Annotated in this window: 45 protein-coding genes and 2 pseudogenes (2 of these 47 cut by a window edge); 27 read left to right on the top strand and 20 right to left on the bottom strand. The window is 51.4% G+C overall.

All coding sequences use genetic code 11. The features are described 5' to 3' along the window. The 3 genes from JMI88_RS21275 to JMI88_RS21265 all read right to left on the bottom strand — a co-directional run. Nucleotides 1–2,341: the 5' portion of a zinc ribbon domain-containing protein gene (locus JMI88_RS21275; RefSeq protein WP_201363982.1), read on the bottom strand. 644 nt of this gene lie to the left of the window's left edge; the window shows 2,341 of its 2,985 coding nt (coding positions 1–2,341); the start codon lies at nucleotides 2,339–2,341; the stop codon falls past the left edge of the window. 77 nt (nucleotides 2,342–2,418) lie between these two features. Then, nucleotides 2,419–4,086, bottom strand: coding sequence for an Hsp70 family protein (locus tag JMI88_RS21270; protein ID WP_201363981.1), 1,668 nt, complete (start codon nucleotides 4,084–4,086; stop codon nucleotides 2,419–2,421). A gap of 73 nt (nucleotides 4,087–4,159) precedes the next feature. Continuing rightward, entirely contained in the window at nucleotides 4,160–4,798 is a 639-nt protein-coding gene (locus JMI88_RS21265; RefSeq protein ID WP_201363980.1) for a nucleotide exchange factor GrpE, read from the bottom strand. Nucleotides 4,799–5,018: 220 nt separating this feature from the next. Between JMI88_RS21265 and JMI88_RS21260 the strand changes: the two genes are divergently transcribed. The 6 genes from JMI88_RS21260 (at nucleotide 5,019) to JMI88_RS40750 (ending at nucleotide 12,850) form a co-directional block, all read left to right on the top strand. Continuing rightward, nucleotides 5,019–5,327, top strand: a complete 309-nt coding sequence (locus JMI88_RS21260; RefSeq protein WP_201363979.1) for a hypothetical protein — start codon at nucleotides 5,019–5,021, stop codon at nucleotides 5,325–5,327. Nucleotides 5,328–5,418: 91 nt separating this feature from the next. Beyond that, on the top strand, nucleotides 5,419–6,495 hold the full coding sequence (locus JMI88_RS21255; protein ID WP_201363978.1) for a hypothetical protein: 1,077 nt from the start codon (nucleotides 5,419–5,421) through the stop codon (nucleotides 6,493–6,495). 53 nt (nucleotides 6,496–6,548) lie between these two features. Further along, a complete protein-coding gene (locus JMI88_RS21250; RefSeq protein ID WP_201363977.1) occupies nucleotides 6,549–7,661 on the top strand; it encodes an Hsp70 family protein in 1,113 nt (370 codons plus the stop codon). A 49-nt stretch (nucleotides 7,662–7,710) separates the two neighbouring features. Then, entirely contained in the window at nucleotides 7,711–8,223 is a 513-nt protein-coding gene (locus tag JMI88_RS21245) for an Hsp70 family protein (RefSeq protein ID WP_201363976.1), read from the top strand. A 19-nt stretch (nucleotides 8,224–8,242) separates the two neighbouring features. Continuing rightward, a complete protein-coding gene (locus tag JMI88_RS21240; RefSeq protein ID WP_201363975.1) occupies nucleotides 8,243–12,628 on the top strand; it encodes a CHAT domain-containing protein in 4,386 nt (1,461 codons plus the stop codon). A 45-nt stretch (nucleotides 12,629–12,673) separates the two neighbouring features. Continuing rightward, nucleotides 12,674–12,850 (top strand): thioesterase family protein, encoded by a 177-nt coding sequence (locus JMI88_RS40750; RefSeq protein WP_201363974.1) that lies wholly within the window; start codon nucleotides 12,674–12,676, stop codon nucleotides 12,848–12,850. 10 nt (nucleotides 12,851–12,860) lie between these two features. On the opposite strand, the gene JMI88_RS21230 is transcribed toward JMI88_RS40750, so the two are convergent. Then, on the bottom strand, nucleotides 12,861–15,056 hold the full coding sequence (locus JMI88_RS21230; RefSeq protein ID WP_201363973.1) for an FUSC family protein: 2,196 nt from the start codon (nucleotides 15,054–15,056) through the stop codon (nucleotides 12,861–12,863). A gap of 275 nt (nucleotides 15,057–15,331) precedes the next feature. Between JMI88_RS21230 and JMI88_RS21225 the strand changes: the two genes are divergently transcribed. The 4 genes from JMI88_RS21225 to JMI88_RS21210 all read left to right on the top strand — a co-directional run bounded on the left by JMI88_RS21225 (nucleotide 15,332) and on the right by JMI88_RS21210 (nucleotide 21,205). Then, nucleotides 15,332–16,444 (top strand): carboxylate-amine ligase, encoded by a 1,113-nt coding sequence (locus JMI88_RS21225; RefSeq protein ID WP_201363972.1) that lies wholly within the window; start codon nucleotides 15,332–15,334, stop codon nucleotides 16,442–16,444. 158 nt (nucleotides 16,445–16,602) lie between these two features. Continuing rightward, nucleotides 16,603–18,846, top strand: coding sequence for an SF1B family DNA helicase RecD2 (gene recD2 / locus JMI88_RS21220; RefSeq protein WP_201363971.1), 2,244 nt, complete (start codon nucleotides 16,603–16,605; stop codon nucleotides 18,844–18,846). 228 nt (nucleotides 18,847–19,074) lie between these two features. Further along, nucleotides 19,075–19,695, top strand: coding sequence for a histidine phosphatase family protein (locus tag JMI88_RS21215; protein ID WP_201363970.1), 621 nt, complete (start codon nucleotides 19,075–19,077; stop codon nucleotides 19,693–19,695). A 301-nt stretch (nucleotides 19,696–19,996) separates the two neighbouring features. Then, nucleotides 19,997–21,205, top strand: a complete 1,209-nt coding sequence (locus JMI88_RS21210; protein ID WP_201363969.1) for a Gfo/Idh/MocA family protein — start codon at nucleotides 19,997–19,999, stop codon at nucleotides 21,203–21,205. 121 nt (nucleotides 21,206–21,326) lie between these two features. On the opposite strand, the gene JMI88_RS21205 is transcribed toward JMI88_RS21210, so the two are convergent. Beyond that, nucleotides 21,327–22,118 carry a Nif3-like dinuclear metal center hexameric protein gene (locus JMI88_RS21205; protein ID WP_201363968.1) on the bottom strand — a complete coding sequence of 264 codons (792 nt, stop codon included), beginning with the start codon at nucleotides 22,116–22,118 and terminating at the stop codon, nucleotides 21,327–21,329. Nucleotides 22,119–22,359: 241 nt separating this feature from the next. On the opposite strand from JMI88_RS21205, the gene JMI88_RS21200 reads away from it, so the two are divergent. Then, nucleotides 22,360–22,815, top strand: coding sequence for a peroxiredoxin (locus tag JMI88_RS21200; protein ID WP_373323933.1), 456 nt, complete (start codon nucleotides 22,360–22,362; stop codon nucleotides 22,813–22,815). Nucleotides 22,816–23,247: 432 nt separating this feature from the next. After that, a complete protein-coding gene (locus JMI88_RS21195) occupies nucleotides 23,248–24,651 on the top strand; it encodes a transposase (protein WP_201360699.1) in 1,404 nt (467 codons plus the stop codon). 197 nt (nucleotides 24,652–24,848) lie between these two features. Here JMI88_RS21195 and JMI88_RS21190 read toward each other — a convergent pair whose 3' ends face one another. Together JMI88_RS21190 and JMI88_RS21185 are read right to left on the bottom strand one after the other, a co-directional pair. Further along, complete coding sequence (locus JMI88_RS21190) at nucleotides 24,849–26,492, bottom strand: DUF7405 family protein (RefSeq protein WP_201363966.1); 1,644 nt, start codon at nucleotides 26,490–26,492, stop codon at nucleotides 24,849–24,851. 428 nt (nucleotides 26,493–26,920) lie between these two features. Then, nucleotides 26,921–28,114, bottom strand: a complete 1,194-nt coding sequence (locus JMI88_RS21185) for a lipid II:glycine glycyltransferase FemX (RefSeq protein WP_201363965.1) — start codon at nucleotides 28,112–28,114, stop codon at nucleotides 26,921–26,923. A 1,077-nt stretch (nucleotides 28,115–29,191) separates the two neighbouring features. On the opposite strand from JMI88_RS21185, the gene JMI88_RS21180 reads away from it, so the two are divergent. Continuing rightward, on the top strand, nucleotides 29,192–29,443 hold the full coding sequence (locus JMI88_RS21180; protein ID WP_236022995.1) for a helix-turn-helix domain-containing protein: 252 nt from the start codon (nucleotides 29,192–29,194) through the stop codon (nucleotides 29,441–29,443). 200 nt (nucleotides 29,444–29,643) lie between these two features. Then, a complete protein-coding gene (locus tag JMI88_RS21175; RefSeq protein WP_201363964.1) occupies nucleotides 29,644–30,360 on the top strand; it encodes a YjbE family putative metal transport protein in 717 nt (238 codons plus the stop codon). Nucleotides 30,361–30,444: 84 nt separating this feature from the next. On the opposite strand, the gene JMI88_RS21170 is transcribed toward JMI88_RS21175, so the two are convergent. Together JMI88_RS21170 and JMI88_RS21165 are read right to left on the bottom strand one after the other, a co-directional pair. Further along, entirely contained in the window at nucleotides 30,445–31,590 is a 1,146-nt protein-coding gene (locus JMI88_RS21170; protein WP_201363963.1) for a hypothetical protein, read from the bottom strand. A gap of 104 nt (nucleotides 31,591–31,694) precedes the next feature. Next, nucleotides 31,695–32,234 (bottom strand): hypothetical protein, encoded by a 540-nt coding sequence (locus JMI88_RS21165; RefSeq protein WP_201363962.1) that lies wholly within the window; start codon nucleotides 32,232–32,234, stop codon nucleotides 31,695–31,697. A 385-nt stretch (nucleotides 32,235–32,619) separates the two neighbouring features. Between JMI88_RS21165 and JMI88_RS21160 the strand changes: the two genes are divergently transcribed. Then, nucleotides 32,620–33,453, top strand: a complete 834-nt coding sequence (locus tag JMI88_RS21160; RefSeq protein ID WP_201363961.1) for an alpha/beta fold hydrolase — start codon at nucleotides 32,620–32,622, stop codon at nucleotides 33,451–33,453. A gap of 169 nt (nucleotides 33,454–33,622) precedes the next feature. Here the strand turns inward: JMI88_RS21160 and JMI88_RS40155 are convergent, their stop codons facing one another. Then, nucleotides 33,623–33,748, bottom strand: coding sequence for a hypothetical protein (locus JMI88_RS40155; RefSeq protein ID WP_268906005.1), 126 nt, complete (start codon nucleotides 33,746–33,748; stop codon nucleotides 33,623–33,625). A 155-nt stretch (nucleotides 33,749–33,903) separates the two neighbouring features. Between JMI88_RS40155 and JMI88_RS21155 the strand changes: the two genes are divergently transcribed. Then, nucleotides 33,904–34,815, top strand: coding sequence for a LysR family transcriptional regulator (locus JMI88_RS21155; protein ID WP_201363960.1), 912 nt, complete (start codon nucleotides 33,904–33,906; stop codon nucleotides 34,813–34,815). A gap of 173 nt (nucleotides 34,816–34,988) precedes the next feature. Continuing rightward, nucleotides 34,989–35,783: a PadR family transcriptional regulator gene (locus tag JMI88_RS21150; RefSeq protein WP_201363959.1), complete on the top strand. Its 795-nt coding sequence runs from the start codon at nucleotides 34,989–34,991 to the stop codon at nucleotides 35,781–35,783. A gap of 211 nt (nucleotides 35,784–35,994) precedes the next feature. Here the strand turns inward: JMI88_RS21150 and JMI88_RS21145 are convergent, their stop codons facing one another. Then, nucleotides 35,995–37,548 (bottom strand): alpha-glucosidase/alpha-galactosidase, encoded by a 1,554-nt coding sequence (locus JMI88_RS21145; protein WP_201363958.1) that lies wholly within the window; start codon nucleotides 37,546–37,548, stop codon nucleotides 35,995–35,997. 347 nt (nucleotides 37,549–37,895) lie between these two features. Between JMI88_RS21145 and JMI88_RS21140 the strand changes: the two genes are divergently transcribed. The 3 genes from JMI88_RS21140 to JMI88_RS21130 all read left to right on the top strand — a co-directional run bounded on the left by JMI88_RS21140 (nucleotide 37,896) and on the right by JMI88_RS21130 (nucleotide 40,533). Beyond that, nucleotides 37,896–38,501: a helix-turn-helix domain-containing protein gene (locus JMI88_RS21140; protein WP_201363957.1), complete on the top strand. Its 606-nt coding sequence runs from the start codon at nucleotides 37,896–37,898 to the stop codon at nucleotides 38,499–38,501. Next, nucleotides 38,474–39,025 carry an IS630 family transposase gene (locus JMI88_RS21135; protein WP_201364109.1) on the top strand — a complete coding sequence of 184 codons (552 nt, stop codon included), beginning with the start codon at nucleotides 38,474–38,476 and terminating at the stop codon, nucleotides 39,023–39,025. The genes JMI88_RS21140 and JMI88_RS21135 overlap by 28 nt, the downstream gene beginning before the upstream one ends. Nucleotides 39,026–39,099: 74 nt before the next feature. Further along, entirely contained in the window at nucleotides 39,100–40,533 is a 1,434-nt protein-coding gene (locus JMI88_RS21130; protein WP_201362887.1) for an IS701 family transposase, read from the top strand. A gap of 69 nt (nucleotides 40,534–40,602) precedes the next feature. Here the strand turns inward: JMI88_RS21130 and JMI88_RS21125 are convergent, their stop codons facing one another. The 4 genes and pseudogenes from JMI88_RS21125 to JMI88_RS21115 all read right to left on the bottom strand — a co-directional run. Continuing rightward, complete coding sequence (locus JMI88_RS21125; protein ID WP_236022994.1) at nucleotides 40,603–41,235, bottom strand: IS630 family transposase; 633 nt, start codon at nucleotides 41,233–41,235, stop codon at nucleotides 40,603–40,605. Then, nucleotides 41,211–41,561 carry an IS630 transposase-related protein gene (locus JMI88_RS39465; RefSeq protein ID WP_236022993.1) on the bottom strand — a complete coding sequence of 117 codons (351 nt, stop codon included), beginning with the start codon at nucleotides 41,559–41,561 and terminating at the stop codon, nucleotides 41,211–41,213. Before JMI88_RS39465 ends, JMI88_RS21125 begins: the two co-directional genes overlap by 25 nt. A gap of 101 nt (nucleotides 41,562–41,662) precedes the next feature. Then, nucleotides 41,663–43,096, bottom strand: coding sequence for an IS701 family transposase (locus JMI88_RS21120; RefSeq protein ID WP_201362887.1), 1,434 nt, complete (start codon nucleotides 43,094–43,096; stop codon nucleotides 41,663–41,665). Nucleotides 43,097–43,170: 74 nt separating this feature from the next. Next, nucleotides 43,171–43,386 (bottom strand): annotated as a pseudogene (locus JMI88_RS21115) (transposase); the annotation flags it as partial. Between the two features lie 609 nt (nucleotides 43,387–43,995). Here JMI88_RS21115 and JMI88_RS21110 point away from each other — a divergent pair. Beyond that, on the top strand, nucleotides 43,996–45,429 hold the full coding sequence (locus JMI88_RS21110; RefSeq protein ID WP_201363956.1) for an IS110 family RNA-guided transposase: 1,434 nt from the start codon (nucleotides 43,996–43,998) through the stop codon (nucleotides 45,427–45,429). Between the two features lie 30 nt (nucleotides 45,430–45,459). On the opposite strand, the pseudogene JMI88_RS21105 reads toward JMI88_RS21110, so the two are convergent. Together JMI88_RS21105 and JMI88_RS21100 are read right to left on the bottom strand one after the other, a co-directional pair. Then, a pseudogene (locus JMI88_RS21105) lies at nucleotides 45,460–45,771 on the bottom strand (transposase); the annotation flags it as partial. Continuing rightward, entirely contained in the window at nucleotides 45,768–46,376 is a 609-nt protein-coding gene (locus tag JMI88_RS21100) for a helix-turn-helix domain-containing protein (RefSeq protein ID WP_201363955.1), read from the bottom strand. The gene JMI88_RS21100 and the pseudogene JMI88_RS21105, both read right to left, overlap by 4 nt. 48 nt (nucleotides 46,377–46,424) lie before the next feature. Here JMI88_RS21100 and JMI88_RS21095 point away from each other — a divergent pair, with 48 nt between their 5' ends. From JMI88_RS21095 to JMI88_RS21085, 3 genes are all read left to right on the top strand, one after another. After that, nucleotides 46,425–47,498, top strand: coding sequence for a LacI family DNA-binding transcriptional regulator (locus JMI88_RS21095; RefSeq protein ID WP_308438850.1), 1,074 nt, complete (start codon nucleotides 46,425–46,427; stop codon nucleotides 47,496–47,498). A gap of 539 nt (nucleotides 47,499–48,037) precedes the next feature. Continuing rightward, a complete protein-coding gene (locus tag JMI88_RS21090) occupies nucleotides 48,038–49,306 on the top strand; it encodes a hypothetical protein (protein ID WP_201363954.1) in 1,269 nt (422 codons plus the stop codon). A 78-nt stretch (nucleotides 49,307–49,384) separates the two neighbouring features. Continuing rightward, nucleotides 49,385–49,600: a hypothetical protein gene (locus tag JMI88_RS21085; protein WP_201363953.1), complete on the top strand. Its 216-nt coding sequence runs from the start codon at nucleotides 49,385–49,387 to the stop codon at nucleotides 49,598–49,600. 266 nt (nucleotides 49,601–49,866) lie between these two features. Here JMI88_RS21085 and JMI88_RS21080 read toward each other — a convergent pair whose 3' ends face one another. Further along, the gene (locus tag JMI88_RS21080; RefSeq protein ID WP_201363952.1) at nucleotides 49,867–50,529 is read right to left on the bottom strand and encodes a response regulator transcription factor; all 663 of its coding nucleotides are present in this window, start codon (nucleotides 50,527–50,529) and stop codon (nucleotides 49,867–49,869) included. Between the two features lies 1 nt (nucleotide 50,530). After that, nucleotides 50,531–51,871, bottom strand: a complete 1,341-nt coding sequence (locus JMI88_RS21075) for a sensor histidine kinase (protein WP_201363951.1) — start codon at nucleotides 51,869–51,871, stop codon at nucleotides 50,531–50,533. A 278-nt stretch (nucleotides 51,872–52,149) separates the two neighbouring features. Between JMI88_RS21075 and JMI88_RS21070 the strand changes: the two genes are divergently transcribed. Then, on the top strand, nucleotides 52,150–52,848 hold the full coding sequence (locus JMI88_RS21070) for a VC0807 family protein (protein WP_201363950.1): 699 nt from the start codon (nucleotides 52,150–52,152) through the stop codon (nucleotides 52,846–52,848). 267 nt (nucleotides 52,849–53,115) lie between these two features. Next, entirely contained in the window at nucleotides 53,116–54,756 is a 1,641-nt protein-coding gene (locus tag JMI88_RS21065; protein ID WP_201363949.1) for a serine/threonine protein kinase, read from the top strand. Here JMI88_RS21065 and abc-f read toward each other — a convergent pair. After that, the gene (gene abc-f, locus JMI88_RS21060) at nucleotides 54,753–56,423 is read right to left on the bottom strand and encodes a ribosomal protection-like ABC-F family protein (protein WP_201363948.1); all 1,671 of its coding nucleotides are present in this window, start codon (nucleotides 56,421–56,423) and stop codon (nucleotides 54,753–54,755) included. The genes JMI88_RS21065 and abc-f overlap by 4 nt on opposite strands. Nucleotides 56,424–57,094: 671 nt before the next feature. On the opposite strand from abc-f, the gene JMI88_RS21055 reads away from it, so the two are divergent. Further along, nucleotides 57,095–57,671, top strand: the 5' portion of a protein-coding gene (locus JMI88_RS21055; RefSeq protein ID WP_201363947.1) for a TMEM175 family protein. Its footprint extends 86 nt past the window's final position; only the first 577 of its 663 coding nucleotides appear in the window; it begins with the start codon at nucleotides 57,095–57,097; the stop codon falls past the right edge of the window.

Raw genomic sequence — 57,671 nt, 5'->3', positions numbered from 1 at the left:
CTCCAAAGGTTACCACAGGCGTATAGTAGCAGATGCCTTGCTGTAGCCAGGTGTCGATCAGGAGTTGGGCCTGCCCCTGAAGGACCTGCCCATAGTTTTTGAGCTGATCGATTGAGATGCTCTCGCCGGCTGAAAGCTGTGTGCTCTGCTCGGACTTTAAGATGATGACCTTGCCTTTATCTGGTTGCGGCCATGTGAGTTGGACGCGATAGCCCTGCGCGAGCTTTTCATTGCTGATCGTCAGTTCATTAATGACAGCAGGAGGTGCCTCGGGCCGTGCTTTAACCACCTTACCGGCTGAGATCAGTGTCTTACCCTGATTGTTGAACTGGCTATAGATGCCATAGTAGTAGGTATGCTCATTGAGGATATCACGATCCACCAGGCTTGTTGATGCACTCGTTGTCAGGCGTAAGCCATCATCGATTGACCGTGGGGCCAGGCCCTCTTTACGCACAATGACCACATTGCGAACATTGGGAGGAGGAGTCCATTTGAGAATGACCTGGTTGTTATGTACCTCGCTGGCTTCGTTCTGTACGTCCTGCAGCAGAAAGATTGGCTTGTTGAGCAAGGTGGGCTGAGGTGCCGTCACATCTTCGTACCCGGTGAAGATCGCATAATAAAGTGGTACACCTATCTCGCTGCGCGTGTCGTCATAACTATTGGCGTTGACCGTGGCGAGCAATTCGCCATCGGTGAGTCCGGTTGGCTGCGAGTGAGCCTGGCGTACTATTTTGTAATTTACACCCTGGGTTGGTGAATGCTGCCAGCTTAGACTGACCAGGGTGCCGCTGACGCTGGCCTGAAGCTGACTTGCTGGCACTGGCGGCAAGGCCTTGAGCAGTTCTCGCGCCTCGCGATAATCGGAGCAGAGCTGTAATGCAGTACGATACAGGTTAGACTTTGTCTCGCGGTCCTGGACTCCCTGGGCTTTGTTGAGGAGGTTACGGGCTTGCGCGATGGTGTCGCTAATACGTTGTTGATAATGCTGTGGATTGCTGATTTTTTCGCGCTTAGCGGCCAGGAATTCCTGCGCTTTAAACAAGTGCTTCTGCTCAAGCAACTGGTCAAGTTGTTGTTGGATCGTTTGCTGTTCTTTGGCGCGATGTTGTAATGTGGTCCGGTATTCCTGTAGCTTTTGTACCCGCGCATCTGGCTTTGCGGGCGACCAGAGCGCAGCGACTTCGTCGAGCAGGCGCCCCGCCTCCACATAATCTCGTTCAAAGGGGAATTTTGCTAACAGCTCATCGACATAGAAGCGATTGCCGGTCGCGAAACCACAGCTATTGCAGCCGATGGCGTCTGGGCGCACATCTGCGCCACAATTGGGACAACTCGTGAGCAGCTCTGTATGACAGTGCGCGCAGAACTTGCTGCCAGGCTCGTTCATACTATTGCAGTGTCCGCAGCGCACCAGCTTTTTCGCCTGGATATCTAAGGGTGGTACCTGGACGAACCAGTTACGCCGCTGGGCCATTTCGCGCAGGCGTTCAAGCGCAACCTCGTCTGCCCAGCCCGCTTCGCGCGTCTTCTTCAGGAAAACCTCGGTCTGACCCAGCGTCATAGTCTTCTCGCCGCTGCGAATCATGGAATCCGAGAGTTGCTTCAAAATCGCTTCCAGCGAGCGCAAGCGAATACTCTCGTCGTAGCTACACCGCTTATCGGGCGAGCTAAAGATAGATTTCGCCTGCCCCGCCAGGTCCTTTTTGGCACCGACATCCATAGAAGTACCACGCCTGACCATATCGTTGTACAAAGCTGTGGCGGCCTGGAGCAACTTGTCCTCTGAAACGGTCTGGTCGAGTCCCAGAACCTGGTAGAGGGTCTCCATGCCCAGCATCTGTAGCTGCTCGTTGATTTTTTTGAGCTGCGATTCCTCTAACGGTTGAACCTTCGTTCCCACGTTGGCCGTTGGAGCTGGTGCTTTAGGCACTACTGGTACGGTCAACAGGTCGCGGATCTCTTTTTCGGTCAGTGTTTTGGCTTCTTTGATCAGCGTATCTAGCTCTGATTGAACGATATAGCCACGCGCAAACGTGAATTCCAGGCTTTCACGTAGCTGTGCCTGTTCAGCCTTTTTAGCGGAGACGCGCTCAAGCCGTGCCTCTTGCGCCTGCCTCTCGCGCTCAACAGGATTGCTCTTAAAAGCATCCGCGCCTTTCAGCTGCTCCATGCTTTTTTTTGCTTCCAGCGCTGTACGTCCTACTCCACTGCTTTTGCGGCTCCATTCCTTGCGTTTGGTTTGCACCCTAAGCTCAAAGTCAGCCTCGTTCCAGGGAGCATCCGGATCGAGCTGGAGCAGCAAGTAGAAGTTAGTCGTGGCATTCGTCGTACTCATCTTTTCGCTACCCTGTTTTCCTCAACATTAACTCTGTCTGGTTGGAATACACTGATCTCCGTCATGAAAGCTGAAGATCAAGAGATGACCAGTTTGTTTGAGCGCTTGCGAGCTGCTTCTGTTTCCTCTTCAGAGATGCCACGGATCGTTTGAATCTCGATCTCGATCGATTGTTGGCTGCTGGGCTCACGGCCAATGATATGCAGGCGTCCTTCGCGATTGAGATTAAAGGTGACCTCGATAGGAGCGCTCTCAGGCAGGCGCGGCGGTAGATGAAGCACGGCGTTGCCGATCTCCTGACCCAGCGTCACATCTCTCAGCGTTTTTTCGGCGACACTATTTTCCATCACCTGCAGTTCAGCTGTTTCTTGCTCGGCCTCCTGCGTATAGAATTTACTAACTTTGGTGAATGGCAACGGATCGTTGACCAGGACCAGGTTTGAAATAATATCCTGCTGGGTGTTGGGATCGAAGGCGATAATACCAAAGCTATGGCTGGCCACGTTTGTAACGGACATATCATTGTATTTTTTGACGGCGTGCAATTTCAGTCCGCTATCCTCTGCCACTTCCTGTTGTGCCTGCTCTTTGACGGTTGGGGAAACAGCGTCCAGGTCGATTTTTTCTTCGGTTTTACCGGTCAGCTCGGCGATTTTATGAATGATTTTCTCGTCGATTGCTAACTTGCGACCATAAACGGCGGCGCCTTTAGCCACGGCCTGGTCGGGATCAAATACTTTGAGGGGAACATTATATTCTTGTTTGAGGCGCTCACTGACCTGGGGCATCTTGGTTGAGCCACCCACCAGCAGGATCTGATCAAATTTGCTATAGCCCCGGCTCCTGGCCGCTTCGATGGTTGCGTTGGTGTAGTTGATGGTCTGTTCCAGTAGAGGCATGGTCAGCTCATCAAATTTTTCACGAGTCAGAGGGATACCAATGCGTTTGCCGTTATGGGAAACAACGACCGTCGTTTCCTTGCGCGCGGTGAGAGAATGTTTGGCGCTTTCTACACGAATCCATAGATCCTGTAGCGTCTCTTCGGTGTCGGCCGGATCATCGTTAGAGTCTGCCTCTTTCATCCATTGATCGGCCACGTAGCGGACCACAGCCTCGTCCCAGTTGCGTCCACCCAGCGTGTGGTCGCCACCGGTGGCTACGACAGTAATGGCGCCCCCTTGAATTTCGATGACAGTAATATCGAAGGTGCCACCGCCCAGATCATAGACCAGCACCAGTTGATCCTGCTCATTTTGCAATCCATACATTACGGCGGCGGCAGTTGGCTCGTTGATGATTTCACGTACATTGAAGCCGGCAATATCACCGGCCTTTTTGGTGGCATCTCGTTCGGCAATACCAAAATAAGCAGGACAGGTGATAACCACGTCTTTGACAGGGATGCTGGTCGCCTGCTCGGCATCGTCAGCCAGTTTGCGCAAGATATACGAAGAGATCTCCTCGGCCGTATAATCGGTGCCGTTGTAATGGAAGCGCCAGTCACTCTCTCCCATATGGCGCTTAACCAATTCGCATGCCTCGGTTGGATTCATGACGGCACTATTCTTGGCTTCTTTACCGACTATGCGGTTATCGCCTTCAAATTGCACAACGGAAGGCGTGGTTGAGTCACCTTCGAGGTTCGGGATAACGACCGGCTTACCAAATTCATCGACATAGGCGATGCAAGAGTAAGTTGTGCCAAGATCTATGCCAAATACTGTCGTTACTGTTTGATCGCTCACTGGATATATCTCCTCACGAGAATAATAATGAAATAGGGACCGGGAAGTAGATATTAGCGCCCCCGTTTATACATTATTGCTGTGGCTGGTCCGCGACATAGCGATAGGTTTCTACTATTTCTGGGCGCAGTATGCGGTTCTCATAGCTAAAACCTTTGCGCAGGCGGCTGGCGATCTGTTTGTCCAAAGATGCGTCGGAAGTTGGGACGGCCCTCAGGGCACGCTGTTTATTGGGGGTAAAGGTCGCTTCTGGTACCTGAAAGGCTTCGACCCCATTGTTGCTCAGCATCTCTTCAACACTCTCATGGAAAGATTTCATATTTCCAATAATGGTTGTATCCAGGTCAGGAAATGTTTTTTGCGTATTCTCAATAATATGATTTATATCGTCATAGAGTGAAATAAGATCGATCAAGAGGGGGCGTAAGATTTTGAAGTGGAGTCCTTCGCGATAGCTTTGCAGCTCGCTGTGCAGCGTATCGATCATACGCTCTTTGCTCTCATCGTATTTGACTTTCGTTTCAAAGTCTTGTTTTAATCCCTGCATGGCCGTCAAAAGCTGTTGCATGCCCTGAAACGTCTGCTCAAGCATATCAGTATTTGTATGTTCTGTGCCGGGAGCAGTTGTTTCTTGCTCAGCTGGTGAATGCGCGGCCTGTATTGGGGCGCTGGCCGTCTCATCTGTCAATGCTGCCTGTTGGTCTTCCGTCATGCACTAACCTCATTCATCTTTTTGAGAAAAGAAATTGATTTCTTAGGCTATTAAGGTTTTGGCTGGCAAAGATTGATTAATTTGAATTATTGAATTGCCAATGCTTTTGTAGTATATTCTGACCATTGTAGACTGTCAAGTAAAAATGGACATTGCTCTTTTAAGCGTATATTGAGTACTTTTTATGCGCAAAACGCCTATCATGGAGAGGAATAAAATCATGTTTGAGGATGATAACCTGGATACGCTGCGCGATGGAGTGATAATCAATGATTTACAGCTTGAGGAGGATGAGGAGGAGGGATTGCGGGGCGTGGGGAGCGGTAATGTGTTGCGTTGTCCACGTTGCCGGCGTACGCGGGGGTATCGACCCATTAGCCTGCTCAATGGTATTAAGGGCCAGCGTTGTATGAGCTGCGGAGCCGAACTGGTGCAGTGTGGCAATTGTCATCAGTTTACCATCCTGCCGCGTAGCCGTGGAAAAGCTCTGCTTACTTGCCAGCATTGTGGCAACCAGCTGGTGCCATGACATTTTCTGCATAGCTCGACTGCTGCTCAATGTCTCTTTCAGAACTCTTCCATTCATTTTCAAAAATAGTATATGTATAAAGGCAAGGTGCATGGCCAGGAAAAAGAAACAACCTCAAAACAAGTTTCGGATTGATAATGCAACCCATGACGCGACCCGTGATATAGCTGCGCTGCTTCCACCAGACTTACCGCCTGCACAGCTAGAGCAATCCTGGGTAAAGGGACGTGGTCTCTCCCTCTATATTCTGTGGAAACGCAGTAGCGAAGTTACACCTGCACTGCCTGCGCACGATGCTATCTGGAGCCATCAAACACCTGTCAATTTGTGGATGGTGACGCGGTGCCAATGGATGCCTGACCCGCAAGCGGCTGATGAGTGGCTGCCTCTGACATCTCTTATGGAAGGTTGCGATGTACTACATGCTTATCTGGAGGATGCGCGCCAGACGCTAAAAGAAGTAGCTTATATTATTTTGCATCTGGAAGAGACGCAGGTAAAGGTGCCTGCGGATGTGGTGAAGAGTATGCGTAAGCAGAAACAGTATCGCAAGAGAGCGCTGATTGAGAGTATAGATGGAGCGATTGAGGAGGTGTTGGATATGCTACAGCAGCGCCTGCGGCTGAATGAGAGCGCGCTGGAACAGGGCTGGGCTCCTGGACGCTTCACCCATTTCGATCGCGAGACCGGGCAGCGTGGCTGGCTGATTGTTTCGCCACGTGAAGCCATTGCTGTTCGCCTATCGATTCAGCAGATCTACAATTTTACCAGCTTGCTACAGCCACAAGATATTGAACGGACTGGCCAGCAAGAGGCACGGATTAGCTCACAGCGCTATAGCTCATTCTATGAGCGGGTGATGCAATGGAACGCGACCAACGATATTTTTGAGACTGTGGCCCAGCTAGAATCTATTGTTGAAGATGGCCAGAGATCGACCGATGGCCAGCTCTGGCTGAACTTTGCCCTGGCCGGCATTGGTGTGCTGTTGTCACTCTTTTCACTGTCCCAATTACGCTGGTTGCAGATCAGCGCGCTTTCCGGCCTGGGGCTAGCATCGATTTTCCATGCCTGCTATGCCCGCTTCGGAAAATATCCATTGCAGGTGCTGGGCTGGCTCTGCTTTGCACTCTCTCTGCTGCTGGTGGCATTACTCTACATCCTGTAATAACCTGTTGCTTTTATTTGTCAACTTGAAAATCGGTCCCTGGAGGTAGTTGCATGACCGCTGAATATACACCTTCTGTCTTTGGAATTGATCTGGGTACTACCTATTCCTGTATCTCTTATATTGATCAATATGGTAAGCCTGTCATTGTGCCAATGGAGGATGGCGGCACGACCTTGCCTTCCGTGGTGCGTTTCGATGGCACGCAACGCATCGTGGGTATGGAGGCCAGGAATAGCGCCGTTCTTTTTCCTACGCAAGTAGTTCAGGCGGTAAAGCGGCATATGGGGGAGGCCGATTGGCATTTCTCTTATCAAGGCATCGATTATACGGCTGAAGAGATTTCTTCGTATATTCTGCGTAAACTGGTGAACGATGCTGAGAACTATCTGCACGTGGTTGTTAAAGATGTCGTGATTACCTGTCCCGCATATTTTGGCGTTCTGCAACGCGATGCGACGGTGCGGGCCGGCGAACTGGCCGGTTTGATGGTGCGTGAAATCATCAATGAACCGACGGCGGCTGCTATCACATACGGTTTGCAGAATGAGCAGGGCGAGAAGACATTTCTGGTTTACGATCTGGGCGGCGGCACTTTTGATACCACGGTCATCAGGGTAAAGGCAGGCGAGATCGCCGTGGTCGCCACTGGTGGGGATGACAATCTGGGTGGCCGCAACTGGGATGAGGCGGTGCTGGTCTATCTGGCGGAGCAGTGGCAGACCCTGTCCGGCTCTAGTTCTGATCCTACCGATTTCCCCGAGTCGTTGCAGGATCTCTGGAGCAAGGCGGAAACCGCCAAGATTACGCTCACTTTGCGCTTGAATATCAATGTGACCGTGGCCCATGAGGGAAAGCTTATTACTGTACCTCTCTCGCGTGAAAAGTTTGCCGCCCTGACGGACTATTTGCTGGAAAAGACGATCAAGCTGACGCGCGAGACGATGTATAACGCGCGTATGCGCGACTGTGATCACTATGATCAAATTATTCTGGTTGGTGGATCGACGCGCATGCCACAGGTTGCCGCGCGGCTGTCTGAGGAATTTAATATTCCTGTCAGGGCTTTTGAGCCCGATACGGCTGTGGCCAAAGGGGCAGCCTGTTATGGCAATAAGCTTTCCCTGGATGAAAAGGTGGCCCGGCAGCTGACACAAAAAAAATAGGGATCGCCAACAACATCCTCAGCGGTCGTCATCTGTTATTCCTGAAGAGTTGCGTGTTGCCCAGGCTAAGGTGGCACAGAGCGATGGATTACCTGTTGAAGCTGTCAAGAAATTTAATGAGCTATCTATCTCCAATGTGACCAGTCATAGTTTTGGGGTCATTGTACTCGATGCGGAGACCCAAAAAGATATTATCTCAAATATTATCATGATAAATGATGCTCTCCCTGTGACTGAATCGAAGACCTTTTATACGACCGTGCCTAATCAAGAAGTGGTAGAGATGAAGATTGTGGAGAATACACAATTTGAATACCGCGTCTTTGAACTGACACAGGGACAGGATATTGGCAAGGTCCGGTTGCATCTGCCACCCCGCCTACCTGTGCAATCTCCGATTGAGGTTTTATTTACCTTACAACGCGACGGTCGCCTGTCGATCACCGCTCGTGAGCCCAAGAGTGATCGCCAGGTTATGGTCGATATTCAGACGGATCGTGTTATCTCTGCCAGGCAATATCAAGCTGCCAAACAGCGCTCCAGTGGCGTGTCAATCTCATAGAAGGACAAGTGTTGTGTCTATGGCAATCATACAGTGTACCCACTGTGGACATAAGTTTGTGCACACTCCACGGCGCGAGCAGTGTCCTCTTTGTGATCAACCACTGATCTCAAATGCGGCTCCCGAGCAGAAAGAGCAGGCACAGCCTGAACCACAACTAAATGCAACCGAGGAAGCACCTGTGTTGAGTGAGGAGGAACAGGCGGCCCAGGATTATGCGCAGGTATTGTTCCGCATTTTTGATACTTTGTTGCTTGCCAATTCCTGGGAAGAAGTGCGTGCCTTGATTGAGACTAATCAAGCACATTTGTTGATTCCCAGTTGCCAGCCGTTTCTGGCTGCCCTCAGTGCTTCTCTGCGTCAGAATAATCATCCAGATATTGCCGAGCATGTGGATATGTACCGGGAATTATTGCAGGATAGTTTAGAGTATGGATTTGAGGCGGCCTGGCAGCGTTTTTTACAGGCTCAGGATACTGCTGGGCAAGCTTTGCGCGATCTTCTTCTGGCTCATCTGAATGGCACTGTGCGCCAGGTCCTCCAGGAGCAGCAAGCTCTATTCTTATCGCCGATGGTTGTTGCCGCTCTATATCGTGCTATCGCTAGATTTGGTAGCGGGACAACCCATGTCAATGCTTACAATGCCTATCTTCTGCAACTTCTGCTGGACGCTCGCCAGGGTATATGGCCACCGCAGGAGCAGCAATTGCCAGTAATAGACGAGCAGCAACTTTCACCAGATGGTCGCCTGACCCTGTTCCCGGGTATGGCAGGTTTACACCCCGATGATCCTATGCTCAAGGAGATGCTGAATAGTCTGAGCGGTCCCAACGCACAACCTATGGATGCCGAGACGCGCGAGCTGTATAGTGACTTGTTAGTTGAAATGATGCGCTGGATGGATTTCTCTGCAATTGGAAAAGGGAATATGGCGGTGAATGCTGAGGGCAAAACGGCCATTCAAGCCAGGATAGATGCTTTATTGCCACGCATTGACCGGACCAGGCAGCCTCAATTCTGGGCTGCCATCCAGAATATCCGCGCGGCTTTGCCCCTCTTGAATGCGGATCAGGAACCTGTGCCTGTGCCAGCGGAGCCGACGTTCTCAGTGGAAGAAGCGCCAGTGCAGTGGATACAGGCACAGATGCTGCGCAGTTTTTATGCACTGGGTTATCTGGATGATGATTTCAATCGCGAGGAGCTGCTGACCAGGTTTGAGGTGGCGTTTTCTCTGCTTGATCCCGAGCTCAATATTGAGGAATGGAACTATGCGCTCATCGGTCGTGCCCAGATCAGGGTGTATCGTAGAACTGACCTGCCTATCTCGCAGCTTTTGCTATCGCTAGCCGATGTTGAGCAGGCACTCCACTTTTTTACACGTGAGCGTGATTTGGAACGCTGGGCCATGGCCCTGAATCTACGTTGCTGGATTTGTGCTGAACTGGAACAACTTACTGGCGATGGGGCGACCTATAATTCCCAGGTCATAGCGGATACATCACAGGTGATTGCCTCCTGTCAGGAGACGCAGATTGCTTCTTTCCTGTATTATGATGCCTTGCTGGCGCGTGGTATGGCATACACCATGCAGGTGGCGCATAATCAAACTTACTCGTTGGAACTGGCTCTAACAGATCTTAACATGGTTTTGCAGCAGGATGAGTTGTGTCAGCCGCTGACCGAGCGCTGGGCGACTGTGCAGGAGGCGTTAGGAACCGTTTATTACTATGCGCAGGATGGCGGGCGTGCGCGGGCGTTGCAGCAGGCGATTGCTTATTTTAATGAGGCGCTGCGCGTCTTTACGCCGGAACGTAATCGTTTGCAATGGGCGCAGATTACTTTTTTGCGTGCCATGGCCTATAGCGATTATGCTGAGGGGAGCGTGCTGCGCAATAAAGAGCGAGCCTTGCAGGATATGCTGCGCGTTGTCGATGATTTTTCGCTCGAAATTGCGCCGACGCGCTGGGCTTTTTTGCACGCTAATCTAGGCAACCTGTATCTCACACGTTTGATTGGCAAGCATAGTGAGAATTGTGAGCAGGCGATCGAGCATTATGGGCAGGCGCTGACCATCTTGAAGCCTGAAACATCCCCGATCATCTGGTCCATGGTCCTGGTAGGTAGGGGAACAGCCTATCGCCAATTGGCGGTTCCCGCTACAGATGATCGCTACGCTTACATGATCAGTCCATTAGAGATGTTGAAGCGGGCCTTCCAGCAGCCGGGTGAAGGTAATATTGTCCAGGATATGGCACAGATCTTTCCTCGCTATTTGAAAAACATTCAATTGGCGCTGCGCGATTTCGATGAGGCGCTGACCGTTTTATCGCCAACTGCTCATCCGCGTGAGTGGAGCTACGCCTGTCGTGAACGGGCTACCACTAATACACTGTATAATGTGTGGCATCAATTTACCGGAAACTGGAAGGGTGATCTGGCAGACCTGGATGCTGTGCTAGCGATTTATGAGCAACAGCATCTGCGCTTCGATTGGGCTGTGACCCTGAATAACCGTGCGCTTTTCTATCTGACGCAGTTACAGGCGGGGCAGTCTTCGGCGGCGCAGCTTGCCTTGCATGACACGGCTGCGGCGTTGACCGTTTTTACACGCCTGGTTTATCCACGTGAATACAGAAATCTATATGCGTTGCGCGCCCAGATTTTTTCTTGCCTTGGACAATGGGAACAAGCCCATGCCGCTTTGCTGGTGGTGCGCGATGTCTTGCGAACAACGCTATTGAATGCACCTTCTGGTAGTGATCAGTTTGAGGAGCTGGCAGAGGTAGCGGCCCATGATATTTATGTCTATGCCGCCCAGGTGTTGGTCAGGTTGGACCGTTATGCGGAAGCGGTCGTGGCGCTAGAAGAGGGGCGGGCGCAGCAGTTACGGCTGCAGCTGGCACTGGATATGATTACCTCCACACGCTCTACCGAAGATGAGGCGGCCCAGCAGCGCCGGCAGGCCTTTATCTCCGTTCGCGAAAGATGGCGTACGTGTCAGCAAGCGCTTAATCTTGACATACAGCAGGGAACATTATCTCAGGAGGAACTGGATATAGCTGCCCGGCAACTAGAAGGGATCTGGGTGGAGCTAATGAGTGCAGCCCAGATTATCCGCCAGCACGACGATCCCTCTTTTATGCAGCCTGTTCCAATCTTGCAGGATATTACCGGCGCTGTGGCCACGCCTGACGAAGCCTTGATATATCTGGTCAGTGGTATCTTCCAGGCCGATCATGGTGGTATGGCACTGATTGTGTCCAATCCACCAGGTCAGGAGCCCTGCATCCAACATCTGGATCTGCCACACCTCTCGCTGGAAACGATCTCTGCCATGTTTGATCCTGATCCAACCGCTAAGACCGTGCTAAAGATCGACGCCATTATTCAAACGTTGGGAGCGGCAGGATTGACAGCGCTGACCCATGCGTTATTGTCGCAGCCCCACCTGCGCCGTGTACGCTTGATCCCTTATGGCCGCCTGGGATTGCTTCCTCTGCCATCGGTGCGTGTGACCTTACCTGATAGGCAGTGGTCTCGCTTTGGTGACCTCTTCGAAGTTACAATTGTTCCGAGTGCCCGGGCCGCTCGTCTTTCTTATACCCATTTGCAAAGCACCAAAGAGGAGCTGCTCGTGGTTGGAAATCCCCAACCTTTGCCCGCTGGTTATCAAAGTTTGCCTTACGCGGAGGCAGAGGCTGAAATGATTCCTGCTCTGGCCCGCAAAGGCGGCTATGCTATCCAGGCTGTGCACGAAATACTTGGAGCACAGGCCACCAGGCAGCGAGTGCTTGAGCAATTACAACAGGCCTGGTACGCCCACCTGGCGTTGCATGGTGAATATGTGCCCTATGATCCACAATCCTCCCGGTTGATCTTTGCGGGTGATGAAAGTATGCCAGAAACCGAGTGTACCCTTACGTTACGTGAAGCGCTGGATGGGCGTGTTAATCTGCATGGCCTGCGTCTGCTGGTGCTCTCCGCCTGTGAAACGTCAGTCATCGATATCGAGCGTGTGCCCGACGAGGGGCTTGGACTGGCAAGCGGCTTTTTGCAGGCAGGAGTAGCCGGAGTGGTGGCCGCCCTCTGGCAGGTTAACGATCGCGCTACCTATCTGCTCATGACGCGCTTTGCGGAACTCTTTCTCAATCGATCGCTACAACTAACGCCTGCCCAGGCTCTGGCGCAGGCGCAGCGCTGGTTACGTGAGGAGGCCAGCTATCAGATCCTGGCAAACTATAAACCCCCACTGCTGACCTTCACCATCCAACGTATGAGTGAAAATCAGCAAAAAGTCCTCAACGCTATCCGCCACCATGCCGCTAAACGTGCCCGAACCCATCCGAGTGCCCTGCCTTATGCCGACCCCCGTTTCTGGGCCGCCTTCGTTGTCACCGGTCGCTGAAATTCCTTTTGATAGCCGTTCCTGGCAGTTTGTTCCACCTGAACTGTGACGGTCCATTGTCTGCGACCACCGATTGGAGAATGGATCTGCCTGGACGCAAGCACACAGATGCAATCGGAGGGTGTAGGGCTCGCGACCGCGGACCTCTATGAGCAGCATGGTCTGGTTGGCCGGTCGGCTCAGGCATTATTTATTTCTCAGCGTGAGAATAAAAATGGATGACGAGGGGAGATCAGCATCTGACTGTTGAGGTTTCTCTCTGAGCTTCATATTTGGTGTTGAGGAGCTGATTCATGGTATGCAGGTTGGAGATGATGCGTCTGGAGACGTGTAGTGCAAAGCTCAGGGTTGTGAAGGCTGCTGGATCTGTGTGGCGTAACTCTTTGCGCTTCTCTTCGAGCTCCTGAATAAGTTGTTTGAAATTTTGCATCAGTTGAACTGGTTGCTCGTGCTGTATGGCCAGAGCAAACGTATGTAAGGCCTGAGCAATACTATGGGTGAGCTGTATAACCATGGGGAGAGGAGGTCTCTCGGGCATCTCTAATAAATATGCTTCGAGCGAGAGAACGGTTTCCGCTATATGGTCGGCTTCGGTGAGCAGACACTGCATGGTATTTTTATCGAATTGATGGATTTCGGGTTCATTTAACGCACGCTCAACCGATGCATGCGCATTTGTGCGGTCCAGCAGGGCATCGCGTCGATATTGTTGGATGCGCTCAGCATCATATTGTCCCGGCGAGATATAGGCATTCATGACCTCCAGATAATATTTCCGTAGTGTCTCTAAACGCCTGGCGATATTTTCTGCTACCCGTAGATGTTCCCAGGTTGGCCAGAGAATATAGACCAGCAGAGCCAGTCCGCCGCCGATGATTGTATCAATTACGCGATAGAATTCGAGCTCTGATGCAGGTTGATTTATAAAAGAGAGCAGGATAATAATTTGTATCGTTATAAAGTAGGAGAAGAGGCTGTAATTGGCAAAAAGTAGTGCATAGGCGCAAGAGGTGACGATAGCTTCTATGATTAATAGGATAGTATTGGTGGGTGACACAAAATGCAGCAGTAAGGCGGTCGATAGCGCTCCGCACGTTGTCCCGATCATGCGTGCAATGCCGCGTGTAATAGTTGAGGTGAAGTCGGGACGTAGCACGAACAGGGCTGAAATCGGTATCCAGTAGCTACGCTCGATCGGCGAGAAGCGATAAATGGTCGCTGCAATGATCATGACAATCGCCAGGCGAATGGCGTGGCGGAAGGCTGTTGATTCTAGCGATAGATTGGCCTTTAATGTCGCCAATGGATTTTTAATATGCAATTCGGGTCGCCGGGGCAGGCGTATACGCCATGACATAGATGGTGGACCTGGATGGAGTGAGCTGGCTACTTTTTCTGCGGCTCGCAGGTGTGAACGCAACGCTTTGTAATAAAGTGCGATAGATTGTAGTTTATAATTTGACTTATCCTCTTCTACCAGCTTTTTTACCATCGTGTCGAGGACCTCATAGTTTTGAGATAGGTTGGTTGTTGTTGAATGAGACTTGACACTATGTGCAATTGCTCGCAGGATATTTTCTATTTGCCGCAAGATATTTTCAACTTTTTTAGCGTAACGCTCATTATCCTGATCCACCATCATTTGCAGAATATCGGTAAAGATTGTCAGTGACAGGCGGATGTTTGCGGCTTGTTGAAGTAATTGGGTGAATTTCCGCGCTTTTTTCCGACTCGATTTGCTCGTGTTCAGCGTATCCTCGGTCTGCTTTAATTCAACGTTGACCTGCCGGATATTATTAATGTCATTGGCATCCAGTGCGTAATCAGCCAGAGCCTGATAGCTGTTTGTGAGCATACTGCGCTCAGAACTGAGGCTCTGCCAGAATGGTATTACTGAAAGCAACACCTGGAATAGTGCGCCAATGAGCAGTAGCAGGGCTTCAAGTAGCGCCTGGATTGGGCTGAGATTGAAATGGGTCAGGATGATCAGTGCCAGTGTCGATTGCAGGCCAATGATCATGGCTTGCTGGCTGATGACAACCATGAGCCCCGCTATAAAGCTCCATAGGCCAATGAGGATGATCGATGGCCAGGGATAAGGACCTGCTAATGCTCCGACACAGGCTGATATTGCTACTCCCAGGCTGGCCAATAGCATAGTGCGTATGCGTATACTGTGCGTTGCATTCAGGCTGACGCTTCCCAGGCTGGATGCACCACCAGCAATCGATACACCTTCGACGACGTGTCCAGTGGCTACACCGAGTGCCAGCGGCAGGATGAAGCCAAAGGTGCTGATGAGCGAGCGCACAATCACGAGCTGCGAGCGATCAAAGCGAAAAGCCATTTTCCAGGCATGCTGTAAAGCGGCCAGCCAGGAGCCTCTTTTACCACTTGATATTCGTATGCTTTGTGCAGATTTTCCCATAGATGTGTGTAGCCTGCGTCATAATGATTAATATTCCCTTAGTAAGAAGGTGTTATGATATCGGTGTACTTTCTATACTCACGGTTAGCAATAGCCCGGTGATACATACGATTTCTTTCTCTATATGGTAGAGGCTACTCGTCTATTTGCCTGTTTCACCCGTATTTTAATCGAACATGCTTTTCATCATATTGAGCCTTAAAATTTTGTATTTCACGAAGTATCATCGTTACTCGTCGCTGCCAGAGCAATCGATGGTAGAGGAGTTAGCTAACATGCCAAAGGATACCACAGGTTTTACGATGGGTATTGAAGAGGAATACTTGATCGTAGATCCACAAACACGCGAGCAGGATTCTGCGGCGGCACGCGTTTTGCCTCGAGCGCAACGCGTGCTGGGGGAGCAGATCCAGCCGGAGCTACAACTCTCGCAAGTTGAAAGCACTTCTCCTGTCTGCCATACCTTAGCCGAAATTCGTCAGTCTTTGATCCAGCAGAGACGTTCTTTGATTGAGGCTACAGCGGCGATTAACAAGAAACTTGCCGCCTCGGCCACTCATCCTTTTTCCCATTGGAGCGGTCAGCGGGTACACCCTAAGGAACGCTATCAATCGCTCTTGCACGAGTTTCAACAGCTGGCTCGTGAACAGGGGATCCAGGGCTGCCATGTGCATGTGGGACCGCCTGGCCAGGCTCTTGCAGCTATATTCAGTCGGCTACGTAGCTGGTTGACTCCTCTACTGGCCCTCTCTGCCAATTCACCTTTCTGGTTGGGAGAAGATAGTGGTTACGCTAGTTTCCGCACCGAAGTATGGATGCGCTGGCCGCTATCTGGTCCGCCGCCGGCCTTTGCCTCGCTGGAGGAATATCGGGAATTGGTGCAGTCACTGGTGGCGGTCAAAGGTATAGAAGATGCGACAAAAATTTACTGGGATCTGCGTCTCTCGGAGCGTTATCCAACCATCGAGTGTCGGGTGGCCGATGTGTGCCTGACGATCGATGAAGCTGTGATGATAGCTGGCCTGACGCGAGCCCTGGTGCGTGCCTGCTATGAGCAGTCGCTACTGGATGCACCATTTCCTATAGTTCACCAGGATCTGTTGCGGGCTTCGCATTGGCGGGCAGCTCGCTACGGCCTGGAAGGTGATTTAGTAGATGTGAATACCCGCGAGATTATACCTGCGCCAGAACTGGTAGAGCGTTTAATGACGTTTGTGCGTCCAGCCCTGGAGGCGGATGGTGATTGGGATGAAGTATCTGGCCTGGTACGGCAGACCTTGCAGCAAGGAAATGGCGCCTGTAGACAGCGTGCAGTCTATCAACGCACAGGTGATATGCACGCGCTTGTCGATTTCATTATCAACGAAACCGCACGCGGCGTTCTATAATCTATTTCCAAAACAGGCAGAGGTGATGTGTTTGAGCATATTACCCCTGTCTGTTTTTGTGTTTGAAGGGCGTGGAGCAGCTATCTTGGCAATCTGATACCAGGCTGGTATACTCGTCGCATTGGGGTGTGTAGGAACGAAGAAGGCGAGCAAATATTATGTCGGTACCGCAAGAAGAAGCTGGCAAACGTATCGCGCAGGCTAATACAGAACATATCCAGGGTATCGTTGAGCGTGTCACTTACCATGCCGAAGATTCAGGTTATACCGTTGCGCGCTTGAAATTGCCGTCCGCACGAGACTTGATTACAATTGTAGGCAGTTTTCCTGAGATCCATGCTGGTCAGACTTTACGCTTGACCGGCTATTGGCGCGAGCACTTAAAGTATGGGCAGCAGTTCCAGGTGGTGCATGCGCAGGAGACGAAGCCGGCTACCCTGACAGGGCTGGAGAAATATCTGGGTAGTGGCTTAATCAAGGGTATTGGTCCTGTGACGGCGAAGCGCATCGTGGCTCATTTTGGTATGGATACTCTGGAGGTCATTGAGCAGCAGAGCGAGCGTCTCTCTGAGGTTCCGGGTATCGCGCAGAAGCGCATAACTATGATTGCCCAGGCTTGGCAGGCTCAGAAAGCCATTAAGGAAGTGATGATCTTTCTGCAGGGTCATAAGGTTTCTACGACGTATGCGGTGAAGATCTTTAAACACTATGGCGATAGCGCGATTGACAAGGTGTCGCAGAATCCTTATCAACTGGCGACCGACATCTATGGCATTGGCTTTATTACCGCCGACACGATTGCTCGTTCTTTAGGCATTGCGCCCGACTCTTCTTTCCGCTACCGGGCCGGTATCCTGCATATCCTGCAGCAAGCTTCCGATGATGGACATTGTTTCTTGCCGCAAACTGAGCTGATCGAGCAGGTGGTTGAGCGACTGGCCCTGCCCGATTTTCCAGTTGATGCAGATAAGATTACCTCGCTGATAGCGGAGATGGCTGAGGACGGACAGTTGATCATCCAGCCCGGCTATGCCGATATGGCTGAGCAAACCATCTGCTATGCGCCAGCTTTTTATCATACCGAGGTTGCGCTGGCCAGAAGGTTGGCAGCTTTCGCGCAAGAACCGATCGCGGTCGATGCGCTGCGTGTGCAGCGCTGGATCGATGGATACACGCAGAAGAAGGGTATTCAGCTTTCTGAGGAACAGCGCCAGGCCGTTGAGCTGGCTGCGTCTTCGCGGATGCTGCTTCTGACGGGCGGCCCTGGCTGTGGCAAAACCTTTACCACCCGTACCATCGTGGCTTTATGGAAAGCCATGGGCAAGTCTATCGTGCTGGCTGCTCCCACGGGACGCGCGGCCCAGCGTCTGGCTGAAATGACCGGCCGCGAGGCCAAAACCGTCCACCGCCTGCTGGCTTTTGATCCCAAAACCATGCAATTCCGCTATAATGAGCAGAATCCATTGGAAGCGGATGCACTGGTGGTGGATGAGACGTCGATGCTCGATCTGTTCCTGGCCCATTCGCTGGTCAAAGCCATTTCAACGCGGGCCCAGGTATTATTTGTGGGCGATATTGATCAACTGCCCAGCGTCGGACCCGGTATGGTATTGCGTGATCTGATTACATCAGGACTTTTGCCGGTGGTGCGCCTGACCTCTATATTCCGGCAGGCCGCTGAGAGCCATATTGTAACCAACGCCCATCGTATCAATGCCGGCCAATTTCCCCACCTCACTCCCACGACAAAGTTTGCCAGCTCCGACTGCCTCTGGTTGGAGGCGCCAGAACCCGAGCTGGGCGCCGAAGGTATCAGCCACCTGGCCAGTCACTATCTGCCCGCGCACGGCATAGATGTCGTCCAGCAGGTGCAGGTGCTCTGTCCTGCGACGCGTGGCGAGGCGGGCACACGACATATGAATACCTTGCTCCAGCAGATACTCAATCCGCTAAAGCCTGGCGGCATCGAACTGACACGTGGCGGCCATACCTTGCGCGTCGGGGATCGCGTGATCCAGCAGGTCAATGATTATCAGCGTGAAGTTTTTAACGGCGACCTGGGCACGATTACCGCGCTCAACCTGGAGGAGCAAGAGGTCAAAGTGCGCTTCGCCGAGCGGGAAGTCAGCTACGATTACGCCGACCTCTCAGAACTATCCCTGGCCTGGGCGATTACCATTCACAAGTCCCAGGGTAGTGAATATCCAATTGTGATCATCCCCATTTTCATGCAGCACTACATGTTATTAAGCCGCAATCTGATTTACACCGGCTTGACGCGCGCTAAAAAACTGGTCATCCTGGTTGGCCCCACCAAAGCTATTGGCACTGCCATTCACCGCATCACCGATCGTGAGCGCTACACCGCCCTCGCCGACCGGCTCAAAACCAACCCACAATAATTCGTTAGGCCACAACGTAGATGTTACCGTAGGTGTGGGCCTCAGGCTGTTACCTTGTTGGAGCGGGCAGCGGCGTCAGCAATCGCAAAAATAGAGATCTGGAAATTAATAAATAGCCTTTGATTTGATATATTGGTATAAGTTATAGATCTCATTTTATTGAGGTGTATAGCGTGTCGGTTGAGTAACCCGTCCAATTTGCCATTCATAAAAAGGAAGCGTATGGCTATGCAGAAAAAAACAACGACCCGGCTACTATTAGTACGGCACGGTCAAACAGAAAACAGCAGAGAGGATGCATTCTGTGGCGTCACAGAAATCCCGTTGACTGAAACCGGACATGAGCAGGCCCGGCAGGTGGCTGAGCGCCTGCGCTCACAGACCATCGACGCTCTCTATTGCAGCCCTCAGATAAGGGCGCGCCAGACGGCCGAGCCGATTGCGCAGGCATTGAAGCTCGAAATCCAACTGCGTGAAGCTCTGCGTGAGATGAACTTTGGTACCTGGGAGAACCAGCCCCGTGCCTATCTTGCCGAGCACTATCCACTAGAACTATCCCATTGGGAGGAAGGCTCGTGGATGACACAGATTCCCGAAGGAGAGACTCAGCAAGCCGTGATAACGCGTGTCGTCCCCTGTGTAATTGAGCTGTTACAGCAGCATGCCGGACAGACGGTGCTACTGGTAAGCCATAAATCAACCTTACGCTTGCTAGTGGGCCATATCATCAACATGTCTTTGCCGGCCAGCCGCTGCCTGCGCCTCGATCCGGGTGGTATTACCGAGGTCCGTCTCACCAATGATCAGGCCCAGCTTATTTACCACAACGACACCAGTCACCTGATCTGAAATCTTTCTCTGCATGTTGCAGAAAAGGTGTTGTGATGCCGCTGTACACCATCGCGGGCGCATGCGCGCCCGCGTTGTTTTTTATGATGTCGTGCCAGACATGCGCTCAGCGCATGTCTGGCACGACATCATAAAACTTTTTGAGCGCCGAAGGCGCGAACAGTCAGAGGCCACAGGCACGAAGCGCATAGTTTTTCAAACACTTAGCGGGGGGCAGTGCCTGTGGGTAGACGAAATAGGTAAGGATGGCTTATGCTATAGAAAGAAGACGTTTTCTTTTTGTGTATAAGGAGATCATTGCATGATCACTGCTTGCCTTATTGGTGTATCTGGCTTTGGAAATGTTCATTATCAAGACCTGGTGCGTGCAGTGGAGCGCGGCGAGGTTCGTTTATTGGGTGCAACCGTTATAAATCAGGAAGAAGAGGCGGAGAAATGCCAGCATTTGCGCTCAATCGGCTGCGAAATATTTACCGATTTTACGCAGATGTTGGCGCATTTTCATGGCCAGTGCGACATTTGTTTTATTCCGACTGGCATCCCTTTGCATACACCAATGACGCTGGCTGCGCTGCGTGCCGGGGCGCATGTTTTTGTAGAGAAGCCTGCGGCCGCAACCATTCAGGATGTGCTGGCTATGCGCGCCTGCGCGGAAGAGACGGGACGCTTTGTGGCGGTTGGCTTTCAGACGATGTATGCGCATGAGACGTTCTGGATGAAGCGAGCCATTCTGGAACAGCAGATTGGTAAGTTGCAGAGCATCAAGTGCTATGCTTTGTGGCCTCGTCTGGATAATTATTACGCACGCAATGGCTGGGCTGGTCGTTTGCAAATACATGGCGCCTGGGTGCTGGATTCGCCTTTTAGCAATGCTGTTTCACATCAATTGAATATGCTCTGCTTTTTAGCTGGCAGTGAATTGACGCGCTCCGCTACTTTGCGCAGTGTCGAGGCCGAGTTATATCGAGGCCATGTGATTGAAAGCACGGATACTGCCTGTATACGTGTGACCACAGAAACTGATGTGCCGCTCTATTTCTATGTGACCCATTGTTCTGTGCAGCAAGCCGGACCCGAAATTATTGTACGCGGCGAGCGGGGCAGCATCCACTGGACGACCGGGCGTGTGGCGATTACGCGTGGGGATGGCACGCATGAGGAGATGGACTGCGACACCGGCCTGAATCTGCGCGATCGGCTGATGCAGCATCTTTATCGTAAAGTGGCTGATCCGCAAAGTTTTGTCTGCGATCTGGATATCGCCGGTGCCCATGTCCTATGTGTCAATGGAGCGCATGAGTCTTCGCCTATTCATCAATTGGAGCCAACTTTGCTGCAACGTTTTGAGGAGTCCGGTTCGATCAAAACGGTAATCGAAGGTATCGATGACGTAATCCAGCAAGCTTTTACGCAAGAAAAACTATTCAGTGAACTTGGTGTGCCATGGGCCAGAGCCGGAAGGGTGGTTTCCCTGGCCAACTACACGCATTTTCCCGCTGCCGAAAGCTAAGTAGTACTTCTCGTTTGTGATGTGCTGCCTTCCGTCCGCAGCACACCACAAACTTTTTTGACAGGTTGTGCAAAACAGTATTATGCAATGTTCCTGATGGGGGTTTTCATGGCGTTCCTCCCTATACAACCTGGATAGGATCACCGACAGGGATAAAGGTGATTTTGACCTCGGGGATTTTGGGCTGTAGCCAGTCGACCAGATATTGCATGCCGGCCTCTTCACTGGTGGCGTGACCTAAGATAATCAACGCTTTCTTCTGACCAGCGGCGATGGCATCGCGTATGTACTCACCGGTCTGCCATTCGGTGGTTTCTCCGCACAATGCTACGTCCAGGTTGGCCAGATGGAAGGCTTTAATCTGGTTATCTCCTCCGATCGATCCCAGTAGCATGCCAATGCGCTGACAAGGCATATCTAAATCTCCGATGATGCGGATCGTGCTGGTGCCTAACTTTTGTTTCAACTGCTCGATCACATGAGCGACCGTGGTAGGGGGAATATGAATGACATAGCGATTGTCCGTGTGTTGATAATTTTCCCAGCCCAGCACCTTTTCGACGCCGACCTGGATACCATCTGGCTCGTGCATATGCCAGTAATCATGGAAGCGCCAGATGGTCAATTTGTGCTCCTCAATAAATGTGCGCTTGGCGGCGTAGACGGGGTCATCGCCCAGCCAATCAGTGTTATCGCGGTGGTCATAAAATGTGGGTTCATGGGTAATAATCAGGTTGGCTCCCAGCGCGACTGCCTGCCGCAACACATCCAATGTGGCAGTAAATGTCGTCACAATGCCACTCACCTCCTGGTTTGGATCACCACATTTGAACGTATCGACAGAATCTTCTAATGGTGCATTGGGTATTTCCGCAATCATGAGATTAATAACTTCCTGGATCGCCTTCGCCATAAGTGTTATTCTTTCTCCCTCATAGATTATTTGCTTCTAAGCTGATATTTTGTTTGTATAAAGCATAGCATATTATTTACAGTAGTCGGAAACACCGCTCACACGCTCCAATTATAAATGTGATACGGTAACGATGTACGAATAGTCATATATTGTTATTCATAGCGGTTATTTTTCTTACCTCACAATATATGACTGACGATTGACAAGGAGGATGTATAGTATGGCGTCATCAACTGGTATGAAGGTGCAGGTAGGCGATCGAGCTCCTGACTTTACTTTGTCAACCCAGGATGGCAAGCAGGTTAGCCTGAAAGATTATCATGGTCAGAAAGCTGTAGTGCTCTATTTTTATCCCAAAGATGATACCCCGGGTTGTACTGCAGAGGCCTGCGCCTTCCGCGATAGCTACGAGGTATTTAAGGATGCTGGCGCTGAAGTGCTCGGCGTCAGTTCTGATTCAGTGGCTGCGCATCAGAAATTCTCGACCAAATATCGACTGCCATTTATTTTATTGAGCGATAAAGATGGGGCGGTCAGAAAACGTTATGGCGCGGTCTCTGCCTTTGGACTGATACCTGGCCGCGTTACCTACATTATTGACAAGGACGGTATCGTGCGTCATGTTTTCTCGTCTCAGCTGGCGGCCGAGCGCCACATCGATGAAGCCTTAAAAACCCTTCATTCCGCCCGCTAAGAATTCAAACGATTTTTATTGGTGCTGGTCCATCCAAAGCCTCTCAGGCTTTGGATGGACCAGCACCAATACTTCCCCTCTTCTTTATTGTTTGCTGGCTTCCATTAAACATATAGCCCTTGGTAATGATGACCAGTCGCGAGAAGCCACCGAAACCCTTCTGCCGGGGTGCGAGCATGCTGGGAGCTTGATTAAATCTCCGCCCAACCTCCCTCCCTTCTCCCGCCGCATGATCTTTTACAAATAAAGCTGGTATAAGGTGGGAGGTGCAGGAGGGCCGGCGAGGCCCTCCTGCCGGGGAGTGGGGTGTCCCCCATAGGCGTCAACTTAAGAAAAAGTACTTGAACAACTGAACAACTGAAGAGGATGCAAGGCAGAGCCAAACTTGGTACACTGGACATGTACAAACCTAATCCAGACCAGGAGTGACTCGTGCCTCAACACCATCATGATACTCAATACGCCCAGGCTTCGCAACAACTGTGTGCCCTTTCCAATCAGCAATGGCAATGGTTTGTCCAGGAATACTTGCCAGGAGATCTTGATGAGCAAGCACTGCACTACAAAGCATTCCGTCGCAAACGGCATTTGGCTTCGCCCAGTGACCTGCTGCGGGGATTGCTCTGCTATATGCTCAGTCAATCGTCCTTGCGCCAATTAAGCTTGTGGAGCGCGGCGACTCAGCCCAACAGTCCCCCGTTAAGCAAGCAAGCGTGGCATCAACGTTTACGCCAGTCAACCGACTGGCTGATGTGGATTGCCAATACGTTGTTGGCCCACCAGACCCAGACCACTGCAGTTCAGGGACAGGTGTCCGGACGTCTATTGCTCGTGGATGGAACGCATTTCACCTGTCGTGGCCCCCACGGCACCTCATGGCAGGTGCGTGCCACCTACCATCTACTCACCAGTCAGCTTGCAAGCTTGCGCGTGAAGCGAGGAACAGGAGGTGAAAATCTGTGTGATCTTCCCCTTCAGCACGGGGATGTGGTCGTGGCTGATGCTGGTCATAGTCATCCCAAATCCGTGTTTGCAGTGGCGGAACAAGGCGCATGGTCGCTCATTCGCTGGAGTCCCTTTCACCTGCCACTCGCGGAGTTGACTCCTGAGTCTGCAACAGAGAAACCAGCGATGATCGATTGGCATCAGTGGCTCCAAAGCTTGCCTGTTGGCGTGCATCAAAAGGATGTGCAGGTGCTGCACGCACACAAGTGCGTGCGTCTGCACCTCATCGTTGAGGTCCCACCAGCCGAGGAAGCGGAACGCATGCGTGAGCGCAAGCGGCAGCAAGACCGCGACAAAGGGCGCAAGTCGACTGACGATGCAATTTTCGCAGCCGGCTTTCTGCTCTTGGTGACCAGCATTCCTGAGACGTATTGGTCTGCCGCCCAGGTGATCGAAGCCTATCAAAGTCGTTGGCATGTGGAAACGCTCTTCAAACGCTTTAAACAAGTCATTGACGCCCATCATCTAGATTGCACGCGAGCCGATACCGCACAGGCCATGGTCGCAACGTTACTGGTCGCGTGGTTGTTGGTGGAACAGCAGACCGAGCAAACCAGTCAACTGCTCGTTGAAGCCCAGAAGAGCCAGCAACAAGATGCAACCCCCACCAGTTTGTATCAGCTCAATCGCTTGAGTGCGCAGGGGGTGGAGCAAATCGTGAAAGGCTATTGGGACCCACGAACCTTGAAAAGTCATATCAGGCAATGTATTCGTCTCTTGCGCGATAAACGCCAGCGACCTATCCTAGAGCAGCAACGACGGGTGCATTTCCAGAAGGAGTTCGCTCGTCTATCAGGTGATGATGCAATCTTCAGTTGTTCAAGTGCTTAAGTTGACGCCTATGGGGGTGTCCCCACTAACATCCTCTCCCCTCCTCCCGCCGAAGGCGGGAATACAAGAGATCATTTATACCTTCTTAAAAAGTAAAAGATCATCAGGCGGGATACATGAGACATTGTATACCTGATTAAAAAGTAAAAGGCCATCAGAAGGACATTTCCCTTCGTTGCGTAGTCCGTAGAGCAATGTCAGGCCGAAAATTCGGCGAGTGGGAAGGAGCGATGGTTCCGAGGTGGAACCAGGTAGTTCTGCCGATGGGTCGTAAACAGGACCGAGTTAAAGCCTGCGCCATGAGAGCGTGGCGAGATAGCGAGCTTTGTACCATCGGGATAGACACCGTCCATCGCAAACCGTGTGCGATTGAAGTTCCCAATCGTCGGCTGGAAGATGATAAAGTGCAGCCCAGCAGCGTGCTGCTTGCTGAAATGGTCTCCCGTTGGATCGGACGTATAATAGAATGGATTGTCCAGGGTATTGAAATCACCGCGCGCGGAGACGGCTATACCTGCGGGATAGGTCTTGCCGTAGTTGGTGGTCGTCGGTGTAGGCTGGCGCACAATTGGTTGCATACTTCCACTATGACCGTAGTCTTTGTGTTGTTGGACATCCTGAACCACATTGCTCTCATTCAACTCAGGTGGTGGATTCACCGTGAGCGTTCCCGCGGGAACTGAGAGGCCAGGCCGAAAAGTAGCCCGCGTGCGATCAGCAAACTGAGAGAAGCTCTGACCGTACCAGGTTGCCAGATCTTCAAACAGATGAGAGAGGTGCATAGTTGTCCCTTGTTTGAAGTAACCGTTGGGCCACTGATCGGTCTGTCCCGGTATGGTCTCCAGACTGGGAATATTGTCGGGAGCCATATTCGCCTGTAAGGTGGTGGCAAAGCCGAGAAATACCTGAGCTTGGGGAGGAATTGACTTCGCACCGGGAATATTTGCCGCTAGAGCCATCTTGCTCGGCAGGCCCTGTTGCCCATAGAACCCTCCCCCGGCGAAACCTCTACGTATACTTGTGACGGTGAAGAGGTTGCCTGCCGTCTGGTTGCTTTCCATTTTGAGAAGAGCGGAGGGGGGAGCAGAAGGGGACCCGAGGAAGGCAGATGGTGCAGCAGAGGGGGTGCCGAAAATGGCTTTGGAGCCTTCGATGATATTGGCAATCGAATTACTGCGCAGTAACACCATCACATCATTTTGCTCCAAACGGACCGGTCCAAAACCAGCAGGGGGTTGGTCACTGGGAAACGTCATGGTCTCCTGGACTGCATACACTTTCTGTTTTTGTTTCTGAGATGTCGCCAGATCAACCGGCATATACTCCGGGTAGCGCGTTCCGGCCTTGAAAAAACTCGAAGATTTCCCCAGAACCGGCAGATAATGTTGGAAGTAAGGGAGTCCCCAGGCTATCAGGATGTTCAATCCATTGGGAGTCGCGGGCGGGAATTTTTGTTCCAGGCCCGCTACGGTGGATTCCAGCTGTTGCTGCGCTGCCTGTAAGGCTTTCGCATTCGCCGGAACCTTCAATTTCGCTGTGATGATATGATTGTGCAGGGGATGGACCACCACCGGGATCGTGTTCGTACCACTACTGCTGATGCCTGCGCTATTCAGGTTGACGACTTGCTGGTTCGGAATAATATATTGTTCCATCGGCAGTGGTTGAGTGGCAGCAAAAGCAGTCTGTTCGGGTGGTTGAACAAACTCATCGATCAGTTCGTAGATGCCAGCGGAAGAGAGGGCTGCTCCAAGTGTGTATGCTGTCCCTGTCAGAAAACGTCGTCTACTCAGTGCCTGATACCGTTCTACGGTGAACCTCCGTTTATTGTATTTTGTCATGAGATTCATCTCCTTTACTTGGAATTGGTACCCTTTTTATTGCTCTGATTGCGACCAAACACTATGAAGATTATTCATCCTCCATTATGATATCTTGCTCACCAGAAGGATTGTCATCATCCAAAAGAACGATTTTTGGATATGTATACATCCGAGGCGCAACGGGATGTAGCAATGTGATGCTGTATAGCAGCTTGCCGCCTTCCTCAGATCGGTTTATTCGTCTCGTCAAGAGCTTGCGACAGCCCAGTGGCATCTGCCTATTTCTTTTGGGCACCCGACGCGGCACATTCTGGTGCACGGGCGCATACGCGCCCAAGACTTTGTTCTAGAGTGAGTTGCCAGCAGCGCACTCTAGAACCTTTTTGAGCGCCGCAGGAGCGAATCGTCGGGGGCCGCAGGCACGAAGCGCATGGTTTTCAAACACTTTATTGTCTGCTGCTTTCCACTTTGGGTGGCTCTGCTACTAGAGGTGTGGCGGGCGCGCTTTGTGTGCTGGTCGTTTTCTGCTGTGGCTGCTGTTGTTGTGCACGAGCTAGCCGTTCCATTTCCCTCTGAGACCGTTCTTTCTGACGACGCGCGCGGCGCATATCAAGCAGCTTATTCCAGGCTTTATACAGCAATGGGTTGTAAACATAATCCTGAGTGTTGATGACCAGGCGCGAGAAGCCATCGAAGCCTTTCTTGAATTCGTAGACGCCCCACATTTCTTTACCTGGTTCCAGGATGTTGGGAATGGCGCGGAAATCAAAAAAGCTGCAGCCCTGTTCTTTGGCCCACAGGAAACAGTGATACTGAATCAAGTAGGTGGCCCTTAGATTTCGTTTGCTATTGCTTGAGCCGCCAAACATATCCCAGCACCAGTCGCCCATTTTGATGAGCATTTTGGTGGCGATCGCCTCTCCTTCATGCTCGGCCAGGAAGAGTACCGCCTGTCCACGCTGCTTGTATCGTGTGAACATCTCTTTATGATAATCTTTGTTGTGGATAAAGAAGTTGTCGCGCTCACCGGTGATAGAGAGAATATGGTAGTAGGTATCGAAATCGGCGTCGCTAGTTGCTTCACGAATGGTGACACCTTTGCGCTGTGATGAGCGCACATTTTGCCGCCAGGTAGTTTTGAAGTTGGCCAGCAGCGTTTCCGCGCTCGGACGAAGGTCCAGCACCCAGCTGCGGCGTGAGACACCGGTATGAGTGTTTGTATGGAAGTTCAGGCGCTGAAAAGCCTGTAACCAGTCTTCAACCTGTGCATCGTTATCTGGAATATTTGGATCTATACGTAATATAATGGCATGTTCTTTATGCGCAATAGTCTGTGCGTATTTGACCAGCGCTGGCAAGGCTGGCGAATCGGGCATCTCCAGAACCGGTCCACGAATGCAATAAAGATAGTTCAGATGTAGTATCGGCAACGGAATAGCTACCACGTGCAGCTGCATCACACCAATTAACTGATCATTAACCAGGGCACCAAGTCGATAGACGCGGGCCCCCAAATATTGATTGAGTTCTCCCCATTCATATGATTGCATAATATGAACATATTGTTGTTGACTTACGAAGGCATTCCACTGCTCTCGGTCTGTAATCTCTTGAATAATTATATTTACAGATCTATTCATGTTAGATAATACTTTCCGCTGATGATGGATGAATCTCGTTTTTTCAATGGCAACCAGCCAATGGTCCGGTTGCTCAATTGCCGAGAATGCCACTGTTCAACACAATATGATTCTGGTGCTCCGTTCGACATCTCGCGCTCATTTTTTGATGCCTACTTCCGTGTTTATTCTATGCGCAACGTAGAACACCCTCACTCTGCGCTGGCAGTAAAAGGCCTGCGCGTTTCTATCTTTCTATGCATGGTCGTCGTTCGATGCCGGAACGACGTTGTGTAACTCCGATCGCTACTTCAAGACTATTTTTGTGCCCGATGACGCACAACACAGTTCATTCTACTTTATTAGTGTTTACGGTTATCCCTTTTTGCTTCGCACCGTGAATCTTTCCGTGCTATAGAACAGCGATTCTCTTTAGCACTTTATTTGTATACCATATTTCATTGCCAGACGGATAGCTGGTAACACTTTTGGATTAGCCCGGTAGATGTATATGCGCGCTCTTTGGGAAGGTTAAAAAAGACTTTTTTCAATACAGCCATTGCTACGTTTCCTCTATTATTGATTGATCGTGCTCCATCTTCAAGGATGCTGCGCCTCGCTTATGGTGTCGCGCTGACTGTAGAAGTTACCTCTATGATGAAGTGGTCGGTACAAATATAAACTTTCTCGGAAATCCACTGGAGTTCATACAGTTGCGCCGCTTAAGCCACTTTATTTTATCCTCCTCTCTTGTGTCCAGGTAATAACTTGTAGTAATTCTTTACCCTAAAACATTCTATTCAACGTCTTGATTCTATAAATTGAGCTGTGTATGCATTTCTAGTGTTTGTAGGATAGATGTATCAACATAAAAATAATCTACTTATTTTTATGTATTGGCTATCCTGAGAAATGCGGTCACTATGCTGGTAGTGTTCGAATCTGCTGCGAGTTCGGACCATGGGACTGACGTTTCGAGCACCTTCGGCTGCTGCATTGTTACGAAGCGCAGTTCGATTTGCGGAAATGTACTTGTTGAAACATGCACTTTATTCTATAGTAGAGGCGTATTTGTTAAGTGATACAGGAGGTCAGCTCATGGCCCGACACAAACAGACAGATGTCAAAGAAGAACGCAATGTGAATGAACCTGAAATGGGCGGTGATTTGCTCACGGTTCGTGAAGTTGCCCGTCACTTACGAGTAGATGATACGACTGTGCGTCGCTGGATTAAGTCTGGCGCTCTAGAGGCTGTCGCCTTGCCGCACAGTGGTAAACGTTGTGGATATCGTGTACGCAAACATACACTTGATGCGTTATTCAACACTGGAACACCATCAACCGTCTAGTACACTGTTAGACTGCATACAGAGGAGTGGCGTAATTTGCGCCACTCCTTTTTTGATTTGATATTTTGAAATTACTAACGTTTAACTATTTATCCCATATTATGTGGGTTATGGCTTCTTGTTACCTTTTAAGGATCAGCTTATCTGGGGAACGAAGTGGGAATTGTATTTACGTATACGTATATGTAAGGAGTGGCTGGATGTTTCATTGGTTTACTGCGATTGGCGGTATCGTATTGTCTGACCTTGTATTGAGTGGTGATAATGCCCTGGTGATCGGTGCGGCGGCGGCTGGTTTGCCGCGCCATCAGCGTTACTGGGCAATCCTGTTTGGGGGTGGTGGAGCAATTGTTCTGCGTATTATTTTTGCCATCGCGGCTACTATGCTATTGCAAATCCCCTTCCTGGGAGTCTTTGGCGCCATTATTTTGTTAATCATTGCCATTCGCTTATTGGCCGATCGCAGTAAAGATGCCCGGAAAACAGATGATGAAAAGCAACTGGAGCAGGAAAAATTGACTCAGCGTGGCGCGAATGGTATCTGGGCTTCGCTGGCTACTATTCTGGTGGCGGATGCTACTATGAGTCTGGATAATGTGCTGGCGGTCGGTGCTCTGGCGGAAGGCAATATCGTTTTTCTGGTGATTGGTCTGTTGTTGAGCATCGCTATTTTGTTGCTGGGTAGCTCACTGATTGCTAACCTGATGGATCATTTGCCCTGGCTGTTGGATGTGGCGTGCTTGATCCTGGCCTGGACCGCATCCCATATTTTATTAGGTGATGATAGCCTGCAACATTTTTTTGACAGCTATCCATGGTTGCAATTTGTGGTACCTGTGATTGCGATTGCCATCGTGCTGTGCGCCGATCTCTATTTACGCAGGCGAGATCGCAAAAGCCAGCAACCACTGACCTGAAAAGCCTTATCTCTCGGATTGGATGGTTAAGATTTTCAGGTCAGCAGCTGTGTTTATGAGCTATTGCGCACGCAAGCGCAGCCTTTAAGGATATCTCGTCTGACCCGGTTGCGATAGCGGCATCCTTTCCGCGGAAAATGGGGTGTGTACTGTATTTTTCTGGGATATGGGTGATTGCATATAGGATAGTGTCTTGCCCTGTAGAACTGCGATCAGCGGGTCAATGGCCGTCTGGGTAAAGGGGAGGCGAGGAGACTGGCGCTGTAATTCAGCATGCTGGACGGCGCGGACGGAGGCTGAGACCGCCTGTTCTACACGTTGAAGCTCTTTCTCGGCAAGCGCGGCACGTTGTAGCCGGACAAGTAAGGTGTTGAGCGCCCGGGCGATCTGCCAGAGTGCGTTATCCTGCGTCATGGGCGCACGTGCGTTGTAGTTACCATTGGCAACTGCGACGTGGGTCTGCAGAATCTGTTCAATACCCTTTTCTAACTCCTTCTTTTGATCTCCTAACGCATGCTCCAGGGTAGCTACCATTTCCGCACGGTCCGCACGCGCAATTGCTCTGGTGGTGCTTTTTACCCACACATAAGAGACGCCAGCGACGATAAACTGTAGCGCGATTGGCCTGATCATGGTTGGAATAAACTGGGTTTGCATATCTATATTGAAGAATGTTGTATGCGGTTGGTACAGCAAGCTGGCTAATATAATGAGACAGTTAGCGATAGCAAAGATGAACACGCTGCGAGCTGGTAAGAGGGATACCGCCAGGAGTTCACCCATGATATATAGGTCGTAGAGTTGGATACTCGGCTCGTCAAGCGGTGTGATGAGTCCTAGTGCAAGGGTGAGCATCAATTCAAACATCACTACGACTGTCAAAGCCGCGACCAGCGCGTGTCCCTTTCTATTTAAGAAAAGCGCTCCAATGCCTGAGACTACTAATCCTGCGTCTGCCCAGACAATCGCTGGTTGTGGTAGTAGCAGGCAGCAGGGGAGGAATACCGTTACCACGATGATGTAGTAGAATAGCACTGTACTGAGCAACTGCGATTTACGAACCGTTTCACGCTTGACGAAACTTGCATCCGGGCCAACCTCTGACATAGATGTTGTTTTATACCACCATTTGACGATTGAATTTCCCTTTACGATGTCTCGTTGGGCTACTTCAGTGGGTGACCAGCCTTTTCTGGGTAGGGGTGTCTCTGGGGATGAAAAATTTGCCATGATGAATTCCCTCCTACATTACACCGAGATTACGACACTTTCATCACTAATAAAACAGGCAGAGCCTCTTCGGTCACGGCCGGTGGAAGAGGCGATTTGGATCATTACACCGAGATTGCTATCGCTTTCATCGTTAATAAAACACGCAGAGCCTCTTCGGTCACGGCCGGTGGAAGAGGCGATTTGGATTTGATTTCTTCGATGTTAGCGGTACCATCAATCAAATCGTAGACAATAGATAGCATTAACTTGTGCCTTGATGTCCACCCTTCCAATCTATCAAGGTCAAGAGGCGCAATGGTCTTAGGTACCGGCGAGTTTAGTATAGAGCGCGGAGGCACGGGTATTCTTGGGTTTGAGGAAGGTTGTGCTGGTTGTGGCGATAGCGTCCATTCAAATGGGCCGTGTTCACTATCAACCTTAATGAGAGTATCGCTGCTCGATGAGTGGCGACGTCCTTCTCTGTCCTCGATATAGCAAGCTACAACTTTTCCCTCAACCAGGTGCAAGAAGCCCTTACAACGTCCACGTATGCCTGGTACATGATGCACTTCTGCGTGCAACAAACCATTTTTTCGATATCTCTCGAACAGCGCAAGGCTAAAGGCAAGGCCCAGGCTCGCATCTATATTTTCTTTACCCACAATGCACCTTTAATTTGTTAACTGAGCATGGCAATTAGTTCTATAGCATTACCGCTGTTGCTTTCTATATCTTGTGTTATATTAATTGTGAATGGTAAATCACAATATACTAAGCATACTATAAAACTATTTGGCCTTGTAGAATAAAATTTACCATGAAATTGTCTGTTACGTCTATTAATTCTGTATTAATAACTGCAATATGTCAAGGATTTGCACATTTTGCCCACCATTGCAATTGCAATGGTGGGCAAAATGTTAGATGTGTGCAGATATAAGCATTGCAGTGGTGGAGATGAGCTGGCTTCTAAAGCAGAAAATGGGTAATATGGTATACTGAACGGTAATTGTGGGCATATAGAAGGAAAACAAGGAGGAAACCTTTATGACACAGTGGCGTGAAGAGAATATCAGTGTTAATGGTATTAATATTCATTATACCCAGGCTGGAGATCCACAAAAGCCAGCTCTTGTGCTTTTACATGGCGCGGCCGACAGTGGATTGTGCTGGACCCATATTGCTCATGCGTTAGAAAATGATTACGCAATTATTATGCCCGATGCTCGCGGCCATGGCCATTCCTCTAAAATAGCGACGGGTATAGCCCAGGAAGATCAGGCGGCCGATGTGGCCGGTCTGATTCAGGCTCTGCATCTGCCGCGACCATATTTGCTTGGCCATTCTATGGGCGCCATGACGGCCCTGGTGGTGGCGGCCCGCTATCCAGAACTTGTGCGCGCTATTTTGTTGGAAGATCCTCCGCTGGTAGATCGCGTTGAAAGTAAGACTGATGATAAGCTACGGTCTGCACAAATGTCTACCTGGCTGACTGATTTAAAGCAGATGACGAGAGACGAGATGCTGGCGCACGTGCAAGCTCAGAGTCCTCAATGGGATGAAGAAGAGTATGTGCCATGGGTTAATTCAAAGATAGATGTCGATCCATCTATTTTCCAACAGAGGGGACCTGCGCAGCGATCCTGGCGCGAGCTGGCGGCTGAAGTACGCTGTCCGGTGCTTTTGATTACGGGCGATACTTCTTTGGGTGCTATCGTTGCGCCACAAATAGCGCAGGATGCCTTGCAGTATTGGCCGGAAGGACAATTGGTTCATGTCGCTGGCGCTGGCCATAATATCCGCCGGGATAATTATCCCGCGTTTATGCAGGCGGTCAAAGCTTTTCTGCAGCATGTGCAATCACATTCAGATCAACAGTAAATTATTAAAGTGATCGGCTAACATAAATAAACGACATCACTGCCAGGATCTTAACATGGTCCAGTAGTGATGTCGCTTGTTATTGCTGCACTGCTATCTATTTTACCATCTGCCTTTGAAGGGCTATAAAAAGCATACTGTTTATTCTCTAAGCGTGGTAACGCGGGCATTAGAGATGACGCTGTAAGCGCTTTAACCATTCAGGACTATCGATGTTGTCCTGACTGTTGAAACCCCAGCGCAGTGCCGCTATATCCAGTACAATGATAAAGAGCAATAAGTACATGATTTCCATGGCTTTTCCTTTCACCTGTTTTGGAATAATGATCAAACTATAATTCCTGTATGACTACTTTAATACCCTTGTCTTTAGTATAGTCTTATGTTATTATCGAGTCAAGGAATTGTTTTTGATGCTATGGATCAAAAAAAATGATAATAGGAGTCGCTATGGAATTACGCCAGCTGGTTACTTTTCGTATGGTTGCGGCAACTTTGAGTTTCAGTCGGACGGCTCAGTCCCTTAATTATGTGCAATCCAGTGTGACGGCTCAGATACAGACACTGGAAGAGGAATTAGGTGTGCGCCTGTTTGATCGCCTGGGTAAACGTATTGCGCTGACCGATGCTGGGAAGCGCTTCTTGCCTTATGTGGAGAAGATTCTGGATCTATCTGAAGAGGCGCGTGAAGCAGTCACTGATGATGATGTGCCCAGTGGATCACTGACCATCAGTGCGCCTGAGACGCTCTGTATCTATCGTTTGCCTGCGCTTTTGCGCCTGTTTCGTGATCGCTTTCCGCAGGTGAAAGTGATCTTCAAGCCATCTCCTTATGAGGATCTGCGTCGCAGTGTCAGCGATGGTGTGGTGGATGTTGCATTTGTGATTGATGGGCCTCAACGCTCGACTGCATTGATGGTTGAGCAACTGGTGTCCGAACCTCTGTTGATTCTGGTTGCCCCTGATCATGAGCTGGCACAATTGCCTTCCATCCAGGCACAAGACCTGGATGGAGAGTCGTTCTTGCTGACAGAGGCAGGGTGCAGCTATCGTGTTTTTTTTGAGCGCGCTCTAAACGAAGAAGGGGTACATCCTACTACCCACCTGGAATTCACCAGTGTTGAAGCTATCAAGCAGTGTGTGATGGCCTCAATGGGTGTTGCGTTCTTGCCTGAGGTGACTGTGGCGCAAGAAATTGCTCAAGGGCGATTGGTTGCCCTGAACTGGCCTGAACACAACTTTCACGTTCACACCCAGATTCTTTGGCATAAGGAAAAGTGGCTCTCGCCAGCCCTCAATGCCTTTTTGACGGTCACGCGTGAATGCATGTATAAGCCGACCGCTATTCATACTCATGCCTGATAGACCTCCTCTTGTTTTCAGCAAGCAAATAAATATCTGGCAACATAATACTTTTCTATGTTGCCAGATATTTATTTTTCCTGGTAAAAACCTTGACAAATGTATTTCACCGATATATTATAGATATATCGACAACATGTCGTCGATATAAAAAACAAGAGGAGTGTTAAATTATGAGAACTTTTGAAATGGGTCAGGGACCCTGGTTTGGTCCCTCAAGAAGTATGCATCCACGGGCTATGCATATGTCGCGGGAGTATGGTGATCCTCGCGGAGAAGGTCCTGGAGAATTTGAGCATCGTGGTCACCGCGAAGGTCGCAGAGAGCATAAGGCTGAGTTTGAGCGTCATGAGCATCGCGGTCACCGTGGATTTCGCGGCGAAGGTTTTGGAGAATTGGGACCGCGCGAGCGTCGAGGAGCGCGTGATGAAGGACCTTTTGGACCAGAGCACCATCACCATGGACCTCGTGGGCGTCGCGGTGAGCGTGGTGGCCCTCGCATCGGTCGCGGTGATGTTCGGGCGGCAACCCTGTTGCTGCTGGCTGAGCAGCCATCGCATGGTTATCAGATTATTCAGCAGGTTGGTGAGCGTAGTGGAGGAATCTGGCAACCCAGTCCTGGCTCCGTTTATCCAGCCCTGCAAATGCTTGAAGATGAAGGCCTGGTGCGCTCTGAAGAGCAGGAAGGCCGTCGCGTCTTCAAATTGACTGACGCCGGACAGGCTTATGTGGCGGAGCATAAAGATGAGCTCTCTAGCGTCTGGAAAGCGGTTAGCGATACCGTCGATAGCAATCAGGTGGAGCTACACGATCTTTTCCACCAGGTTGGCAAAGCGGTTAGAACAGTAGCACAGGAAGGAACCGCTACACAGTTGGCTGCTGCCCGCGAATTGCTCAGCAATACTCGCCGCCAGCTGTACCTGATTCTGGCTGGCGAGGATACCACTACCGATAATGATCGCTTATGAGCGAGCTATATTCCTGGTCATTGATAGTACGAGCCATCATTCGGATTGCGGCATATCTAATGGGATTGCCATTTCAGATATGTCGCGGCGTTTCTCTTCCTGCTACGCTGTCCCAGACAACGAGATGGCGCATATATCTTCATCGATATATGCGCCATCGCGGGGTCAAAGAAAAAGGCGGGTTCCTTCCCTATCCTTCAGCAAATGGGTATTATGAGATCTTTGTCATTTTTCCTTTGTCGGTTGCGCTGGCGTTGGCCTGCGCTTCTGCCCGGTTGCTGGCCATCTCTTCAACAGTTTTAACGTGCAGGCGAGCAGCACCCTCGGTCTCAACAGTTTTTACACGGGTGCCGTTTTGTACCGCTGCTTCTAGACGAGCCTGAGCCTGGGGAATAGCCGCCTGGTACTGTGGTAGCCATTGCGCCTGCGCGACCAGCATTTCATCGGTTAATTGCCAGACCTCCTCGGGATTGCAGACGGCCCCTACCAGGGGATCATGCAGCATCGCCTGCTTGAGCAAGGTGACATCGCCATGTACCGCAGCCTCCATGCCCATTTGTTGTACGCGCACGCTGGCGGAACAGGTGGCCGCACAGGCTAGAGGCAGATCTCCAACCACCGGCATATTGATGCCATTTTTGTCGACATAGCCAGGAATCTCGATCACGCAGCCGTTGGGCAGATTGGTGATGTGATTCTGATTGACGATATTGAAGTGGCCACGATAGATCCGGCCGGTCTCCAGTGCCTCGATGATGTACGAGCCATGTTCTTCACTGCGCCTTGCCGCTGTGATAGGCTGGGGATCTTCTTTTAGCCAGTTCGGAAAATCTGTCTCGAACCAGTTGCGTCCTTCTGTACAGACTCGTAGATAGCCGCCCGTCTCGCCATTAATCCAGCTGGAGAGATCAATCCATTGGGGGATTTCATTCACGCGTTTACGATACCAGGGCAAGTATTCGCTCAAGTGGCCGTTCGATTCTGTGCTGTAGTAGCCAAAGCGGCGCAGAACGTCGATGCGTACCTTCTCTGTTTGTGGAAATTTTGGATGGGCCTCAAATAGCTCCAGTAGCCGTGGCAACATATCCATGCCGCGCCATTGTACCTTAACAAACCAGGTCTGATGGTTGATGCCAGCTGCAATTACATCGACATCGCGCCGGTGCAGATGCTCATCCTCTTTGAGCAGACCCTCTTTGTGTGCCCACAGTTCGATACACTGTGTAATCTGCCAGTGCGCACCCTGAACACCATGGCAGAGGCCAATGGTCTTCACGCCACCATACTGATTACAGGCCCAGACATTCATGGCCATCGGATTGGAATAATTGAGGAACAATGCCCCTGGTTTGGCGACCTCGCGAATATCTGTGCAAAAATCTAGTAGCGCTGGAATGGTGCGCTGCGCATACATCAGGCCCCCGGCGCACAATGTATCGCCGACGCACTGATCAACACCATATTTCAGTGGTATATCGATGTCTGACTGAAAGGCTGCCAGGCCACCCTGCCGGATAGTGCTGATAACATAATCGCTCTCAGCAATGGCTGCACGCCGGTCCGTGGTCGTCACAATCTTTGCTGGTAGCTTACTGGCTACGATCTCACGCTCACAGAGCTGCCTGACCATCTCAAGATTCTGCTCGGATATATCGGTGAAGGCGAATGTCGTGTCCGCCAGTTCTGGCACGGCCAGAATATCGCGCAACAGTGTGCGCGTGAAACCAATCGATCCAGCACCAACCATCGCAATTTTAATCGTCACGCTATACTTCTCCTTTGAATAAAGTGAGGTGAATGGCATAAATAACTGTAAAAATGTAACAATTAAAATGAGTTTAATAGAAATACTATTCGAATGAGACAATTGTAACTTCTGCGTACTGCATATGTCAATGCTTTGATACTTGACAATCTGCAAGCTTTTATGTAATAGTGGTATCTGCGATGTTACATATGTACATATACCGTATATGACTTTATCACAAGCAGGATCTAAATATAAACAGATTATCTCAGTGGGGAGTATATTTTTGCATGGCTACTAGTGCTCTGTTCCTCATTGGTGATACGCTAAAAAGAGAAAGCAAATCACCAAGAGAGGAGTGAGCGATGCCCAAGCAACTGAAAGCGCGAGCAGCGCAAGATGAACGGGAAGAACGTCAGGTACATAAACTAGCTGGAAGCCACCACGCGCCTGCCGATTGGAAGGTTCATGCCCAGATGGTCGTCGAGAGTTGGGCCGGCAAGACGCCGCAAGAGATTGCTGCCACGCTCTCCTGCCATCCGAGAACCGTGCGCATCCACCTGAACCGCTTCAATGCCGAAGGGATCAACGGCCTGGGAATGCGAGAGGGAGCGGGACGCAAGCCACGCCTGACCGAGCAAGAGCGGAGCCGGATTCTGGCCCTGGTGAAGCAACCACCTCCTGGGAAGTTGGAGCGGTATGTGGAAACGCTAGAGGCGCGAGATGAAACAGGCTCAGCCCAGTGGAGCCTGGATGCCCTCACGGATGCCGCCCATGCGGCGGGGATCCAGGTGGAACGCAGTCAGATCCGGCGCATCTACCTGCATGAAGGCAAGCGTTGGCGTCATACCCACAGTTGGGGAACCAGCGATGACAAAGACTTTGTCCCAAAAGGACTGCGATCGTCACCCACTACACCCAGCCACCAGCAGGATCGACGACCATCTGCACCGACGAACTCGGACCGGTGATCCCGCGCACCTTTGCCCCCGCTCCCGGCTGGTCAGTGGATGGCCATCGGATCAAGGCCCCGCTGGAGTACAGTCGCGGGGATGACAAGGTCTGGATCTACGGGGCATTGCGCGTCCGCGATGGCAAGGAGATCACCAGATGTGCCCCTTCGCGTAACTCCAAGAACTACATTGAGCTCCTCAAGGACATCGAAGCGGACAATCCCACGGGGGATATCTTCATCATCACCGACAACCTGAGCAGTCACAATAGCCTGGAAACGCGCACCTGGCTCGCAGACCATCCGCGCATCCAGCATATCTTCATCCCGAAAGGTGCCTGCTGGTTGAACTTGCAAGAAGGCTGGTGGCGCCTCTTCCGTCGCGATGCGCTGGCGGGCCAGAGCTTTGTGAATGCTGGTGAGGTCGAGCGAGCCATGCAGGTGGCCACCGTCCAACTCAACCATCGAGCTAAACCCTGGATTTGGGGACGGCCTCCTAAGACGCGCCGCCATCTACGCCGCCTCTTTTGTTATCGCCTTTGAGGAACAGAGCACTAGCGGTAGTTTGTTGACAGTGGGCCAAGAGTGATAAAATGCGGGGAGAGGAGGCATGTGAGATGACAAAACGACGAGCTATCCCGACGGCGCCCGAGCCACTGGAAACCTACGCCAGACACTTTGATGAGCTGTTTGGAAAGAGCAACCAGCGGGAAGGGTTTCGGCAGTATCTGGAAGGCTTGCTGTTGCCCTCGGAGCGCAACAAGACGCTGACCGGGTTGGTGAACACCGAGCCACTGGTCGGAGCGCAGTTGCCGCGTGCCCAAAAGTTGCAATGGTTTCTCTCCGAAGCGGATTGGGATGCGCGCCAGGTGCAGGGGGTGCGGCTCAAGCTGCTGCGCGAAGATCCCGCAACAGCGCCCAATGCGCAGGGAGTGTTGGTCATCGATGAGACTGGTGATCGGAAGGACGGTGACAAAACGGCACATGTGGCGCGTCAGTATCTGGGAAATAGAGGCAAGATCGAGAATGGGGTCGTTTCCGTGACCAGCCTGTGGGCCGACGAACGAGTCTATTACCCGTTGGAGGTGGAGCCATACACGCCGGAGGGTTGCTTTGCCAAAGGCAAGAACGATCCGGTGTTTCGCACCAAGCTGAAGATCGCCTTCGAACAGGTAAAGCAAGCCACGCAGGAGGGCATTCTTTTTCGTGCGGTGGTGGCGGACAACTTCTACGGGGAGGATCGCGGCTTGAAACGCGGGCTGCGCGAGTTGAATGTGCCGTATGTCATGGCGCTTAAACCCTCCCATGCGTGGTACCATCCTGAGGAGGTGGCAGGGACGCTGCAGGACGTGGCGCAGGAGGCCGGTTGGGTAAGCCCTGAGCAACCGGGGAAGTGGGTGCGCATCGTCAGACGCTTTCGCGATGGGAGTACGCAGGAGTGGTGGGCTGTGGAGATTGTCTCTGGACCTTATGGCCCTGACAAGAAAGAGCGTGCCATTGTGGCGAGCACCGATCCCAAGACGCTCCCCGACCTCTCCACCTGGTACCTGGTCACCAATCTGCCCGCCCCAACTGAACGCCCGGGAAGGGAGATGCCGTTCTCGCCCGCCAGCCTGGAAGAGGTGCTCCGCCTGTATGGGCTGCGCATGTGGGTCGAGCAAAGCTACAAACACGTCAAACACGCCCTCGGCTGGTCTCAGTACCAGGTGCGCAGCGATCAAGCCATCCAACGACATTGGCAACTGGTGTGCTGTGCCTTCTCGTTCTGCTGGTATCACGCCAGCCACCCCTGCGTTCCCAGCCCGGCAGACCAGCTGCTCACGCCAGCGGAGCCGGATCTCTCCTCTGAGAGGGATGTTCCTCCAGAGCGAGGGCAAATGGGGAAAAAAAATCAGCAAGCGCACAAGCATGAGGCCGCAGGTGTCCTGGCCTATGGCACTGCGAGCGGTACGGGCATGGTTGGAACCCTGGATCATGTTGCGGCGTTACTGGAACGGCTGGTCGTCACTGCCCCCTCCTCCTGCTCTCCAGAGCCTTCTTCGTCAACTTGAACAGGGTCAGGCTATCGCTCTCTACAACTCTTCCTGACCCTTGTCAACAAAGTACCGCTAGAGCGTTGTTCATAACGATTGAACCTTATCTGTCGAGCGAGCAAGCGGATAGCCACAATGAGTGAACCAACCGAGCGCATCCGCGGAAGTAATGCAGTCCAGTGCAGTTGCAATGGCCTCTTGGAGTGCTTCCCTACTGCGCGCACCTGCCCGCCGCAACAACGTCTTGAGCTTGGAGAAGGCCTCTTCGATGGGCGAAAAGTCCGGCGAGTAGGCAGGCAGAAACAGGAGACGACAGCCGCGAGCTTCAATGGCTTGCTTGACACGCGGTCCCAGATGAATCGAGAGATTATCCAGGATCACGATTTGCCCGGGACGCAAGCTGGGGGCAAGAAGCTGCTCGACGTAGACCGTAAACGCGGCGCTATCAGCAGCTCCATCCAGTACCAGTGCTGGCCCCATGCCGCTGGGCGACAGCGAGGCGATCGTGGTTATGATGGCCCCATAATTGCGAGGCACCTTGCCGACCGCCCGCGCTCCTCTTGGAGCGTAGGCATACAAAGGAGTCATGGCGATGTGGGCGCCGGTCTCGTCGACAAAGACCAGGTCCTGGCTCGGCAGGTGAGCGGATTGCTTGCGCCAAGCGGCGCGTTCAGCTTCCTTCTGCTCGCTTGCTCTCAGTGTCTTTTTTTTCGCGTCCATCCCAACGCCATTCTGGCTCGACTGATGCTGGCTGGGCTGACTTTGGTGCCGTGGGAAGCTTCCCACATCTGGCAATGCTGTTCTCGGGTCGCATCGGGATGGGCTCTCAACTGCTCGAGCAGACCAGCCTGCAATGCAGCTCCTTTGACGCTCGGACGCCCAGGGATCGATTTGGGCAAGACATGGCCGCTCTCTCGTTGTTGTCTGAGATATCGCTTGATGGTAGCTGTGGAAATGGCAAACGTTTCGGCGACTTCGGCTTGGCTCTTCCCTTGCTCGATCGCTCGCAGCACACGTTGCCGCAAATCTTGGGAGTACGCTTTCATGCTTCCAGTTTATCATAGATCAACCCTTATGAACAGTGCTCTAGCGGTACTTTGTTGACAAGGGTCAGGAAGAGTTGTAGAGAGCGATAGCCTGACCCTGTTCAAGTTGACGAAGAAGGCTCTGGAGAGCAGGAGGAGGGGGCAGTGACGACCAGCCGTTCCAGTAACGCCGCAACATGATCCAGGGTTCCAACCATGCCCGTACCGCTCGCAGTGCCATAGGCCAGGACACCTGCGGCCTCATGCTTGTGCGCTTGCTGATTTTTTTTCCCCATTTGCCCTCGCTCTGGAGGAACATCCCTCTCAGAGGAGAGATCCGGCTCCGCTGGCGTGAGCAGCTGGTCTGCCGGGCTGGGAACGCAGGGGTGGCTGGCGTGATACCAGCAGAACGAGAAGGCACAGCACACCAGTTGCCAATGTCGTTGGATGGCTTGATCGCTGCGCACCTGGTACTGAGACCAGCCGAGGGCGTGTTTGACGTGTTTGTAGCTTTGCTCGACCCACATGCGCAGCCCATACAGGCGGAGCACCTCTTCCAGGCTGGCGGGCGAGAACGGCATCTCCCTTCCCGGGCGTTCAGTTGGGGCGGGCAGATTGGTGACCAGGTACCAGGTGGAGAGGTCGGGGAGCGTCTTGGGATCGGTGCTCGCCACAATGGCACGCTCTTTCTTGTCAGGGCCATAAGGTCCAGAGACAATCTCCACAGCCCACCACTCCTGCGTACTCCCATCGCGAAAGCGTCTGACGATGCGCACCCACTTCCCCGGTTGCTCAGGGCTTACCCAACCGGCCTCCTGCGCCACGTCCTGCAGCGTCCCTGCCACCTCCTCAGGATGGTACCACGCATGGGAGGGTTTAAGCGCCATGACATACGGCACATTCAACTCGCGCAGCCCGCGTTTCAAGCCGCGATCCTCCCCGTAGAAGTTGTCCGCCACCACCGCACGAAAAAGAATGCCCTCCTGCGTGGCTTGCTTTACCTGTTCGAAGGCGATCTTCAGCTTGGTGCGAAACACCGGATCGTTCTTGCCTTTGGCAAAGCAACCCTCCGGCGTGTATGGCTCCACCTCCAACGGGTAATAGACTCGTTCGTCGGCCCACAGGCTGGTCACGGAAACGACCCCATTCTCGATCTTGCCTCTATTTCCCAGATACTGACGCGCCACATGTGCCGTTTTGTCACCGTCCTTCCGATCACCAGTCTCATCGATGACCAACACTCCCTGCGCATTGGGCGCTGTTGCGGGATCTTCGCGCAGCAGCTTGAGCCGCACCCCCTGCACCTGGCGCGCATCCCAATCCGCTTCGGAGAGAAACCATTGCAACTTTTGGGCACGCGGCAACTGCGCTCCGACCAGTGGCTCGGTGTTCACCAACCCGGTCAGCGTCTTGTTGCGCTCCGAGGGCAACAGCAAGCCTTCCAGATACTGCCGAAACCCTTCCCGCTGGTTGCTCTTTCCAAACAGCTCATCAAAGTGTCTGGCGTAGGTTTCCAGTGGCTCGGGCGCCGTCGGGATAGCTCGTCGTTTTGTCATCTCACATGCCTCCTCTCCCCGCATTTTATCACTCTTGGCCCACTGTCAACAAACTACCGCTAGTGCTCTGTTCCTCAAAGGCGGTAACAAAAGAGTCGATGCAGGTGGCGGCGGGTCTTGGGAGGCCGTCCCCACACCCACGGTTTGGCACGATGATTGAGTTGGGCCGTTGCCACCTGCATCGCTCGTTCAATTTCATCAGCATTAGCGAAACTCTGTCCAGCGAACGCATCCCGGCGAAAGAAGCGCCACCAACCTTCCTGAAGATTCAACCAGCAGGCGCCTTTGGGACAGGCGGAATCTTTCTGCTATGTCAGCAATAACGATAGAAGGAGAGAGCCATAGGCTCATCAAGCATCTCTGGGGGGCTTGAGGCTCCGTGGCGGTTCGACCAGCGTACTCATGCCAGGAGTGCGGAGCAAGCGATGCCGCCGGGCCTGACCCTTGCATCGATGTGGGGAGAATCGAAGTGCGAAAGCGACCGGGATAGGTAACGCTCGTCAATGCAGAGCCCAGGTCGCTTTCGGCGCGGAGAGTCTTCCACATCGATGCAAGGGCGGCATCGCCCGCACGACTGGCTCGACGAAAAACAAGGAGGGATCTGTTTGCTCTGCTTGCTTTCTCCTTCTATGCAGATTAGGATGAGAGCGGATAGGCATCTTGAGAGTAGCTTCCTCAGGAAAGCAACCGCAGACTCCTTCCTTTGGGATGGGGACAGACCCCTTTTCATTCAGTGGGGGAGGCACTTTGGGACCCTTGATACGTCTGTGGGGACCGTAGGGAACTCCTGGCCTGTCGATGGGAGCGGTGCCTCCACGGATGCTTGCCTATCCATAAGGCGTTTTTCGTATGATCCGAAACAGTGCGAGCAGGGATGCCTTTGCTAAAGGACCCTGTCCATGAAAAACACGGCAAAGAAGCTCTCCAACGTACAACCTATCCCGTTGCTGAAACAGGAAGCATTGTACATAGGCATCGACATCGGCAAGGAACGGCATGTGGCTGGCTTTGTCTCCCTGACCCTGCTGGAGCGTCACCAACGCTTTGAGGCATGCCCAACACTGGCGTTTGAGAATTCGCGTGAAGGATTTTCTGCGCTGGTGGAACGCATCCGCACTCTGGCTCCTTTCGAGCACTGCTTCGCGCTTGTGGAAAAAACAGGACATTATCATAAAGCCTTGATCCAGTACTTGCAGGAGTTGGATATTCCGGTCTATTTGATGCATGTACAGGAGAGGCCTAAGGGTATGATGAAAACCGATAAACGGGATGCCCTCAATCTGGCTAATACGTTGTATAATCAGCTTGCTCTCGGTATCCAGGTCAGTGACAAAACGCAACTTGTTCGGCAAGCCGTTCCACCGACTCCTGCCGCCGCTCAACTCAAAGGATTAATTCGCCACCGTTACGAACTGGTACACGAAGCGACTCAACGCAAGAACAAGCTCACGGCGATTTGCGACGAAGTGTTTCCCGAATTTACCCGCATCCTGCACGACCCTAATGGTCCAACCGCTTTAGCGCTTCGCGAACATTTTCCGACGCCTGCTGCCCTTGCAACAGCCAGCCTGAGTGCACTCAAGGAAGTGAGGGGAAAAGCCCATAATATTGGGAATGATAGGTTACTTGAGCTTCAGCGCCTGGCAACAGAGAGTATTGGGACGAAAGATATCGTGCGTCAACGAGGTCTGATTTTGGAGCAAACGCAACTCACACGCGAACTCCACCTTCTCCAGGAACACATTGCTCAGTTGGAAAGGGAGATCACTACCATTGTTGTCCAAGCGCGCGAGGGACGCATTTTACAATCTATGGGGATTGGCCCGATTCAGGCAGCAACGATCATCGCCGCCATTGGATCGATTGAAAACTTTCCCAATGCCGGAAGCCTCAAATCCTACTTCGGGTGGTCGCCAACGGTTATCCAGTCTGGTTCCACCGTAGATTCCGTAGGGCAGACACACAAAGGCACACGACCGATGAAGCAGATGATGTTTCTCATTGTTTCAAGCCTCATCAAGCGAGATACCGAGTGGGCAAAACTCTATGAGCGGCTTGTCAAAACAAGGTGCCCCTACGATCAACGGACGGGCCAAAGAAAAGGAAAATTACGGATCATCGGTCGTGTCGCCGGGCAACTGATTGAAACTATGTATGCTTTGCTCAAAACGGATGCAGAAATCATCGGCAAAGCTTTGCCAAATGAGCCCCCACCTGAGCCTGTTTTGTATGATCCAGAGAAACATCGCCAGCATCGCGAGGGGCACTATCAGCCACTCAAGGTATCGGTGCGGCGCTCTGTCCTTACGTTGCTTCCCCATTCCTCACCATAATCTCATCCCTTGAATGGTTCCATACGTCTGAATGAACACGTGCTGGATACGTGGATGGTCCGCCAGCCAGGTGCGGGTCTCCAGGCTGTTATGGCTGCTCAAGTTGTCAGTGATAATGAAGATATCGCCCGTCGGATTGTCAGCTTCGATCTCTTTGAGCAGCTCGATGTAATTCGTAGAGTTGCGCGAGGCGGCACAGCGGGTCAGTTCTTTGCCATCGCGCACCCGTAACGCCCCATAGATCCACACCTTGTCATACCCGCGTCCATACTCCAGCGGGGCCTTGATGCGATGCCCATCGGCTGACCAGCCAGGAGCAGGTGCGAAGGTGCGTGGGATCACTGGTCCGAGTTCGTCGGTGCACATGGTCGTCGATCCTTTGGGCGGCTGGGTGTAGTGGGTGACGACCACTGTTCTTTTGGGACGAAATCCTTGTCATCGCTGCTCCCCCAACTGTGGGTGCCTCGCCAGCGCTTACCTTCACGCAAGTAGATGCGCCGGATCTGACTGCGTTCCACCTGGATACCTGCAGCATGAGCTGCCTCCGTGAGAGCATCCAGGCTCCATTGTGCCAAACCCTCTTCGTCTCGCGCCTCCAACGTCCCATCTGCATACCGCTCCAACTTCCCAGGAGGTGGCTGTTTCACCAGGGCAAGGATCCGGCTGCGCTCTTGCTCGCTCAAGCGGGGCTTGCGTCCTGCTCCTTCCCGCATCCCCAGGCCGTTGATTCCTTCCGCATTGAAGCGAGCAAGATGGATACATATTGTTCTCGGGTGACAATCCAACGTCTGAGCAATCTCTTGCGGCGTCTTGCCTGCCCAGCTTTCGACGACCATCTGGGCGTGAAACTTCCAGTCGGCAGGAGCATGATGGCTTCTGGCCAGCTTGCGCACCTGGCGTTCTTCCTGTGCATCCTGAGCCGTTCGGGCTTGGACGTGTTTGGGCATAGCTTGACTCCTTCCTCTCTTTGCAGCTTGCTTTCTCTCTTTTAGTGTATCACCATTGAGGAACAGAGCACTAGTGAGCAGGTCGCACAACTGGCCGGCGTTTCACGAGCGACAGTATCCCGTGTTCTCAATGGTTCCTCCAAAGTCAGCGAAGAAACCAGGAAGCGTATTTATGCCGCCATTGCTACGCTTGGTTATGGCTCCAATATCTTCACGAAGGCGGTTCCGCACGGTCGTTCTCGTTTGATCGCACTGGCGATGTTTGGTGGCGAAGGCGGTTTCAATTTTTCACAACTCACCATGACCCAATGCCATTTTTATCTGGAGTTGCTACGCTTTATTGAACAGGCGGTTGCTGAAGCTGGCTATGATCTATTTCTGCCGACCCGTCCATACAGTACCTTCGATGCTGGAGTCGATCCAGCACTGAACTATGTTCTGTCATTGCAGGCGCGGGGCGTTGAGGGCGTGATTACTGTGGCCCTGGGCGTGGATGATCCTCGCACGCAGGGATTGTGCGGTTCTTCTATGCCTGCGGTTTTTATCGATAATCTTTTTCAGGGTAGACATGCCACCTATGTTAAGTCGGATTATAAGGGGGGAGCGATACAGGCGACCGAGCATCTTTTGCAGCTTGGCCATCGACGCATTGCGTTTTTTCCAGGCTCGCTCTTTTCAATCACCGGGACTGAGCGCTTTATGGGTTATCAGCAGGCCATGGCCAGCGCTGGCCTCTCGGTTGACCAGCGGCTAGTCTGCCAATCTGGCTGGGAGACCCAGGATGCCTATCAGGCAGCACTTGCTCTGCTAGCAGAGCGACGCGATTTCACTGCTATTGTGGCTAACAGCGATATGATGGCTTTTGGTATCCTGCGAGCGTTGGAAGAGCGCAATATGCGTGTGCCTGAGGATGTTTCTGTCATTGGCTTTGATGACATCGATCGCAGTCAGTACTCTGATCCGCCTTTGTCTACTATTTGTCAGGATAAACAGGCAATCGGCCAGGGTGCTGTAGAAAGATTGCTGCAATTAATGCGTGGCGAGGAATCAGTCTCACCTTTAGTTGTGCCAACGAAACTGACTGCACGTGCATCAACCTCCACGCCCAGAAATTTGCACTAGAACAGGGGGTGCAGGAGGACGGTAGCCCTTACAGGTATAGGTTTTTTGAATTCGCGCCGGAAAAGCGGGGATGCAAGGGGCGGCGAGCCCCTTGACTGGGGATTGGGGGCTGTGCCCCCAACTCCTCCTCCCTCTCCGTGCCGCCCGCATGATCTTTAACAAATAAAGCAGGTATAAAGCGGGGAGGTGCAGGAGGGCCGGCGAGGCCCTCCTGCCGGGGTTCGGGGTGTCCCCGACCACTCCTCCCCCTCCTCCCGCCGAAGGCGGGAATGCAAGAGGTATTTTTATACCGTATTAAAAAGTAAAAGATCATCAGGGCGGCATCAGGGGTCTCAGGGGCTACGCCCCTGAAAAAACTACACCTGTAAGGGACGGTAGCCCCCGTGCCGTCGCAGGTGGCAAAATGAGAATTGGAAAGCTCTGCTTCTTTGCCTGTACTATTGTGACCATTGGCTTAGAAGGATAGAATAAATAGAGCAGTCTTTATTATTTTGTGTGGAACTATTCAGCCATCGCTGGATTTATAAATGAGGGACAGGTTGCGTAGGAAGGCAAAAATCAGTATCAAGCTCGGCATTATTGTTGTTCTGTTGCTTATTTTGGAAGCTACGGTGACGCAGGAATGGTCTATTAACGACGTTGCGCGGCTAATACAGGGCGCGCAAGAAGCCAGCCTCTCGCTGGTGGGAGAAAATTCATTTTTCTTCCAGCTGTCGCCTCCATGGGGAAACGCTGTGGTAGATGGTAAGCCAGTGGCGTACCTGCCGCAGGCAACAACAGAGACTCCACTCAGTCTGGCTCCTGGCCAGCATACGCTGCAATGGAATGCTGAACCTTTCCCTTCTCAGAACTGTACATTCACTGTCCCTGTCCATTCTTTGCCTGGGCAAAATTGTGTGCTAACAGAGCTAACGGACAACTCGCGCGCGGACGCCACCTATATGGTCAGCTTTCCTGCGCGACCAGCGCTGACATCGCTGGCACCTGAGCAGCAGCATGCGCTCTTGCAGGCTATGCAGGCTTATCTGGATACTTTGCAATCGCATGAAACGGTTCACCCGGGCGAACCATTTAGTTACAATGCTACCTCGCCTATTCAGACTGCGACACATCCAATGTCGGCTAACCTGCGTTTCCTGTTGGACACCGATGTTAACGCTCCAGCGGTTTGCCAGGGTCCTCTGATCGGTGCAGCATGTCAGAATAGTCTGGGCGTTGATTGTCGCTTATTTTGTACCCAATATTCCTCTCAGCCAGAAACATGGCATGGCATACCCGCGTGGGAAGTATTTGTGGTTACGCGCCCGACCTGGACCTATCATGATCTGATTGCATCCTCTGGATCTCAGAAAAACCTGCAGAACCTGCCTGGTGATCAGCAATATACTTTCCTGCAAATTTTTTGGGACCAGCATTCCTGGCATGTAACGGCCCATCGGGCCGGCGATAGTTCCTTTGATGATCCCAATTGTACCTTGATGATTAGTAAAGTTCTTGCTCTGCCATCAACTGTCGCCGAGCAGTCATCTGGAACGAATCGTTCGCTGTCACCTGTTGCGCAAAGGTGGTCATTTGCCTCTAACCAGAATAGAGCACTTGGTTGTCTATCCACCGTTCCTGTTATATCCACAGCACCTGGTAAAGGTACGCAAACACAGCAGGAGAATGCCTACTTCCTCTGGCGCTTTGGCGTCTTTAGCGCGGTTAATGCTGCAGCCCACCTGCTGCAACCGCGAGCCCCTATCACTAATCCTGATCTGCAATCAATAATTCAAGAAATCAAGCAAAAACCTGCTATCATCTCGTAGCCGCCGTACCTGAGTAAAGAGCACCCTCACCTGCATATAGACGAGGGTGCTCTTTGCTCCGAAGGACGTATTGATGTTGTGCCTGTACTACCAGCCGCCGTGATGATGGTGGTGGTGATGCCCGTGGTGGTGATGATGGTGGTGACCATAGAAACCATTGCCATAAAAGTCACGGCGCATATAGGGGCGGCGGAAGAAGAACCATGGTCGGTATGGGCGATAGTAGCCGTAGCCCATCCAGCGCCTGGGCCTGAACAGGCTGCCCAGACAGGCGAAAAGTATCAGAAAGAATAGGATCACGAATAGAAACATGATAGTCCCCTTATATTTGTTGACCTTTAGAATATGTCTGAAGCCCATCATCATGGGAAGCTGGGCACCCCCGTACGGGCGGATACGCGCCCGAGCCTTTTGAGCGCCGCAGGCGTATAGCGTCAGGAGCCGAAGGCGCGAACCCTATGGCTTTCAGACATATTCTTATACTTTTATGTATATACAGAATATTTATATCTTTAATCTTATATACGTATGGACGTGAAAACGTTGCAAAAATAAAATGGTCAGGCGATGCCTGATTGGTGGGCCAGCACCACCAGTTGGGTTCGATCACGGACACCGAGCTTGGCAAAAATATGGTTGATATGTGTTTTAACCGTGGAGTCGCTGACCGAGAGGGCGGAGGCAATCTCGGTGTTGTTGTGCCCTTTGACGATCAATCGAACAACCTCTAGCTCACGCATGGTCAAGCCATTGGTCTCCACCTGGGCGGTTGGCGATGGCGTGGCAGGGTTTGTCAGGCCGGCGAGTAGTTGGGCGGCACTTGATGCCTGCAGTAATATTTGTCCCCTGGCTATTGTGCGGATAGCACTGCAAACTTCTTCTGCGCTACAGTCTTTGAGGAGATAGCCGGATGCTCCTGCGCGCATGCCTTCGATGACCATTTCAGGGGTGTCGAAGGTGGTTAGCAGCAGTATACGTGGCTGTGGCGTGCTGGCTTGCTTGCGAATGCGTTCGGTAGCTTCTATCCCATCACAGACCGGCATACGTATATCCATCAAAATCACGTCTAGCTTTTTTTCCTGGGCCATTTGAGTAGCCTGCATGCCATTTTCTGCCTCACCAACTACTTCGATGTCAGCCGCATCTTCCAGGATGATGCGCAAACCTTCGCGCATCAGGCGCTGATCATCTACGATGAGTACGCGGATATGTTGTGTGCTCATGCTATACCTCTTGTGATTGTTGTCTGCTGTACTTAAACGGTATGCGTAGCGTGATAGAGAAGCCGCCGGCTTCCAATGGTCCTGCTTCGACATCTCCATCCAGGGCGGCAGCCCGCTCGCGCATACCCTGTAATCCGTGATGCCCATAAGTCGTATTTACGTTGCCGGTCTCAATGGCCGATGCTGCGCTGGTGGTCGCTATTTGTCCTTTGCCATCGTCACGCACCTGTAAGGTTAGCACCGCTTCGCGCCAGCGCAGCGTGATCCAGATTGTACTGGCTGCGCCGTGGCGGTGAGCATTGGTGAGCATCTCGCGCAGCGCATATTGAAGCGTCTCATATTGGACGCTATTCAGCGTTTCATGTGTTGGTGGTGTTCCTTCCTCTTTAAAAAAGCAATGAATGCCAGTACGCTCGCTAAACGTTGTGGCCTGCGTATTTAATGACCCGGCCAGGTTATCCTTACCGCTATGGATTGCCGGTGCCTCTCTCAATAATCCGACTACGCGCCGACTTTCAGCGATACTTTCGCGGATCAGGATCGCCATATCATCTAGTTTGGTCGCCAGGCGAGCGGGATCGCGACTCGCTAACTGACGCGCTGCCTGTACCTGGATGGAGAGTACGGAAAGTGTGTGCGAAAGGACATCATGGATGTCGCGGGCTATGCGGGTGCGTTCGCGTTCGGCGGCCAATGCTTCTGAGCGTTGCATCTCGGCCTGCAGTTGCTTCTGTACCTCTTGTAGTCTATGAATCAGTAGAAATTGAGAACGCCTTGTCCAGCTCACCCAGCTAATTCCCAGGGCAGCAGCCAGAAATGGTAACAGGGGCAACAGACTATTTAATCTATGCGAGGTTAAGAATGATGTTATCCCGCTACTTACAGTCAGGATTGCTATGCTGACCAGCACGAGTGGTAGAGCCCATGGTAAGGGAAAGCGATATACGGCTATACTGCATACAATATATATACTGAAAAGCCCCCAGTTGCCGGGAAATAGCAGATTGAGCAGCAGACTGAGCAACAGGCAGATACTATACATGATAAATACGTGCACTATATGGGTCATGGTCCGTGCAAATATTTCGATCAGGGCCGTGGCTAGAAAAAGGATTTCCGTTAGCAGTGTTGTAGGTAGAGGAGTATGTGCAATGCTGAGGATAATCTGTACAGCCAGCACCAGGGCAATAATATCTGTAGCCAGTACGAAGCTTATCATCAAGGTTTTGGATGCTAGTATCACCCGCATAGTTCGCCACCCTCCTATACTACCTGGCGCTTGTTGAGGTTGCTTCGTCGTTGTTGCTGGCACAAATAAGCTAATATTGGTCAGTCTGTTCACAACAAATAGTATCTCCTCCCTCTATAAGTTTTTACCTCTTTTCTGCTCCAATTATAGCCCGCCTGGCGGAAAAGGTCATCCACTTCAGGGTGGAGAAAATAGGCGTGTAAAAATCAAACCAATATCAAACCAGGCTCCGATGCGCTAGCCCCTTTATCTAACTATACTTCTGATGTAAGCACACACTGCTGAAGAAAAAGAAATCGAGATCGAGTTAAGCAAGCGAAAAATTGATGATTGATACATTCCATTAATAAATAGAAAGAAGGGTTAATACCATGTCGACCAATACTCTAAGCCTCAATCAAGCGACTAACAAATCATTTGCAACCTCAAAAAAAGCTCTGCTATTGAAAGCGTTGCCTGCTATGTTGATCAATACTATAGCCCCTTTCGTTGTCTATAATATTGCTTCATCACACATGTCAACAGTGAATGCGCTGTTACTGGCCAGTGGCGCACCGCTGATAATGAGTGTTGTTGAGCTGATTAGAAAGCGGCATATTGATGTGATGGCTTTATTAATTGTATTGGGTTTTGTGTTGTCAGCCGCGGCTGCCTTTCTTTTCAATAGTCCAACGCTCTTACTTCTGCAGTCAACTATAGTTTCCGCCCTGTTTGGCCTCATCTTTCTGGCCTCGCTACTGCTGAGTCGGCCGCTGCTTTTCTACGTGATCCGTTCAATGACCTGCCATACTGATCAACAGCGTATTGCAAACTTTAATGCTGATTGGGAGTTTGCTCAGGCCCGCTTCTTCTATCGCGCTATGACTGGCTTCTGGGGCTGCCTGATGATTGCTCACCTCGGCATACAAATAGTGCTCGTACTGACTTTACCGGTCGCTAGCGTATTGGCTATCGGCTCAATCCTGAATCTGGTTATCATCCTGTGTGGTGCGGGCTGGTCAATGTACTACACCCGTAAAAACAGATTCATCTTGCAGCAACTCAAACAGCAGCGCGACCAGGGTTTATAGCATTACTCTACAGTAGAGCGTGGTAGTAGTACACTCACGTTTGATAGCTGAAGAGCTACATCAAACATGGGCGTACTATTTTTTTGTCGTTCTGAGATAAAAATGATCTTCTCAGTATAGTTAATACACGCCGTTTCTGGTGGAAACAGAAATAGAGTATCTGCTATGTACTCTCTTCTTCCTAGTGATGTTACCATATATTTAGTTTTATTCTCTTACAAAGTATAATAAAGAAAATCATGTAAAAGGAAACTAAGGGTGTAAGCTGTGTCAGATACAAGTTTGCCTGAGCAATCCAGGGTGCGGTTATTGGCGCGCCATGGATCGATGCTTGTCTATTGCGGACAGTTACCGCGCTCGGGGCGTGAAGTCATTCTCAAAATATGCTTTACTCCGTTTATGACACCCGTACAATTGCATCTGGCTGACCTTCATCTTCGCCAGGAAGTCAGTCGCCTCCAGGCATTAAAGCATCCGCATGTGCTGATGCCATTGATGGTGCGCAGGACCAGCCAGGGTTTTGTGCTTGTTCGTACTTATGCTCCTGCTGGTTCTTTACAACAGCAATTTCTGCATCAGCCAATGCCGCAGGCGCGGGCGCTGGCTATTATTCGCCAGATCGGCGAGGCGTTGCAAGCTGCGCATCAGCAGGGAATTGTGCATGGCAATCTGATGCCCAATAATGTGCTATTTATGCAGCGTGCGACGGAACCAGATGCTGAAGATGTGGCTGGTAATAAGGAGCTGCCAACCAGGCCAGAGCAGAAAGATCGGGTGGTGCTCACTGATTTTTATCTTCCTTCACTGGTCTCGCTACAGGTTGTGAATAGCAGCAATGAGCAGCCACAACTGCGGCATTATATGGCTCCTGAACAATTCCGGGGTGAGCGTAGCGCGCTGGCTGATCAATACTCATTGGCTGCTATCGCTTACGAGTTGTTTACGGGCAAGACCCCTTTTGCTGGCTCGGCGCGGACGACGCTCCAGCATAAACATGAACACGTCTTGCCGCCTGCTCCCGATAAGCTTAATCCGGCCCTGCCGACGGCTATCGCGCACGCTCTTAGCAAGGGATTGGCCAAAAATCCTGCCGAGCGTTTTGCCTCTATCCAGGACTTTCTTTTCGCTCTTGAACCTGCTGACCCGGTCGCTGTAGATTTAGTGGCTCAGGCACCGGTTGAGCCACTGAAAGCAATACTGTCCTCCCCGATAGTAGCGCCAGGCGCTACCACACAATCGAAAAGCGTGGTCCGCCAGCGGGGAACTCGCAAACGCTTGTTACTGGCCGCGGTTTTGTTAGCTTTGCTACTGGCAGCCAGCGCCTTTTATGGATCAGGTTTGTATGCGCCTCTTTTTGATGGAAGCGCCACCGGAAAAGCGAGTCCTACACCGTTGATAACCGACAGACCAACAATGGCGCAGCAAGTACGCATAGGGATTACTGCTACGGCAACACCGCTTGTTGTGGCAACGCCGACTCTTGGTATGACTCCTGTGATTACCACTACACCTGCGCCCGTACCAACCGCCACCGCACGAGCGTTGCTAGCACCAACGCCCACTGTAAAATTACCTGTTACCCCAACGCCTGCTCCCACCAGTAATCCGGTTACGCCTCCGATTGGATCAGGTATTGTCCAACCGATCCTTGAATGTGTGCAACTGCAAGCTTCTGGAGGATATCTGGCCAGGTTCGGCTATCTCAATACCAGTAGCGGCGATATTACCATCCCGATTGGCGTAGACAATATGACTGTTCCTGGCCGATACAATAACTTTCTTCCTACAAATTTCATTCCGGGGCGACAATATGCAGTTGTACAGATTAACGTCTCCAATAGCAATGCAGTAGCCTGGATGCTCAATGGCTCGACAGCAACTGCCAGCCCTTTGTCACCTCAATGTTAGCGAACCAGCTGTGCCGGTATTTGTGCTACAATTTGACCTTCTTTTAGCTCCCATAGCATGCCACCGATGCGTTGCATGAACCAGCGATCGTGAGTAATAGCAATCACCGGTCCGGGAAAATGCATGATGGCGTGTTCAAAAGCCTCCAGTATATCCAGGCTGATATAGTTGGTTGGCTCGTCCAGCAGCAGTACGTTGGGATTCTGGGCCATCAGCCGGGCAATCTCAAGCTTGCGCTTTTGACCCAGGCTGAGCTGCTCCACTTTCTTCTGCATATCTTCGAGCTTGAAGAGTCCATAGCCAATCAGCCGTCCCGTAAACTCGTCCTCGTAGCCTACCTGGTCGTAGCGATAGGTTTCGATAACCGTTTTCTCGGGATCAAGCAGTGGATCTTGCGGCAGGTAGCCGATGCGTGCGCTGGGCGAGAATTGGATCTCTCCGGCGTCCAGCGTTTCCAGTCCCATGATCATTTTGAAGAGCGTGGTCTTGCCTGTTCCGTTGGCTCCAGTCAGGAGAATACGGGCATCTGAGCTCACTTCCGCGTTGATCTGTTGTAAGATCACACGCTCTCCAAAGCTCTTGGAAACCTGCGTGAGCCTGATGACGACCTCAGATTGTATGGTCTGCTCTGGATTAAATTGTGAATTGACGCGTAAAATTTTAGGTGGTTTAGGAACAGCATTCGCTTCAAGCAATTTGAGCTGCTGCTCCGCACCGCGCAGTCGGCTGGCCGATGAATTCTGTTTGCTCTGGACATGGCCATTATAGGCATATTTATCGTTATCGCGCGGAGGGCCAAAGCTGGTGCGGCTCGCGCTTTTCCTGAGCTCCCGAATGCGTTTACGCAGTTGTTGCATCTCTTCTTGCTGCTGCGCATAGGTTTCTTCCCATTGGATGCGCTCAGCTTTTTTGGCTTCAACATAGGCATCATAATTGCCTGTGTACATTTTTAGCTGGTGCTGATGCTCATCAATCTCAAAGATATAGTTGATGGCCTTATTTAAGAAATGGCGATCGTGCGAAACGACCAGTAAAGCACCATGATAATCTGCCAGATAGCTTTCCAGCCATTCTATGCTGGCGAAATCCAGATGGTTGGTTGGTTCATCCAACAGGAGTACATCGGGTGAGCGCAAGAGCAGGGCCGCCAGGCCTACACGCGCTTTTTCTCCACCCGAAAGTGTGCTCACGGTCTGTGTGCGGGGAAGATAATTAATGCGTAGGCCGGCCAGAACACGATCAATATGATGATCCAGCTCGTAGCCTCCTCGCTCCACAAATTGCGTTGAGACAGTATTGTATTCTTCCAGCAAGCGATCCAGATCTTGCTGGTTGCTTGTTTGCGCCATTGATTGCTCTAGCTGATGCATACGCACTTCCAGTTGACGTAAGTTGCCGACCGATTCCAGCAACAGATCATCGATGGTCTGTCCATAAAATTGGGGGGTACTTTGAGCCAGGAAGCCGTATTCAACACCATTAGCATAAACGATGCTGCCCTGATCAGCATTCTCTTGTCGGGTAAGAATATGTAGCAGTGTAGATTTTCCTACCCCATTGGGTCCAACCAGGCCGATGCGCTCCTGACGGTTGAGGACAAAAGAAATATCGTTGAGAACCGTAATGATGCCATATGTTTTAGTAATATTCTTGACTGTTAACAGCATAAACCGCGCCCATCTACATGCTTTTCCAGCATGGGTATTGTTAAAAGCGTGCTATGCACAGGCATAGTCGCTGATATTCAACCAGTGCTATTGAAGAAGAAATGTGTGCAGGCACATCGTCACGCGGTATTCAGTGTGCATAATAGCTGAAGCAGATTGTTCTACTAATGCTGCGCGAGGTCAGAGGCTCTTAAGAGCAGCAATAATTGCTGCTGAGGTAGCATGCGAAAAATGGCGGAATCCGTAATAGAGAGGGGAGTGCTACCCTGCTTATGAGCACAATAACACAGGCAACAAAGATTAGAGAGCGCTTCGTCAGTATTGCAAAAAAGTAAGGAAGTGACGATGCATTATTGCCTGATAATTGTGATCACCAAGGGTCTTTCTCCTAATTGAAGTGTAACATGTATTTTCTTGTCGCCAGTATAGTGTATCTAATCATAATTGTCAACCATGAGCTTTCGCGCCGTTGAATTTCAAAAAAATATTCTCAGACACACTCTAAAAAAGAGATTGGGACGTCGCGCCCTCGGGCTGGTGAGCGACGAGAGGCTCCTGACAACAGCGATTCCATGGGATATACTGAAATATTCATATGCGTAAGAGATTATGTCTCTTTTGAGGATAAGAAGATATTGCCTGAGTTTTTTCTAGTAAAAGGATAACTGTACGTGGATGAGAAAGATACCAATCGCCTGGAGGCATTTAGCGATGGTGTGTTTGCCGTGGCCATTACATTGCTGGTCCTGGATATAAAGTTTTCTCCGTTCAAGGCCAATGGTTTACCAAAGGATGATGCGTTGATGTGGGGTGAAATCTTGCGGCAGGGGCCGACACTGTTTGCGTTCATCACCAGTTTTTTCACGATTGGTATCATGTGGTTGAATCATCACCGTATATTCAAGCATATCAAGCGCTATGATACCACCCTGCTTTTTCTGAATATTCTCTTATTGATGATCATTGTCTTCATTCCGGTTCCAACCAGCCTGCTGGCCCAATACATTATTTATCCTGATTATCATACCGCTGCTATTTTGTACGCCATCACCTTCCTCGCGATGGCAACATGCTTTAACTTGATCTGGCGCTACGCTTCTTACAACGGCCGCCTATTAGGTAAAAATGTGGATATGCATGTAATCAACAGAATTAGTCGACAGTATGCTTTTGGTCCGCTTTTGTATCTTATTGGCATCGCGATTGCTCTATTCAATACACCCCTGAGCGTTGTCTTCAGCTTCCTGC

Source organism: Dictyobacter formicarum, assembly GCF_016587435.1.
The sequence above is the reverse complement of the archived record's forward strand: the minus strand, read 5'-3'. Positions and strand labels throughout refer to the sequence as shown.

Coding starts and splice junctions, on each gene's coding strand:
- JMI88_RS21265 (WP_201363980.1), bottom strand. CDS start 4,798: ATGACGGAAGACCAACAGGCAGCATTGACAGATGAGACGGCCAGCGCC.
- JMI88_RS21260 (WP_201363979.1), top strand. CDS start 5,019: ATGTTTGAGGATGATAACCTGGATACGCTGCGCGATGGAGTGATAATC.
- JMI88_RS21255 (WP_201363978.1), top strand. CDS start 5,419: ATGGCCAGGAAAAAGAAACAACCTCAAAACAAGTTTCGGATTGATAAT.
- JMI88_RS21250 (WP_201363977.1), top strand. CDS start 6,549: ATGACCGCTGAATATACACCTTCTGTCTTTGGAATTGATCTGGGTACT.
- JMI88_RS21240 (WP_201363975.1), top strand. CDS start 8,243: ATGGCAATCATACAGTGTACCCACTGTGGACATAAGTTTGTGCACACT.
- JMI88_RS21230 (WP_201363973.1), bottom strand. CDS start 15,056: ATGGGAAAATCTGCACAAAGCATACGAATATCAAGTGGTAAAAGAGGC.
- JMI88_RS21225 (WP_201363972.1), top strand. CDS start 15,332: ATGCCAAAGGATACCACAGGTTTTACGATGGGTATTGAAGAGGAATAC.
- recD2 (WP_201363971.1), top strand. CDS start 16,603: ATGTCGGTACCGCAAGAAGAAGCTGGCAAACGTATCGCGCAGGCTAAT.
- JMI88_RS21215 (WP_201363970.1), top strand. CDS start 19,075: ATGCAGAAAAAAACAACGACCCGGCTACTATTAGTACGGCACGGTCAA.
- JMI88_RS21210 (WP_201363969.1), top strand. CDS start 19,997: ATGATCACTGCTTGCCTTATTGGTGTATCTGGCTTTGGAAATGTTCAT.
- JMI88_RS21205 (WP_201363968.1), bottom strand. CDS start 22,118: ATGGCGAAGGCGATCCAGGAAGTTATTAATCTCATGATTGCGGAAATA.
- JMI88_RS21200 (WP_373323933.1), top strand. CDS start 22,360: ATGAAGGTGCAGGTAGGCGATCGAGCTCCTGACTTTACTTTGTCAACC.
- JMI88_RS21190 (WP_201363966.1), bottom strand. CDS start 26,492: ATGACAAAATACAATAAACGGAGGTTCACCGTAGAACGGTATCAGGCA.
- JMI88_RS21185 (WP_201363965.1), bottom strand. CDS start 28,114: ATGAATAGATCTGTAAATATAATTATTCAAGAGATTACAGACCGAGAG.
- JMI88_RS21180 (WP_236022995.1), top strand. CDS start 29,192: ATGGCCCGACACAAACAGACAGATGTCAAAGAAGAACGCAATGTGAAT.
- JMI88_RS21175 (WP_201363964.1), top strand. CDS start 29,644: ATGTTTCATTGGTTTACTGCGATTGGCGGTATCGTATTGTCTGACCTT.
- JMI88_RS21170 (WP_201363963.1), bottom strand. CDS start 31,590: ATGGCAAATTTTTCATCCCCAGAGACACCCCTACCCAGAAAAGGCTGG.
- JMI88_RS21160 (WP_201363961.1), top strand. CDS start 32,620: ATGACACAGTGGCGTGAAGAGAATATCAGTGTTAATGGTATTAATATT.
- JMI88_RS40155 (WP_268906005.1), bottom strand. CDS start 33,748: ATGGAAATCATGTACTTATTGCTCTTTATCATTGTACTGGATATAGCG.
- JMI88_RS21155 (WP_201363960.1), top strand. CDS start 33,904: ATGGAATTACGCCAGCTGGTTACTTTTCGTATGGTTGCGGCAACTTTG.
- JMI88_RS21150 (WP_201363959.1), top strand. CDS start 34,989: ATGAGAACTTTTGAAATGGGTCAGGGACCCTGGTTTGGTCCCTCAAGA.
- JMI88_RS21140 (WP_201363957.1), top strand. CDS start 37,896: ATGCCCAAGCAACTGAAAGCGCGAGCAGCGCAAGATGAACGGGAAGAA.
- JMI88_RS21130 (WP_201362887.1), top strand. CDS start 39,100: ATGACAAAACGACGAGCTATCCCGACGGCGCCCGAGCCACTGGAAACC.
- JMI88_RS21125 (WP_236022994.1), bottom strand. CDS start 41,235: ATGGACGCGAAAAAAAAGACACTGAGAGCAAGCGAGCAGAAGGAAGCT.
- JMI88_RS39465 (WP_236022993.1), bottom strand. CDS start 41,561: ATGAAAGCGTACTCCCAAGATTTGCGGCAACGTGTGCTGCGAGCGATC.
- JMI88_RS21120 (WP_201362887.1), bottom strand. CDS start 43,096: ATGACAAAACGACGAGCTATCCCGACGGCGCCCGAGCCACTGGAAACC.
- JMI88_RS21110 (WP_201363956.1), top strand. CDS start 43,996: ATGAAAAACACGGCAAAGAAGCTCTCCAACGTACAACCTATCCCGTTG.
- JMI88_RS21100 (WP_201363955.1), bottom strand. CDS start 46,376: ATGCCCAAACACGTCCAAGCCCGAACGGCTCAGGATGCACAGGAAGAA.
- JMI88_RS21080 (WP_201363952.1), bottom strand. CDS start 50,529: ATGAGCACACAACATATCCGCGTACTCATCGTAGATGATCAGCGCCTG.
- JMI88_RS21070 (WP_201363950.1), top strand. CDS start 52,150: ATGTCGACCAATACTCTAAGCCTCAATCAAGCGACTAACAAATCATTT.
- abc-f (WP_201363948.1), bottom strand. CDS start 56,423: ATGCTGTTAACAGTCAAGAATATTACTAAAACATATGGCATCATTACG.